The 57,671-nt window shown below is 46.1% G+C and carries 52 protein-coding genes, 1 tRNA gene and 2 pseudogenes (1 of these 55 running past the window's edge); 27 read left to right on the forward strand and 28 right to left on the reverse strand.

Annotation, left to right across the window (positions count from 1 at the left end; translation table 11 throughout):
* Positions 1 to 205, forward strand: a pseudogene (locus H6F66_RS27980) (ISAs1 family transposase); the annotation flags it as partial.
* Positions 206 to 224: 19 nt separating this feature from the next.
* Here the strand turns inward: H6F66_RS27980 and H6F66_RS06915 are convergent.
* The 4 genes and pseudogenes from H6F66_RS06915 to H6F66_RS06930 all read right to left on the reverse strand — a co-directional run.
* Positions 225 to 956, reverse strand: a pseudogene (locus tag H6F66_RS06915) (serine/threonine-protein kinase); the annotation flags it as partial.
* A gap of 178 nt (positions 957 to 1,134) precedes the next feature.
* Complete coding sequence (locus H6F66_RS06920) at positions 1,135 to 3,192, reverse strand: serine/threonine-protein kinase (protein ID WP_190419589.1); 2,058 nt, start codon at positions 3,190 to 3,192, stop codon at positions 1,135 to 1,137.
* Between the two features lie 375 nt (positions 3,193 to 3,567).
* Positions 3,568 to 3,996, reverse strand: a complete 429-nt coding sequence (locus H6F66_RS06925; RefSeq protein ID WP_190419591.1) for a phosphomannose isomerase type II C-terminal cupin domain — start codon at positions 3,994 to 3,996, stop codon at positions 3,568 to 3,570.
* A 221-nt stretch (positions 3,997 to 4,217) separates the two neighbouring features.
* Complete coding sequence (locus H6F66_RS06930; protein ID WP_190419593.1) at positions 4,218 to 6,275, reverse strand: phosphodiester glycosidase family protein; 2,058 nt, start codon at positions 6,273 to 6,275, stop codon at positions 4,218 to 4,220.
* A gap of 833 nt (positions 6,276 to 7,108) precedes the next feature.
* On the opposite strand from H6F66_RS06930, the gene H6F66_RS06935 reads away from it, so the two are divergent.
* A complete protein-coding gene (locus tag H6F66_RS06935) occupies positions 7,109 to 11,752 on the forward strand; it encodes a glutamate synthase-related protein (protein WP_190419701.1) in 4,644 nt (1,547 codons plus the stop codon).
* Between the two features lie 49 nt (positions 11,753 to 11,801).
* On the opposite strand, the gene H6F66_RS06940 is transcribed toward H6F66_RS06935, so the two are convergent.
* From H6F66_RS06940 to H6F66_RS06950, 3 genes are all read right to left on the reverse strand, one after another.
* The gene (locus tag H6F66_RS06940; protein ID WP_199295398.1) at positions 11,802 to 12,737 is read right to left on the reverse strand and encodes a polysaccharide deacetylase family protein; all 936 of its coding nucleotides are present in this window, start codon (positions 12,735 to 12,737) and stop codon (positions 11,802 to 11,804) included.
* 429 nt (positions 12,738 to 13,166) lie between these two features.
* Positions 13,167 to 14,762, reverse strand: coding sequence for a bifunctional pantoate--beta-alanine ligase/(d)CMP kinase (locus tag H6F66_RS06945; protein ID WP_190419596.1), 1,596 nt, complete (start codon positions 14,760 to 14,762; stop codon positions 13,167 to 13,169).
* Positions 14,763 to 14,879: 117 nt separating this feature from the next.
* Positions 14,880 to 16,037 (reverse strand): septal ring lytic transglycosylase RlpA family protein, encoded by a 1,158-nt coding sequence (locus tag H6F66_RS06950; protein ID WP_190419598.1) that lies wholly within the window; start codon positions 16,035 to 16,037, stop codon positions 14,880 to 14,882.
* A 500-nt stretch (positions 16,038 to 16,537) separates the two neighbouring features.
* On the opposite strand from H6F66_RS06950, the gene purM reads away from it, so the two are divergent.
* On the forward strand, positions 16,538 to 17,563 hold the full coding sequence (gene purM, locus H6F66_RS06955) for a phosphoribosylformylglycinamidine cyclo-ligase (protein WP_190419599.1): 1,026 nt from the start codon (positions 16,538 to 16,540) through the stop codon (positions 17,561 to 17,563).
* Between the two features lie 100 nt (positions 17,564 to 17,663).
* On the opposite strand, the gene H6F66_RS06960 is transcribed toward purM, so the two are convergent.
* A tRNA-Cys gene (locus tag H6F66_RS06960) sits at positions 17,664 to 17,734 on the reverse strand.
* A 362-nt stretch (positions 17,735 to 18,096) separates the two neighbouring features.
* On the opposite strand from H6F66_RS06960, the gene cpdA reads away from it, so the two are divergent.
* From cpdA to H6F66_RS06995, 7 genes are all read left to right on the forward strand, one after another.
* Positions 18,097 to 18,894: a 3',5'-cyclic-AMP phosphodiesterase gene (gene cpdA / locus H6F66_RS06965; RefSeq protein ID WP_190419600.1), complete on the forward strand. Its 798-nt coding sequence runs from the start codon at positions 18,097 to 18,099 to the stop codon at positions 18,892 to 18,894.
* 222 nt (positions 18,895 to 19,116) lie between these two features.
* Entirely contained in the window at positions 19,117 to 20,013 is an 897-nt protein-coding gene (locus tag H6F66_RS06970) for an ATP-binding protein (RefSeq protein ID WP_190419601.1), read from the forward strand.
* The gene (locus tag H6F66_RS06975; protein ID WP_190419602.1) at positions 20,006 to 20,230 is read left to right on the forward strand and encodes a hypothetical protein; all 225 of its coding nucleotides are present in this window, start codon (positions 20,006 to 20,008) and stop codon (positions 20,228 to 20,230) included. The genes H6F66_RS06970 and H6F66_RS06975 overlap by 8 nt, the downstream gene beginning before the upstream one ends.
* An 8-nt stretch (positions 20,231 to 20,238) precedes the next feature.
* Positions 20,239 to 20,445: a hypothetical protein gene (locus H6F66_RS06980; RefSeq protein WP_190419603.1), complete on the forward strand. Its 207-nt coding sequence runs from the start codon at positions 20,239 to 20,241 to the stop codon at positions 20,443 to 20,445.
* The gene (locus tag H6F66_RS06985; protein WP_190419605.1) at positions 20,445 to 20,810 is read left to right on the forward strand and encodes a hypothetical protein; all 366 of its coding nucleotides are present in this window, start codon (positions 20,445 to 20,447) and stop codon (positions 20,808 to 20,810) included. The genes H6F66_RS06980 and H6F66_RS06985 overlap by 1 nt, the downstream gene beginning before the upstream one ends.
* 28 nt (positions 20,811 to 20,838) lie before the next feature.
* Positions 20,839 to 20,982 carry a hypothetical protein gene (locus H6F66_RS06990; RefSeq protein WP_190419607.1) on the forward strand — a complete coding sequence of 48 codons (144 nt, stop codon included), beginning with the start codon at positions 20,839 to 20,841 and terminating at the stop codon, positions 20,980 to 20,982.
* On the forward strand, positions 20,975 to 21,490 hold the full coding sequence (locus H6F66_RS06995) for a dihydrofolate reductase family protein (protein WP_190419609.1): 516 nt from the start codon (positions 20,975 to 20,977) through the stop codon (positions 21,488 to 21,490). The genes H6F66_RS06990 and H6F66_RS06995 overlap by 8 nt, the downstream gene beginning before the upstream one ends.
* Before the next feature lie 131 nt (positions 21,491 to 21,621).
* Here H6F66_RS06995 and H6F66_RS07000 read toward each other — a convergent pair whose 3' ends face one another.
* Entirely contained in the window at positions 21,622 to 22,137 is a 516-nt protein-coding gene (locus H6F66_RS07000; protein ID WP_190419611.1) for a hypothetical protein, read from the reverse strand.
* A 283-nt stretch (positions 22,138 to 22,420) separates the two neighbouring features.
* Here H6F66_RS07000 and H6F66_RS07005 point away from each other — a divergent pair, with 283 nt between their 5' ends.
* Together H6F66_RS07005 and H6F66_RS07010 are read left to right on the forward strand one after the other, a co-directional pair.
* Positions 22,421 to 24,943: a PAS domain S-box protein gene (locus H6F66_RS07005; protein ID WP_190419613.1), complete on the forward strand. Its 2,523-nt coding sequence runs from the start codon at positions 22,421 to 22,423 to the stop codon at positions 24,941 to 24,943.
* A 469-nt stretch (positions 24,944 to 25,412) separates the two neighbouring features.
* Positions 25,413 to 27,599: a PAS domain-containing protein gene (locus H6F66_RS07010; RefSeq protein ID WP_190419615.1), complete on the forward strand. Its 2,187-nt coding sequence runs from the start codon at positions 25,413 to 25,415 to the stop codon at positions 27,597 to 27,599.
* 83 nt (positions 27,600 to 27,682) lie between these two features.
* On the opposite strand, the gene H6F66_RS07015 is transcribed toward H6F66_RS07010, so the two are convergent.
* The 3 genes from H6F66_RS07015 to H6F66_RS07025 all read right to left on the reverse strand — a co-directional run bounded on the left by H6F66_RS07015 (position 27,683) and on the right by H6F66_RS07025 (position 30,499).
* On the reverse strand, positions 27,683 to 28,336 hold the full coding sequence (locus H6F66_RS07015; protein WP_190419617.1) for a peptidoglycan-binding protein: 654 nt from the start codon (positions 28,334 to 28,336) through the stop codon (positions 27,683 to 27,685).
* Between the two features lie 694 nt (positions 28,337 to 29,030).
* A complete protein-coding gene (locus H6F66_RS07020; protein ID WP_190419619.1) occupies positions 29,031 to 29,708 on the reverse strand; it encodes a response regulator transcription factor in 678 nt (225 codons plus the stop codon).
* Between the two features lie 242 nt (positions 29,709 to 29,950).
* Entirely contained in the window at positions 29,951 to 30,499 is a 549-nt protein-coding gene (locus H6F66_RS07025) for a hypothetical protein (protein ID WP_199295396.1), read from the reverse strand.
* A 185-nt stretch (positions 30,500 to 30,684) separates the two neighbouring features.
* On the opposite strand from H6F66_RS07025, the gene H6F66_RS07030 reads away from it, so the two are divergent.
* The 4 genes from H6F66_RS07030 (at position 30,685) to H6F66_RS07045 (ending at position 33,684) form a co-directional block, all read left to right on the forward strand.
* Entirely contained in the window at positions 30,685 to 31,032 is a 348-nt protein-coding gene (locus H6F66_RS07030) for a hypothetical protein (protein ID WP_190419707.1), read from the forward strand.
* A gap of 95 nt (positions 31,033 to 31,127) precedes the next feature.
* The gene (locus H6F66_RS07035; RefSeq protein WP_190419621.1) at positions 31,128 to 32,639 is read left to right on the forward strand and encodes an AAA family ATPase; all 1,512 of its coding nucleotides are present in this window, start codon (positions 31,128 to 31,130) and stop codon (positions 32,637 to 32,639) included.
* 143 nt (positions 32,640 to 32,782) lie between these two features.
* A complete protein-coding gene (locus tag H6F66_RS07040) occupies positions 32,783 to 33,136 on the forward strand; it encodes a DUF1257 domain-containing protein (protein ID WP_190419624.1) in 354 nt (117 codons plus the stop codon).
* Positions 33,137 to 33,447: 311 nt separating this feature from the next.
* The gene (locus H6F66_RS07045; RefSeq protein WP_190419626.1) at positions 33,448 to 33,684 is read left to right on the forward strand and encodes an addiction module protein; all 237 of its coding nucleotides are present in this window, start codon (positions 33,448 to 33,450) and stop codon (positions 33,682 to 33,684) included.
* A gap of 255 nt (positions 33,685 to 33,939) precedes the next feature.
* Here H6F66_RS07045 and H6F66_RS07055 read toward each other — a convergent pair whose 3' ends face one another.
* Both H6F66_RS07055 and H6F66_RS07060 read right to left on the reverse strand, forming a co-directional pair.
* On the reverse strand, positions 33,940 to 34,113 hold the full coding sequence (locus H6F66_RS07055) for a hypothetical protein (protein ID WP_190419628.1): 174 nt from the start codon (positions 34,111 to 34,113) through the stop codon (positions 33,940 to 33,942).
* 149 nt (positions 34,114 to 34,262) lie between these two features.
* Positions 34,263 to 34,736 (reverse strand): hypothetical protein, encoded by a 474-nt coding sequence (locus H6F66_RS07060; protein ID WP_190419630.1) that lies wholly within the window; start codon positions 34,734 to 34,736, stop codon positions 34,263 to 34,265.
* 202 nt (positions 34,737 to 34,938) lie between these two features.
* On the opposite strand from H6F66_RS07060, the gene H6F66_RS07065 reads away from it, so the two are divergent.
* The 3 genes from H6F66_RS07065 (at position 34,939) to H6F66_RS07075 (ending at position 36,314) form a co-directional block, all read left to right on the forward strand.
* Positions 34,939 to 35,496, forward strand: a complete 558-nt coding sequence (locus tag H6F66_RS07065; protein ID WP_190419711.1) for a hypothetical protein — start codon at positions 34,939 to 34,941, stop codon at positions 35,494 to 35,496.
* A gap of 72 nt (positions 35,497 to 35,568) precedes the next feature.
* Positions 35,569 to 35,985 (forward strand): XisH family protein, encoded by a 417-nt coding sequence (locus tag H6F66_RS07070; RefSeq protein WP_190419632.1) that lies wholly within the window; start codon positions 35,569 to 35,571, stop codon positions 35,983 to 35,985.
* Positions 35,973 to 36,314 (forward strand): XisI protein, encoded by a 342-nt coding sequence (locus H6F66_RS07075; protein WP_190419634.1) that lies wholly within the window; start codon positions 35,973 to 35,975, stop codon positions 36,312 to 36,314. Before H6F66_RS07070 ends, H6F66_RS07075 begins: the two co-directional genes overlap by 13 nt.
* Before the next feature lie 247 nt (positions 36,315 to 36,561).
* On the opposite strand, the gene H6F66_RS28810 is transcribed toward H6F66_RS07075, so the two are convergent.
* From H6F66_RS28810 to H6F66_RS07100, 6 genes are all read right to left on the reverse strand, one after another.
* Positions 36,562 to 36,684: a hypothetical protein gene (locus H6F66_RS28810; RefSeq protein WP_277874024.1), complete on the reverse strand. Its 123-nt coding sequence runs from the start codon at positions 36,682 to 36,684 to the stop codon at positions 36,562 to 36,564.
* A gap of 219 nt (positions 36,685 to 36,903) precedes the next feature.
* Positions 36,904 to 37,962 carry a 3-deoxy-7-phosphoheptulonate synthase gene (aroF, locus tag H6F66_RS07080; RefSeq protein WP_190419636.1) on the reverse strand — a complete coding sequence of 353 codons (1,059 nt, stop codon included), beginning with the start codon at positions 37,960 to 37,962 and terminating at the stop codon, positions 36,904 to 36,906.
* A 231-nt stretch (positions 37,963 to 38,193) separates the two neighbouring features.
* On the reverse strand, positions 38,194 to 38,646 hold the full coding sequence (locus H6F66_RS07085; protein WP_190419638.1) for a PAM68 family protein: 453 nt from the start codon (positions 38,644 to 38,646) through the stop codon (positions 38,194 to 38,196).
* Between the two features lie 14 nt (positions 38,647 to 38,660).
* A complete protein-coding gene (gene rpsO / locus H6F66_RS07090; RefSeq protein WP_190419641.1) occupies positions 38,661 to 38,930 on the reverse strand; it encodes a 30S ribosomal protein S15 in 270 nt (89 codons plus the stop codon).
* Between the two features lie 54 nt (positions 38,931 to 38,984).
* On the reverse strand, positions 38,985 to 39,458 hold the full coding sequence (gene ruvX, locus H6F66_RS07095; RefSeq protein ID WP_190451563.1) for a Holliday junction resolvase RuvX: 474 nt from the start codon (positions 39,456 to 39,458) through the stop codon (positions 38,985 to 38,987).
* Positions 39,421 to 40,695 (reverse strand): GNAT family N-acetyltransferase, encoded by a 1,275-nt coding sequence (locus tag H6F66_RS07100; RefSeq protein WP_190419645.1) that lies wholly within the window; start codon positions 40,693 to 40,695, stop codon positions 39,421 to 39,423. Before H6F66_RS07100 ends, ruvX begins: the two co-directional genes overlap by 38 nt.
* A 330-nt stretch (positions 40,696 to 41,025) precedes the next feature.
* Here H6F66_RS07100 and cruF point away from each other — a divergent pair, with 330 nt between their 5' ends.
* Complete coding sequence (gene cruF / locus H6F66_RS07105; protein ID WP_190419648.1) at positions 41,026 to 41,946, forward strand: gamma-carotene 1'-hydroxylase CruF; 921 nt, start codon at positions 41,026 to 41,028, stop codon at positions 41,944 to 41,946.
* Positions 41,943 to 43,277 (forward strand): glycosyltransferase, encoded by a 1,335-nt coding sequence (locus H6F66_RS07110; RefSeq protein WP_190419650.1) that lies wholly within the window; start codon positions 41,943 to 41,945, stop codon positions 43,275 to 43,277. Before cruF ends, H6F66_RS07110 begins: the two co-directional genes overlap by 4 nt.
* A 32-nt stretch (positions 43,278 to 43,309) precedes the next feature.
* Here H6F66_RS07110 and rnhA read toward each other — a convergent pair whose 3' ends face one another.
* Both rnhA and H6F66_RS07120 read right to left on the reverse strand, forming a co-directional pair.
* Positions 43,310 to 44,200, reverse strand: coding sequence for a ribonuclease HI (gene rnhA / locus H6F66_RS07115; protein WP_190419652.1), 891 nt, complete (start codon positions 44,198 to 44,200; stop codon positions 43,310 to 43,312).
* A gap of 173 nt (positions 44,201 to 44,373) precedes the next feature.
* Entirely contained in the window at positions 44,374 to 45,801 is a 1,428-nt protein-coding gene (locus H6F66_RS07120; RefSeq protein ID WP_190419654.1) for a tetratricopeptide repeat protein, read from the reverse strand.
* Positions 45,802 to 46,035: 234 nt separating this feature from the next.
* Here H6F66_RS07120 and H6F66_RS07125 point away from each other — a divergent pair, with 234 nt between their 5' ends.
* The gene (locus tag H6F66_RS07125; RefSeq protein WP_190419657.1) at positions 46,036 to 48,042 is read left to right on the forward strand and encodes a DNA polymerase III subunit gamma/tau; all 2,007 of its coding nucleotides are present in this window, start codon (positions 46,036 to 46,038) and stop codon (positions 48,040 to 48,042) included.
* 148 nt (positions 48,043 to 48,190) lie between these two features.
* Here the strand turns inward: H6F66_RS07125 and H6F66_RS07130 are convergent, their stop codons facing one another.
* Both H6F66_RS07130 and H6F66_RS07135 read right to left on the reverse strand, forming a co-directional pair.
* Positions 48,191 to 49,627, reverse strand: coding sequence for a glycosyltransferase family 2 protein (locus H6F66_RS07130; protein WP_190419659.1), 1,437 nt, complete (start codon positions 49,625 to 49,627; stop codon positions 48,191 to 48,193).
* Positions 49,581 to 50,555: a radical SAM protein gene (locus tag H6F66_RS07135; protein ID WP_190419661.1), complete on the reverse strand. Its 975-nt coding sequence runs from the start codon at positions 50,553 to 50,555 to the stop codon at positions 49,581 to 49,583. The genes H6F66_RS07130 and H6F66_RS07135 overlap by 47 nt, the downstream gene beginning before the upstream one ends.
* 315 nt (positions 50,556 to 50,870) lie before the next feature.
* On the opposite strand from H6F66_RS07135, the gene ebsA reads away from it, so the two are divergent.
* From ebsA to rbsK, 3 genes are read left to right on the forward strand one after another with little or no spacing between them, the layout of a single operon-like run.
* Positions 50,871 to 51,245: a type IV pilus biogenesis protein EbsA gene (gene ebsA / locus H6F66_RS07140; RefSeq protein ID WP_190419663.1), complete on the forward strand. Its 375-nt coding sequence runs from the start codon at positions 50,871 to 50,873 to the stop codon at positions 51,243 to 51,245.
* A gap of 26 nt (positions 51,246 to 51,271) precedes the next feature.
* Positions 51,272 to 52,363, forward strand: coding sequence for a DRTGG domain-containing protein (locus tag H6F66_RS07145; protein WP_190419665.1), 1,092 nt, complete (start codon positions 51,272 to 51,274; stop codon positions 52,361 to 52,363).
* A 26-nt stretch (positions 52,364 to 52,389) separates the two neighbouring features.
* Complete coding sequence (rbsK, locus tag H6F66_RS07150; protein WP_242019288.1) at positions 52,390 to 53,379, forward strand: ribokinase; 990 nt, start codon at positions 52,390 to 52,392, stop codon at positions 53,377 to 53,379.
* Between the two features lie 212 nt (positions 53,380 to 53,591).
* On the opposite strand, the gene H6F66_RS07155 is transcribed toward rbsK, so the two are convergent.
* Both H6F66_RS07155 and H6F66_RS27985 read right to left on the reverse strand, forming a co-directional pair.
* Positions 53,592 to 54,023 carry a nucleoside deaminase gene (locus H6F66_RS07155; protein ID WP_190419667.1) on the reverse strand — a complete coding sequence of 144 codons (432 nt, stop codon included), beginning with the start codon at positions 54,021 to 54,023 and terminating at the stop codon, positions 53,592 to 53,594.
* A 108-nt stretch (positions 54,024 to 54,131) separates the two neighbouring features.
* Positions 54,132 to 54,290: a hypothetical protein gene (locus H6F66_RS27985; RefSeq protein WP_206755773.1), complete on the reverse strand. Its 159-nt coding sequence runs from the start codon at positions 54,288 to 54,290 to the stop codon at positions 54,132 to 54,134.
* Positions 54,291 to 54,367: 77 nt separating this feature from the next.
* Here H6F66_RS27985 and H6F66_RS07160 point away from each other — a divergent pair, with 77 nt between their 5' ends.
* Entirely contained in the window at positions 54,368 to 55,291 is a 924-nt protein-coding gene (locus H6F66_RS07160) for a nucleoside hydrolase (RefSeq protein WP_190419669.1), read from the forward strand.
* A 117-nt stretch (positions 55,292 to 55,408) separates the two neighbouring features.
* Here H6F66_RS07160 and H6F66_RS07165 read toward each other — a convergent pair whose 3' ends face one another.
* Entirely contained in the window at positions 55,409 to 55,753 is a 345-nt protein-coding gene (locus H6F66_RS07165) for a hypothetical protein (protein WP_190419671.1), read from the reverse strand.
* Between the two features lie 614 nt (positions 55,754 to 56,367).
* On the opposite strand from H6F66_RS07165, the gene H6F66_RS07170 reads away from it, so the two are divergent.
* Positions 56,368 to 57,444 carry a hypothetical protein gene (locus H6F66_RS07170; protein ID WP_190419673.1) on the forward strand — a complete coding sequence of 359 codons (1,077 nt, stop codon included), beginning with the start codon at positions 56,368 to 56,370 and terminating at the stop codon, positions 57,442 to 57,444.
* A 139-nt stretch (positions 57,445 to 57,583) separates the two neighbouring features.
* On the opposite strand, the gene H6F66_RS07175 is transcribed toward H6F66_RS07170, so the two are convergent.
* Positions 57,584 to 57,671, reverse strand: the end of a protein-coding gene (locus tag H6F66_RS07175; protein ID WP_199295393.1) for a hypothetical protein. It continues 416 nt past the right edge of the window; 88 of the gene's 504 nt are visible here — the last part of the coding sequence; the start codon falls outside the window, past its right edge; its stop codon occupies positions 57,584 to 57,586.

A 57,671-nucleotide genomic window follows, 5' to 3' on the forward strand; every position in this document is an offset into this window, starting at 1 on the left:
TATTCGTTCTTTCCACAGTCCTCAGAATTTTGCTCTTCTACGGCGCATTGCTCTCAATGCTCTTAACCGAGAACAGACTTACAAACGTAGTCTCAGGCAAAAGAGTAAACGAGACGCTATGGATGATGATTATATGATTCAAGTTCTCAGTTCTTGTTTTCTTGACCCTACCTTAGATTCTTCTGATTCCTTGTGTCAAGACTGATTAAGATGCTCTTACCCTGGGCGAACTGCTGGCTAACTTGCACTTTGTCGCGCCAAATAGTTTCACCCGTTGCAGGATCTTCTGGCAGTTGGGACGGTGCTATCCCTGTAAGCGCTTGAATTCCTAGCATCCCCACTGCATAAATATCGCTACAAAACCTCGGTTTACCGCCGAGTTGTTCGTTCGGCATATAACCAGGTGAACCAATAGAAACTGTTAAAGTTGTATTTCCGTCATTATTGCCTTCGTGAGTGCTAACTTGTTTGACTGCTCCAAAATCAATTAAGACTATCTTCCCATCTTGCTTGCGCCGAATTAAATTTGAAGGCTTGATATCCCGGTGAATGACATCTTGCTGATGGACAAATTCTAAAATTTTTAAAATTTCGCGGCATAAAGCAATAACTTGAGTTTCACTAAACTTTTTATCGCTTGGTAACTCTTGCTTGATTTCATGACCTTCGATGAAATCTTGGATTAGATAAAACTCTTTATCCTCTTCAAAATGCGCCAAAAGCCGGGGGATTTGGTCGTGGTTGCCCAGCTTGTAAAGAACTTGCGCTTCCCTATCAAATAATCGTCGCGCTACCTCTAAAGTGAATGAATCGGTAGCTTTGGGCTGGAGTTGCTTGACAACACAAAGCGGATTCCCTGGTAGTTGTTTATCTTCGGCAAGGTAAGTTTGTCCAAATCCGCCGCCTCCCAAGTGTTTCACAATTTGGTAGCGACCGCTGAGCGTTTTAAATAGCATGACAGTTTTTCAATTTTGAATATACTTGTCTGCTAGTTTAGCCTTGAAATTTATGAAATACAAAAAATCTGTGATCGCTCGGTGCTACTTAGTCAAAGATTGTAGGTTAGGTTGAGCGGCTAAACATTACCCGATGAATACTGACGCTTTAAAATACTTGCATTCAAAATCAGATAATTTAGGGCGATTGCCAAATCTTAATTGTTCCGTCCAGGCTACCACTGTAAATCGTCTGCCCATTGGGACTAATAGCAAGTGCAAAAATTGTCTTAGAATGCCCTTCAAGTGTGCGAATTAATTCCCCAGTCCGCACATTCCATAATTTAATAGTATTCTCATTACCGCCACTGCCACTAACAAGAATCCGACCATTCGGACTGATAGCAACAGCATAAACTCCCCCTGATAGAGAGCCATTTGGTAATCTAGACGCATGGGGGAAAGTATTTAGCAATTCGCCCGTTTCCAAATTCCAGAGTTTTGCTGTTCCGTCGGGACTGCTACTGGCAAGAATCTTACTATCCCGGCTAATGGCGATCGCACTTACTGCCTCGATATGCCCGCCAAAAGTGCGGCGCAGTTCACCCGTTACCAAATTCCAAACATTTATGTCATAAATATTACTACCGGACAGAGTTTGACCATCTGGGCTAATGGCGACATCACTAACCCCCTCCTCTAGCTGTGTTCCGATTAGGGTACGCACTAACTCACCTGTTTTCAGGTTCCACACTTTAATAGTCTTGTCCTTACTGCCACTGACGAGAGTTTGTCCATCTCGGCTGATGGCAACTGAATAAACATCTCCCGTATGTCCAGACAAGGTACGGAGTAGTTTACCCGTTTTCAGGTTCCACACTTTGATAGTTTGATCGGCACTACCACTGGCGAGAGTTTGTCCATCCGGGCTGATGGCAACAGAATAAACATACCCAGTATGCTCACTCAGGGTATAAATTATTTCTTTTGTACGGAGATTTCTAATTTTGATAGTTTGGTCAAGACTGCCACTCGCCAGAATTTTATCATCTGGACTGAGGGCGATAGAGGTAATGCCAGCAGCATGGCCAGGGAGGGTATTGACTAAGGCAACTTTTTGCGCTGTATCTTCTAAGCTATTGGGTTTTTGAAAAAAGTAAATTCCTACACTTAGAGCTAGAGCAGTAGCGAAACCCGCGCCAATTTTAATCAGCAGAGGTGCTTTATTTTGGAAAGTAGAAAAAACAGTTTCCGGCTTTCGTGGATATGTTGAGATTAGTGCTTTGGAACTTTGAAGCGTTTCAGTAGCGATCGCTGGTGGTTGCTCAGTAGGCAGCGTATCTTGAGAAGCAAAGGAAGTATACTGCTGTCTGGTTGGTGATGTTGGAAGCGTCCCAGTAGCGATCGCATCCGGGATGATGTGCCGTGTTGGTAGCTCGTTGAGCTGTTGGAGCGCCTCCAAAGCTTCTGTCGCCGTCTGGTAGCGTTGGCGAAAGTCATAACGCACCATTGTGTCTAAAATGTCTGCAACCTGCCGGCTGACTTGAGCCTTATCGCGCCATACAATCTCACAGGTTTGGGTATCTTCTGGCAGTTGTGACGGCTGTAAACCTGTGACAGCTTGGATACCCAGGATTCCCACAGCATAGATATCGCTACTAAATCGCGGTTTGCCGCCGAGTTGTTCGTTCGCCATGTAACCAGGCGAACCAATAGCAATTGTTAAAGTTGTTTCCCCCTCAGAGGCAAGCGCCTGAGTGCTAACTTGTTTGACAGCTCCAAAGTCAATCAAAACTATCTTGCCATCTTGCTTGCGCCTGATTAAATTGGACGGCTTGATATCTCTGTGGATGACATCCTGCTGATGGACAAACTCTAATATTTTTAGGATTTCGTGCAAAAGAGCAGCTACCTCCGTCTCAGGCAACTGCTTACCTATTGGTAATTCTTGCTTAACTTCATCCCCTTCGATGAATTCCTGAACTAGATAAAACTCTTGTTCTTCCTCAAAATGAGCCAAAAGTTGGGGAATCCGATCGTGTTTACCCAGTTTGTATAGAACTTGGGCTTCTCTATCAAATAATCGTCGTGCTACTTCTAAGGTTCCCGGATCGGTAGCCTTGGGCTTGAGTTGCTTGACAACACAAAGCGGATTTCCAGGTAGTTGCTTATCTTCGGCAAGGTAAGTCTGACCAAACCCTCCGCCTCCCAAGTGTTTCACAATTTGGTAGCGACCACTGAGCGTTTTTCCCAGCATGAAGTTGATGCGGTGTTCTGGCAGTTCTTCTAGGGTAGTCCTTCAGGCGCTTAATCGGCTTGTCAGCCTTAAAGGTTTTAAAGCCTAATTTTTGCTCTTGCTAGAAAAATCTGTACCCAGATAGCATAACCTGCTCGATACACCCCTTTTCCCCTGATAGCTATTTTCGTCAGCTAAAACGGGTTGAGGTCACTGAATTTAGTTGGCACCTGTTGAGGGAGGAAACCTTAGAAGCGATTCCTCACAATCAACGACCATAATCAAAGATTATGGTCGTTGAGGATGCCAATTGCCGAATTAAGACAATGCGAGTATTAAAACAAACACCCAAACTAGGCAATCGGGTCAACTATTTGCCCAGTTAAATTCGCCAGTCTACTTTGTGGACGGCTGAGTGCGGGCGTAGTCATCTTGAAAACGAACAATGTCATCTTCTCCCAAATATTCTCCATTCTGAACCTCAATTAACACCAAGTTAATCACACCCGGATTTTCTAGACGATGAGTGTGACATTGGGGAACGTAGGTAGATTGATTACTGCCCAGAATCAGTTCGTTATCGCCACAAGTAACCTTAGCTGTGCCTGAAACGACGATCCAGTGTTCGCTGCGGTGGTAGTGCATTTGCAGGCTAAGCCGATGACCGGGCTTGACTTCAATTCGCTTGATTTTATAGCCCCGTCCTTCTTCCAGAATAGTGAAGGAACCCCAAGGCCGCAATTCAGTTGCAGCAACTCCATTGATAGTCATGGAGTTGGGAAGAGGTAAAGTAGTAATTTGAGAAACTTCTTGCGCTTTAGCCATTGTTTTTTCTCCTTAGAACCGCTGTAGGTTTAGCAGGGCTCATATAAATATGCAGAGGTAATCCTCTTAAAAATTGTAGAACTAACACATTTAGGCAACCCTAGCTAAACATAACAACGATCTTTAAAGCCTGTCACCAGTAAATTTGCCGATTAAGCGAATCTACATCAACTCTTTATATAAGCTCTGCTAAATAATTTATTTAGCAAAGTTTTAAAAATTTAATTGCTAGGCGATCGCAAACCCGGTTGAAGGAAAAGCCCCAGACCGTTGTGAACGCGGGCGGCGGTGGTGGGAGGCCGATTAATAAGTTGTCCCCCTAGATAGAGGCTGGTAGAGCTGCCACCATCTAGATTAAGAGCCTCAACAGCTCCCATTTGTTGCATTATCTGAGCAGTTTCTGCTAATGTCGGGCCTTTTCCACCTGTGCGGTTGTGGATGGCAACCATCATCAGTTGTCCAGATGCGGTGGTAGCGATCGCACTTCTAACAGCTGCTTCTTTGATAAAGGCATCGCTAAATTGCTCAGCTTTAGCATCTAGCACAATTTGACGATTTTGCACCAGAAGTGGCCCAGCGCCGACAATTTGCGGATAGCGCACAAAGTCCGGTTGTGAAAAAAGCTCATTGATACGCACCCTGGTGCCGACACTCAAGATCCCGACTGGAGATGTTTCTTTACCTCGGATTGTCAGCAAATAACCGTTTTCCGGCGGAATGGGAAATGATATTTTCCCAGCCATGCCTCCAGGTAACTGATTTATAACCTGGTTATTCTGGACAACGACGATGGTTTCATTATCAGTCAGGGGAGTGTAAGCCCCTCCCCATTCAGAGGAGTAAAGGGCGATTCCCCCTTGGACATAAGCACTGTTGAAGAAAAGGACTGGCAAGCTTGAGGAATTTTCGATATCCAAGACTCCCTGGTAGCTCAGACGACCCATTTTAACTTCACCAGCATCATTCCAAGCGATCGCGCCTCGATTCAGAATCGGCCCAGATAACCACCGACCATCTCGTTTAATTGCCCCTAAAGGCAGTTGGTTGTTGCGGTTAAAAAATCCGGCGTTGATAGCTGCTGAAGCCTGCCACAACTGGGCTGTCCTCAGCAGAGGAGCGATTCCTGCAACACTATTAGGGTTACTCCAGATTGGTTTGAGGGTTAGCCCTCTTTGACGAAGATTGATAGTCAGCGATGCGACTGGGAAGCGGTCAATCGACTTGGGATTTGGGATTTGGGATTTGGGATTAACACTACCTCCATCCAACAGCGGGGAGTCGTTAGCTGATGACTGGTGAGTAATGGCTACATACTGCTGCTTCCAACGGATTCCTTCTGCCCAGAGAATATCTCGTTCTACCATAGCTTCTGGTTGAAAATCAATCAGCAGGCGATTCGGGGAGGGCAAACTGAAAACGCGAGGATACAGCCCTGCTGGGATTTGTACTCGAATCGTGGTTTGATTCTGAGTGCTTTCGACGACAGGGATTGGGGGCTGGGGATTGGGGGCTGGGGATTGGGGGCTGGGGATTGGCGATTGGGGATTGGCGATTGGGGGCTGGGGATTTCTTATTCCCTCTACCTCTGTCTCTGGCTTAGGTTCTGGAGGAGGGGGAGGGAAGCGCTGCAAGATGGCGGGAGGGGCTGCTGCGTTGATTGTGACAACTAAATTCTGACCTTGTTGAGTGACTTGCCAAGGGGCCGGGCGGTCTAGATCGACAACAAGGCGCGAACCCCACGGTTGAAGACTTTGTTGAACGTCCCCCAGTCGCGCTGGTTTTGTGGTAATTAAAAGCGTGTTGCCCTTTATTTGCGTCTTCCAACCGTTTTTGAGCGCGAAATCAGTAATATCTAGATAGCGGTACGGTGTTACTGGAAAGGTAGCCAAAATTAGCCGGTTGGCACCAGAAAACCACTGTATCGGCTGTTTGGTTAAATCCCCGGTGTTTAAAAGCTCTACTCCTAGTGTTTGAGCCACTCCAGCATCGCTTATTCCCGTGCGTACAGATGTCCCCCGCTGCCACTGGCTCCAAGCTGCGGGTAAGGTTCGACCATTTATAGATACTTGACTACCCTGCCGATTTATTTGAGGCGATGCCTTTGGTGCTGATACCACAAGGCGTGATGGGGGTAAATTCGGAACTGCTCCTATAGGAACATTTGTCGCGTAAAGCGATGCTGCGATCGCTGACGGGAGCGAGAAGGCTATCAGGCGGCTGGGGGCAAATAGCCCCAGACCACCAACCGTTTTAGTTTCTGGTGTTGTTCTCCCGATCATCCGGCAAAGTCACTCTTTGAGGTAGGGTTCAAAAATTTGTACAGGAGTATTGCCATACACCCGGATCGGGCGATGGCGCGCCTCTACAACATCAAGATTTCTAAAATAACCCAGATGTGGACGCAAGTATCAAAAAACAATGACTTTATCTTCCAAAGAAAGCTTTTTTAGCCGCATAATAGGAGGCAAGACCACAGGGGTCGGCAAGACGCTTTGTTCAACAACCCATTAGGGGCGAAGCACAGACGCGACATCTCGCGTCTCTATATTTGACTCTAAAATTGGGTGGCTATAGCCAAGTCTAGACTTCGCGTTTATCTCGCCCCTACAATTTGTTTGTCCCGGATCGAAGTCTTAGCGTTGAAATTTGTGTTGAACTTTGCTTTTAAATGATAGAATATCTAATCCGTAAGTTTGGTAGATGGCTGGCATCTGAATCGGGTTAGAACAAGGTTCATTTTTCAGCACCAGTAGCCATTTCAGGCAAACCCTCCGCCAGCAGAGCGTCTTACGTGCAGACGCTTGTATATTATTGCGATCGCAAGAGCAAAAAGTTTTGCGACCCCTGGGTCTGGGGCAGAAAAGCCGAAACATAAAAGTTTCATCAGTTACAGCTTTCATGGTCAAATGGCATCTAAGTTTAGATAAATAAGGCTATGGAAGCAAAAGAATAGTCAAGGGCAAAAGAAGACTGAGGGATGTTTAAATACATTGGCGAAGTCTTGGCAAAAGTTTTTCAAATTTTAATTCTGCGATCAGCACAGTCGTGCCACAGGATTAACAACCTTCAATCAGTAAACCTGTATCAGTAAGTAAAGAACGTGGATTATCTCATGGAGCATCGCGTGAATGACAATCAACAACAGACAACAGCAGTAAATGCGACAGATACCTATCCCGGTCAAAGGTGGTTGGTGGAAGAGCGGGATGCCTGCGGTGTCGGCTTCATTGCCAACCAAAAGGGAACCCCGACACATGAATTGGTAGCAAAGGCTTTATCCGCTCTGACTTGTCTAGAACATCGGGGTGGTTGCAGCGCCGACGGGGATTCTGGGGATGGAGCAGGTTTGATGACTGCTATTCCCTGGAAGCTGTTGGGTGAGTGGTTGGCTACCCAAGGCATAGAAATGCCGCCGACTGAAAAGACAGGGGTGGCAATGGTGTTTTTACCCAAAGATGCCGAAACCAGAGCCACTGCTAAGGAAATTGTCAACAAAACCTTGGAAGAAGAAGGATTAACTGTACTGGGGTGGCGAGAGGTTCCAGTGCAGCCTCAAGTGCTGGGGGTGCAGTCTAGAGAAAACCAGCCCCACATTGAGCAGCTGGTATGTACTTCCAAAAATGGTTCTGGGGATGAGTTGGAACGCGCCCTGTTTTTGGCTCGTCGCCGCATAGGTAAAAATCTGGAGGCTAACAGTACCCTTAAATGGTCAGACGAGTTTTACATTTGTTCGTTCTCTAATCGCACCATTATTTATAAGGGGATGGTGCGGTCGGCGGTGTTGGGCGACTTTTATACAGATTTAACTAATCCCAATTATGAAAGTGTTTTTGCTGTCTATCACCGACGCTTTAGCACCAACACGCTGCCTAAGTGGCCTCTAGCTCAGCCGATGCGTCTTTTGGGACACAACGGCGAAATTAACACGCTGTTGGGGAATATAAACTCGATAATGGCGCGAGAGGCAAATCTGACGCATCCAATTTGGGGCGATCGCATTCAGGAACTCAAGCCTTTAACCGATCTAGATAATAGTGACTCGGCAAACCTAGATAGCGTGCTAGAGTTGCTGGTTCGTACTGGTCGCAGCCCTCTGGAAGCTTTAATGATTATGGTGCCAGAAGCGTACCAGAATCAGCCGGAATTGGCGAATCATCCGGAAATTGTGGACTTTTACGAATTCTACAACGGACTTCAAGAGCCTTGGGACGGCCCAGCGCTACTGGTATTCAGTGATGGCAAGAAAGTAGGTGCGACTCTCGACCGCAACGGGTTAAGGCCAGCGCGATATTGCACCACGCGCGATGGATTAGTTGTGGTAGCTTCGGAAGCTGGTGTGATCGATTTGCCAGAAGCAGAGATTCTGGAAAAAGGGCGGCTGGGGCCGGGGCAAATGATTGCCGTTGACCTGGAAACTCAAGAAGTTCAGAAAAACTGGGAAATTAAGGGGCGCATCGCTGCTGTTCATCCTTATGGTGAGTGGCTGGCATCTTATCGGCAAAATCTCCCCGACGTACCTTTTACCGAAGAGAAAAATCTCGACTCTCAAAGCTTGCTGAGAGAACAAATTGCCTTTGGCTACACCACAGAAGATGTGGAAATGGTGATTGAGGAAATGGCATCTTCTGGGAAAGAACCTACCTTTTGTATGGGAGATGACATTCCTTTGGCGGTGCTGTCCTCCAAGCCGCACTTACTGTATGACTATTTCAAGCAGCGCTTCGCTCAGGTGACGAATCCGCCAATTGATCCGTTGCGAGAAGGGATGGTGATGTCCCTGTCGGTTTCTTTAGGGAAGCGGGGAAACCTGTTGAAGGTAGAACCAGAGTATGCGCGGTTACTGAAGTTAGAGTCTCCGGTTCTAAATGAAGCAGCGCTAGAGCAGATCAGCACTTCCTCTTTTGCAACAGAGAAGTTCTCGACGCTGTTTGAAATCGAAAAGGGGCCAGAAGGTTTAGAGGCGGCGGTTCGCAATTTGTGCCAGCAAGCGGCGGCGGCGGTGCGTGCGGGCAAAGAAATTCTGATTTTGAGCGATCGCGCCGGAAACTCTTTGAGCGCCGAACACAGCTACATTCCACCTCTGTTAGCTGTGGGAGCAGTACACCACCACCTGATCCAAGAAGGTCTGCGAGCCTTTGCATCTTTAATTGTCGATACCGCTCAATGCTGGAGTACGCACCACTTTGGCTGTCTAATTGGCTACGGGGCTTCCGCGGTATGTCCGTATTTGGCTCTAGAAACCGTGCGTCATTGGTGGAGCGATACCAAGACGCAAAATATGATGCAGCGGGGCAAACTCAAGAACATTACTCTTGAGCAGGCGCAAAAAAATTACTCCAAAGCCGTAGAAGCTGGATTGTTGAAAATTCTCTCAAAAATGGGGATTTCTCTGCTGTCTAGCTATCGCGGAGCGCAAATTTTTGAGGCGATTGGTATTGGCGGCGATCTCTTAGCTCTTGGCTTTAAGGGTACCGCATCGCGACTAGGCGGCCTTTCCGTGCAGGAACTGGCGCAGGAAGTGATGTCATTCCACTCGGCGGCTTTCCCAGAGGTACCACGCAAGAAGCTAGAAAACTATGGCTTTGTGCAGTACCGTCCGGGTGGCGAGTACCACATGAATAGTCCGGAAGTTGCCAAGTCGCTGCATCAAGCGGTGAAAAACCCGCAACATGACCACTACGAAGTTTATCAGAAGCATTTGGCAGGACGACCTGTAACAGCGCTGCGAGATTTGCTGGACTTGGAGAGCGATCGCGCCTCTATTCCTCTGGAAGAAGTAGAGCCTGTGGAGTCAATTGTCAAGCGATTTGCTACAGGTGGGATGAGCTTGGGAGCATTGTCGCGGGAAGCACACGAGACGCTGGCGATCGCTATGAACCGCATCGGCGGCAAATCTAACTCCGGTGAAGGCGGCGAAGATCCAGTTCGTTACAAAGTTCTAGATGATGTGGATGAAATGGGCCATTCCCAAGTTCTGCCACACCTCAATGGGCTGCGGAATGGAGATACAGCTTCTTCTTCCATCAAGCAGGTAGCAAGCGGTCGCTTTGGCGTGACCCCAGAGTACCTGATGAGTGCCAAACAAATTGAAATCAAAATCGCCCAAGGTGCAAAGCCTGGGGAAGGTGGACAGCTACCAGGAACAAAGGTAAGCCCCTACATCGCGATGCTGCGCCGCTCTAAGCCAGGAGTGACGCTGATTTCACCACCGCCGCATCATGATATTTACTCGATTGAAGATTTGGCGCAGTTGATTTTTGATATGCACCAAATTAACCCGAAGGCAGGGGTATCGGTGAAGCTGGTGGCAGAAGTGGGTATTGGCACCATTGCCGCCGGTGTGGCAAAGGCAAATGCCGATGTTATCCAGATTTCGGGCCACGATGGCGGGACAGGCGCATCTCCCTTAAGTTCAATTAAACACGCGGGTTCCCCGTGGGAACTGGGATTAACCGAAGTGCATCGCGTCCTAATGGAGAATGAACTGCGATCGCGCGTAATTCTCCGAGTAGATGGCGGCTTCAAGAGCGGCTGGGACGTAATCATAGCAGCTTTGATGGGTGGAGAAGAGTACGGTTTCGGCTCCATCGCCATGATTGCCGAAGGTTGCATCATGGCGCGGATCTGCCACACCAATAACTGTCCCGTTGGTGTGGCTTCTCAGCAAGAAAACTTGCGGAAGCGCTTCCCAGGAATGCCAGAACACGTCGTTAACTTCTTCTACTTTGTAGCCCAAGAAGTGCGGAGTCTCTTGGCGCGGTTGGGATATCGTTCTCTAAACGAGGTGATTGGTCGCGCCGACTTGCTGAAAGTGCGCCCTACCGGATTAACTAAGACGACAAGCTTGAATCTGGATTGCCTTACCAATCTGCCAGATACGCGCACAAATCGCGATTGGCTGATTCATGAACCAGTACACAGCAACGGGCCAGTTTTAGATGACGAACTGCTGAGCGATTCGGAAATTAAAGATGCGATCGCTAACCAATCTAACGTCACCAAAGAAGTGCCTGTGGTGAACACAGACCGGACAATTGGGGCGCGAATTGCCGGCGCGATCGCCTCTGAATATGGCAACACAGGTTGGAGCGGTCAAATTACCCTCAACTTCTCCGGCAGTGTGGGTCAGAGTTTCGGTGCCTTTAACCTCCCCGGCATGACTCTCAACCTGGAAGGCGAGGCGAACGATTACGTAGGCAAGGGAATGCACGGTGGCGAAATTGTCATCAAGCCGCCTCAGGAGGCTACCTACGATCCAGCTCAGAACGTGATTGTCGGCAACACTTGTCTTTACGGTGCCACGGGCGGCATTATGTTAGCTAACGGTCAAGCCGGGGAGCGGTTTGCTGTCCGTAATTCTAAGGGAATGGCGGTGATTGAAGGCGCAGGCGACCACTGCTGCGAATACATGACAGGCGGCGTAATTGTCGTTCTGGGTAGAGTAGGGCGCAACGTGGGAGCCGGGATGACAGGCGGTTTAGCTTACTTCCTCGATCAGGATGGCAGCTTTACACCAAAAGTTAACCTGGAGATTGTCAAAATCCAACGGGTGAAAACGCCAGCTGGAGAACAGCAGCTCAAAGAGCTGATTGAACTTCACGCTGAAAGAACAGGTAGCCAGAAGGCAAAAGATATTCTTGCCAATTGGTCAGAATACTTGCCTCAGTTCTGGCAGGTTGTGCCTCCTAGTGAAGCAGATTCTCCAGAAGCTAATCCGGAAGCAGCAACCCAAAAGGTTCTCAGTTCGGTGCAGTAATAAAATGTAAAAGGCAAAAGAAACAGAAAGATTCCTTTTGCCTTTTACCTTATTTTTTACCAGCTGCCAATTTAACTTCTTTGTCTTGCATTTCCATCAGTTCTGGCACAGTCACAAACTTGTAGCCGCGCTTTTGGTATTCGGTAATTAGTTGCGGTAAAGCTTGCACCGTACGCGTCCGATTGCCGCCTCCATCGTGCATTAGTACCATACCGCCTGATGTGGCTCCTTTTAGCGCGGACTTGATGAATACTGGCACCGAGGGACGGCGATAGTCCATAGAGTCAGATGACCACATCGCCACGGCGTAATTTTTTTTACGGGCGTAAGCGACCAAGCCATTGTTTAGATAGCCACCGGGTGGACGAAACAGAGCCGTCTTCACACCTGTGGCTTCATAAATAATTGCCGCTGTGCGGTCAATTTCACGGGCCGCCCCAGTTTCGTTTACATGATGGTAAGAGTGGCTCCAGGTATGATTAGCAACGGCGTGTCCCTCAGCAACTACGGCTTTCGCCAGATGGGGAAAATTTTTCACGTTCCGCCCGATCATGAAGAATGTTGCTTTAATGTTGTTTTTCTTCAGGATCTCCAGCACCTGCAACGTCCCTTGAGGCGAAGGCCCGTCATCAAAAGTCAGGGCAATGACTTTCTGGTTAGTGTTTAGTTTTACTTCTTGAAATACTTTCCCTTGAAACGCTTTGGGGACTGAAAAAGTCAAATTTCTGTCTTTTTCTTCCTGCTGCAATTGAGCGAATACTTTGTTAAACGCCTCATCTCGCTGCGCCATCAAAGCGTTTATATCAGTGCCACTTTTGTCTTTATTCCGATTCCCCAACTCTTCGGTTGCAGATAAAAGAATAGACGGATGATTCTCATGGCGATTAATCGGCAACATGAGACCAGCCAAAAAACTACTAGCGGCAGCAACAACAGCAATCAATGTTGTTTTTTCCCGCCAAGAAAATCGATCATACTTTGCCACGTCAGCTCTCCTTCACTCCTCCATTCATCAAGGCGGAGTTTTGTCAAGTTCTCCGCCTCTTCCAGCACACCAGGTTTCTCAAACAATTTTTTTACAGCTACGTACTTGGTGTAAGCATTGCCCTAGCTTTGTCGGCAATGCTTACGTGTATCTCGGTAATCTATGGTTGCCTTCCTCCCTTAGCTCTGTTGGATATGTGACGCGAATCCTCTGCCTATAGTTCGTTTTTACAGGTATAAGCGATCGCTAAAAGCTAAAAGCTATTTTGTTGCATCGCAAATTGCTTCCCTATTTAATAAGGAAGCTTTCTTTGTCTTTTTGTACCCTATTGCAAAATACTACCCAACAGTCGGGCGCTCCGGGTAAGAAAGTTAATTGCTAAGGGAGTTGACTTTTACTGAAAAATATGGTTTTTGGGAGGAACATCAGTTATCTAGACACAGACAGCTTTTGATGATATAAACTGACAATTCGAGCAGTGACTTCGGCAATGCCCAGACCGTCAGTTTCGATCAAAATAGCGTCTGCTGCCTTTTGCAAGGGTGCCACGACGCGGGTGCTGTCGCGGGTGTCGCGTTCTTGAATGTCCTGCTCCAGCTGCACTAAACTTACGTTTGGCTGCTGTTGATTTTTCAGGTCTTGCTGACGGCGTTGCGCCCGTTCATGAACGGATGCGGTTAAGAAGATTTTAAGTTCGGCATCCGGGAAAACGTGGGTGCCAATGTCGCGACCTTCAGCAACGATGCTTCCCTTTAAACCCCAGCGCTGCTGTTGTTTAACCAGTTCTTGACGGACGTATGGTTGGGCAGCGATCGCACTCACCATCGCTGTCACCTCCAAAGAGCGAATTGCAAAGGTGACATCGTGATCGTTAATCCAGACACGAGTGGTAATCTGGGGATCATCACCCGTGCTTAACTGAATCTGAGAACGGCTGGCTAACTCGGCTATGCTTGGTTCATCATCTACCCTGATTCCCGATTCCAAAACCAGCCACGTCAGAGCGCGATACATCGCCCCGGTATCTAAATACAACAATCCTAAAGACTTAGCAACCTGACGGGCTACAGTCGATTTTCCCGCCCCGGCTGGGCCATCAATCGCCACAATCGGCTGGCGATCGCGTAATACTACATTATCAATTAAACGGGTCGATCCCAGTCGGGCGGCGATCGCTAGTAGTCCCGCTTCTTCAACTTTTTCCAAACGCATGAGAGTAGTGGGGTGAACCAGTTCAATATACTCGATTTGTACCTCTGGTACGATAGCAATTTCCTGTTGAACTGTGTCTATGAGAATAGCGCGATCGCGATCGCCTGATTGAAATGCTTTCTTGGCTTGTTGTAAAGAGCGATACAACACCGATGCTTGCTCTTTCTGCTCTAAAGTCAAATACTGATTCCGGGAAGAGAGAGCCAATCCCGATGCTTCCCGTACTATTGGACAACCCACAATCTTGATGCTCCAATTTAGATCCGCCACCAATCGCCGAATAATCGCCAATTGCTGGGCATCTTTTTCTCCAAAATAAGCGTTATTTGGTTGTACCAGGTTCAGCAACTTTGTCACCACAGTTGCGACTCCCTGAAAGTGTCCGGGACGAAAGCGACCGCACAAAACTGATGTCATATTCTCTGGTGGAAGCACCGTTGTGCTGATGGGAGATTGGGAATCGGGAATTGGGAGGCGCGCTACCCCAATCTCCAATCCCCAGTCCCCAGTCCCCGATCCATACAATTCTTCAGCAGAAGGGGCAAAAATCGCATCTACCCTAGCCTGTTGGCACAATTGCCGATCCTGCTCCAAAGAACGAGGATATTGCTGAAAATCCTCACTAGGGCCAAATTGTAGTGGATTGACGAAGATGCTGACTATGACGATATCGTTGTGCGATCGCGCACCTTCGATTAAGCTAATATGCCCTGCGTGCAAGGCTCCCATTGTCGGCACAAAGCCGACGTTTTTGCCCTGCCGATGCAAACCCAAGTAGCAGCGCAATCCCGCAATTGTCGTAAACAGGCGCACCAAAACCCCCTTCAATAATTTTGAGTTTTGAGTTGTAGCGGCAGTTCCTTCTGCCTGGAGTGCTGAATTAAAAATATCAACTCAACACTCATAACTCAAAACTCTGAAGGTGGAAACCTAGTTTTCGTCAACGGCTACTGTCTGCGGACGACCTAGAATTTCTAGCTGCACTGGCGCTACCCCACTGCTCGTCATTCCCAAAATTTTAGCAGCACCCGCGGACACATCAATTATCCGACCTCGGATAAAAGGCCCGCGATCGTTAATTCGCACGATTACAGAACGCCCGTTGTTCCTGTTGGTCACGCGCACTTGCGTCCCAAAAGGCAAGGTACGGTGGGCAGCCGTCATCGCATTCTGATTGAATCTTTCACCACTGGCGCTCCGCAAGCCGTGGAATCCATAACCATACCAGGATGCCATACCGCTACTCTGGCCCATGACTGGTCTGGTGGTGAGCCGTCTGTTTGTTGGTGCGGCGGCTCTATTAGCTCTAGGGTTGTAAGCAACCCTCTGGGGTTGTTTGGATAATCCGGCGATTTCCCTCAGTGGCGGTGCATTACCCATCAGGCGGCGGAGTCGATTGGTTGCTTGTAGGGCATCTACAGCAGGGTTGCGAGTTGTGTCTGGCAATATTGTTTTTCTGTTAACTTCGACCAGTTTCTCGCCGTTTACTTTAATGACATAGCTGCCCTTGTCGCCATTCCAACTGACAGCGATCGCACTGGCATCTACGTTTTCTAAACTCAACTGATTCAGCTTAGCAGCAACGGTTGTGGCACGGGCTACCGGATCGTTTTGATTACTGGCATCCGATGACATCTGCTTTGGAAAACCGCTCGCACTGCTTAAAATTTCTCCCATCTTGGTGTCTTGTGTGGGAGTCACGCGGGAACCCAGAAAGGTCAGGATTGGGATACTACGGACGTAAAGCGTCGCGGCTTTATACCCTCGTACTTCATGGGGAAGAATTTTAGCTACGACTACTCGATCCAACAGGGTCGCCACACCTACAGAATTATTGCAAGGGCGTGTTGCAAGGCAAGCCATTCTGACTTGGGATTGATATTCTCCCACCTTGACAACTTCTGGCGGCTGTACCCGATTGGAAGTTGCAGGTTGCCGAGAGGCGTTTTTACTTGTCTGCTGCGTCTGAGGAACATTGGACTCGGAAACTTGGTCAAACCTTTTAGCTGACTGGGCATAACTGGATGTAGTCATCCCAATCGTCGTTAACAGGGCTGCAAATATTCCGCTAAAAAATCTTTGATTCATACCAACGGTTGTGAAACGTACTTGGAAGTCGAAGTGTGAGCTAGTTGGTGGTTGTATTGCCAGACAGCTCCCATTCGGTCATCAATAACTCGTACTCATTCTGTATTCACCCTGGTGCAAGGAACTGAAACAGAGTATCACGAAGTTTTTGGATTGGGGATCAGGGATTTCCTCTAGGTTTTGACAAATTCATCAAAAATTTAATTTTGAATCTCCGCATTTATGCGGTGATGAGTTCCATTTCATTAGGGTTTTGGACAATTTCAGGTTTCTAGAACTTCATCAAAACTTCATAAAAGATTTAGGCAGTTTATGAATAAGTAAACCAAAAGTCAAAAATCCCAAGTTACCCATTGGGAAAAACACTGCTAGTAAGACTTTTGGGGCTTAACTTGCCAATAAATTAAATGTGGAACAGCTTATAATTCGTCAGGAGAACCCATAGCCGAGTAAAATACGTCTGCGATCTGCGATCGCTAAACGAGGCGGGGCGTGAACTCATGGATTATCGAGAAGCAGGTGTAGATGTTGAGGCGGGGCGGAGTTTTGTAGAAAAAATCCGCCAAAGCGTACAAAGCACCCACCGTTCTGAGGTTTTAGGTGGATTCGGCGGCTTTAGCGGTTGGTTTCAGCTGCCTAGTGGCTACCAGGAGCCAGTTTTGGTTTCTGGGACAGATGGGGTAGGGACAAAGCTAAAGCTCGCTTTTCAGCTCAACACTCACCACACAGTAGGTATTGATTTGGTGGCGATGTGTGTCAACGATGTGTTGACGTGCGGCGCAGAACCGCTATTCTTCTTGGATTATTTAGCTACAGGTAAACTAAATCCAGAGCAGCTGACTCAGGTAGTTGCGGGCATAGCTCAAGGGTGTCGCGAGTCGGGATGCGCCTTACTGGGAGGGGAAACCGCAGAAATGCCGGGTTTTTATCAGAAAGGCGAGTATGACTTGGCGGGTTTTTGCGTCGGAATTGTGGACAAAAGCCAGATACTGGATGGTTCCCAGGTGCAGGTGGGAGATGTAGCGATCGCGCTTGCTAGTCAGGGTATCCACAGCAACGGGTTTAGTTTGGTGCGGAAAATTGTCGAGCGAAGCGGCGTTGACTTGCACTCCCCCCTAGATGGTCACGATAAGAGCCTAGGGGAAATTTTGTTAACTCCCACGCGGATTTACGTTAAACCTGTTCTAGCGGCACGCAAAGCCAAATTAGAAATTCATGGCATGGCTCATATTACTGGTGGTGGTTTGCCAGAAAACCTGCCTCGCTGTCTCGCTGCTAATCAATCCATCCAGATTGATCCTAAATCTTGGCTAATTCCACCTATTTTCCAGTGGCTATCTGACACAGGGGAAGTCAGCCCGATGGATATGTTTAACACATTCAATATGGGTGTTGGCTTCGTGCTACTCGTACCCCCAAACCACGCCGACCAAACCACCAACTTCTTTGAATCCCAAGGAATTGCCGCTTATGCCATCGGTAAGGTAATTCCCGGTGACGGTCGTCTCGTCGGTATCCCCGAATAAGAACCTTCCCTGTATGCCGCGCCCGGATTTATTTTAGGCAGGGCATTCTGCCCGCCTTAGGCTCCGATCGGAGCCTAAGGCGGGCAGTTGTATTTTATAAAGGCGGCACCCAGATTTGAACTGGGGGTGGAGGTTTTGCAGACCTCTGCCTTACCACTTGGCTATGCCGCCATAAATTCAGATTACTACTATACCAAATTTTGACGATTACTTACCTACAGAAAAATTCTTAGTAGATGATCGCTGTATTTACAGGCAGATGTCCATTTCCGGCGCTATATGTGATGACGATCACATATGGGGGGTTCCTAGATCGCAGGTATTTGACGATCTCTAACGGTAATGTATTACCCATCTAAAGCCGTAAGTGTTTACACGGAGTATTTAATATTCATCTATCTTTAGACTTATTTTATTAACTTGTTCCGTAGGAAAGCTATAAATCGATGTTTACCTATTAGAGCAGAGCCATTGGGGTTTAGTGTCCTAACTATTTTTCTTTGAGCCGCTACTAGATTCCATTACAAAACTTTATGATTCCAGCCAAGCCGCTTGCGATCGCTCAAATCACAGATATTCACCTGTTTGCCGATACCAAAAAAGAATTATTAGGTCTTCCTACGGAAAAGTCATTTCATGCAGTTCTAGGGCAATTGCAAAAACTATTGCCTCAGCTAGATATGCTACTGCTGACTGGGGATTTGTCCCAAGATGGCAAGGCGGAATCATATCAACGGTTGGCAGAATTGCTGAGTCCCTTATCCATCCCTACCTACTGGGCACCAGGGAACCACGATCAGCCTTTTGTGATGCAGCAGGTGTTAAAAGAGGCTCCCATTTCTCCAGAAAAGTCTTTTGCAGCCGGAGGCTGGCAGTTTTTGCTACTTGATTCTCATGTTTCTGGTTGCGTGCATGGCAAACTATCATCAGAAAGCCTAGTTTGGCTGGACACGCAGCTAAAGCTAGCAAGCGACAGACCTACCCTGATCGGTTTTCACCATCCACCTTTTCTCGTGGATTCAGATTGGCTAGATGGCAGTACACTACAGAATCCAGAGGAACTTTTTGCTGTTATAGATCGCCATCCTCAAGTAAAGTTGGTGATTTTTGGTCACATTCACCAAGAATTTTATCAGCGGCGTGGTGGTGTTCACTATTTGGGTAGTCCTTCTACTTCGATTCAATTTGAGCCTCACAGCCACAATTTTTCCTTGGATGAAGTAGAGCCAGGATTTCGTTTATTAAACTTATATCCTGATGGCTCTTTTGAAACTAGAGTGCAGCGGGTTACTTACGTGCATGAACTGGATTTGGCAGCAACTGGTTATTAGAAAAGCTGGGGAATAATTAATAATATCCCAATTAGCTCTAGGGTAAGCAAATGCTCACCCTACAAACTTTGATGCGATCGCCTGAAACTTTGGTGAAAACACCTCTGTGTGCGATCGCACACAGAGGGCTATGTTAAAATAGCGAGCGTCAGCAGGACTGAGCAGCTAGTATCAATGTAGAGTAGCAGAAAAGTTTAAAAATTTTGAGAGAACGTCGTCAATATGAAAAGTATTGTTCATGGTGCTAGTGGATTGTTGCAGTTAACCCATGCTGAAATCAAGCGTAAAATATCTAACCAGAAATTATTCGGGTTAGATGAATTAGAGAAATATCTCTTTCGTTTCTGTAAAACTATGCTGACCGCTGACGATTCTCTTATCAGCCAGTTTAGCATCTATAACCTTACACCATCTGTTCTGCTTTACGGTCCACCAAATACCGGTAAAACTACTTTATGCTACTTGCTTTTTGAGCAGCTCAAACAAGAAGTAACTAATGAAATAAATTTCTATACGGTTGATGTTGGTAGAATGCTCGATCCAGCTTTGGGCCAATCTTCACGGAATCTTGAGCAGATATTTCAAGATTTACAGAAAACTTGTTCAGATGGTTCATCAGTGTTTCTCCTTTTAGATGAACTAGATGCCTTTTGTATGAGTCGTAGTCGCGCTCAAGAGCATGATGCTGTTCGTCGAGCTATGACAACATTAATGCTAGAACTTGACAAGCTTCAGCCATCCACAAGCAGGCATTTTTTTGTTTTCGGCATCACTAACGTACCTAACCTGGTAGATACAGCGGTAGTGCGGAGATTTTCTTTGAAACATTTTGTCGATTCCAGTTTGTCGTGGGATGACTTCAAAGCGTATCTTAGTTATTTAAATAAGCCAATAAAATACAATCCTCAGGAAGAAGATTTGCACAAGCTATACAATATCTATAAGCACCGTGCATACACAGGGGGTGATATAAAGGCTTTGTATAAAGTTTTACTGATAGATATAGTATGTGCCGATAGGGATATTTCCATAACTGACAGGCTTTTTGACCTTTTTGAGAATGGATTTTCAAGTCGCGAACACTTAGCGCAAAAATTTAAGGAGTTATGCAATGGCTAATAAAGAATGGGAAACTGATGAAGACCGAATGATATACCAGCTACAGGTACATAAAAAATTTATTAGCTGGGTTATTGAAAAATTGAATGCGGAAGGGATTTCATGTAGAAGAACAACTGGAAACGATCCCAAAGGTGATATTTTGGTTATTGAGAAAAAAGACGTTCCACGAGTAAAGCAGATCGTCCGAGAGATACAAAATCGATATAATGGTTAAGTAGTAAAATGTCACATATTGAAATTAAAACTCGCAAAACCATTGATTCAACGTTGGCGCAAAAAATTATTGACAAAGGAAGTGTATCTGCTGTTCTGACCACAGGGAAAATTACTAAACCAGCTAAAGAGCGATTTAAAAGTGCAGATATAGCTTGGGCTGAGAATATTCCTGAAAGCGAGTTTATGCAGTCTGAGGCTCAGGAGGAAGGATAATGTTAGACATCAGCTTCTATCCTACAAATGGAGAGCCAGCATATAGTGTGGAAGTAGCAGAAAACTTTTACGGCTGGCTGGCGAAATCAGATTTTTCTAAAATAGGTAAATCTGTACCAAGAAAAATTAAAATAGAGGGTGAAGAGGAAAAGCTACCTTTAGTGCAGTTAGGTAAAGATAATCGCAGAAAACTAAGGACTTTCTTAGGTGAGGAGATTATCCGTGAAAGTGATGCTATACTCACTCAGCTTGGAGATTCTCCTTCTAAAAAAGAGTATCAGGATGCAACTTACCGTCTTAGGAAGCTGCAAGAGTTACGCAAGTGTGTGGAAAACGAAAATTATCAGTATCTTCAGCGAGTGTAGTGCAGTAATTAAGGCTAGGTAGAAGGTAGTGATCGCTCACCCTCCCAAGTTTGCGGAAAAGCGATCGCCCTGTAGCCTGAGTTGTGATCGCGTCTCTACCTTCAACGACGAGCGCGATCGCTCTAAACGTAAACTATCTGTAGTGCATTTGTTTAGGTGGTGTTATGCGTAAAGTCATATTATTTATTGCATCTAGTTTAGACAGCTATATTGCACGCCCTTCTGGTAATGTTGACTGGCTGTTTACAGACCAAGATTACGGTTACTCGGAGTTCGACGCTGGCGTTGACACCGTTGTTATGGGCAGAAAAACCTATGAACAAGTTCTTACTTTTGGAGAATATCCGTACAAAGGGAAAAAGAGTTATGTTTTCACAAGGCATCCTTCCTGCCAATCGGACAACAACGCTGAATTTATCGCAACAGATGTGAAGAACTTTGTAGATGATTTACGTCAGGTTGATGGAAAGAATATCTGGTTAGTGGGAGGCTCTCTATTAATTCACGATTTCATCAGCAAAAATCTTGTGGATGAGCTGATTCTTTCGATACACCCAATCGTCTTAGGCGAAGGAATCCCACTATTTTCTAATCAATTAACCACTACATTTTTGAAGCTGACTGGATGTCAGACATACAGTTCGGGATTGGTTCAGCTATCTTACAATTTTATGGGTTGAACGCGATCGCTACTGAGGTGTTATACAAATTCATGTTTTTCCCGCTACACTGATCGCTTTTCTTAGCCCGTTTTAAAACGACTGGGAAAATCAGATGTGTAGCTTCACTTTCCCAGTTATTCACCCCGCAGTTATTCGGTGGCTATCCAACGCACGTAGGGAAGCCCTGCTGACAAACTTCTAGATGTGATTTGAGTAGTTCCATCAGCCCAACCAACATCTACGCGGAAATAAACTTTGCCATTGCCTAAGCGGAAGCGGTACGCCCGCAGTTCTGGGGAAGTTGCTTGACCGACACAGGAGGCGTAGGCTTTTTGTAATGGGGCTTCGTATTCTACGAACTTCTTACCCGAACTCGAAACTCTGGCAGATCCTGCGATCGCGCGAGTGTTTGCTACAACCGTATGCTCCGCGCCGCCTTCAAATGGAATTAATAATGTCGTCAACCCGACTTTTTGAGGACAGGTTCCATATTGGCGTTTTACAGTCAAGTTGGTGCTGCTTCGCGCTGGCGAACTAGCGGGCTGGGAAGGCTGGGCTAGAGTCGAAGTAGATGTACTCAACACTAGCACCGATAACAGTCCTAAAGTGCTGGCGAATTTCACCGGGTGAGAAAATTTACTTTTGGTCAAATTTAGAAGTTTCATCTTAGACGTAGGGAAGCGTACCAAGACTTAGTGAATAGTCTTTATATAGAATGACTTTATCCAGAGGCAATCGGACTCACACAAATGGATCATCCAATCGGGTGAAAAATAAAGTTTTTTCAGAAATATGAAGTTTCAATGATGAAGCATTGAAGAGGAATTTGTTCCCAGGTTCATCAATTTTAACTTTTGCCTTCTCGACTCCTAGTGAGTCTGGCGGCAATAAACTATTGTTGGCATAAATTATACCGGATTACCAGCAATATAGAAAGAGGCTTAAAGCATGAAAGAAACTATCGGTAACATTCAAAAACACTGCTTTAATTTGCAGGCTGGGGGTTCAGTAAACACTTCAACCAATCTAGTTAAGGCGGAAAGATTGCCTAATACTCAAACCAGACTAGAAGTTTTTTATAATGCAACATTTGAAGCCGTTTTGATTCATGAACAAGGGAAGATTTTAGATGTTAATCCTGCCGCAGAAACATTATTTGGCTATTCAACAGATGAATTGATTGGTAGGGCGCTTTTGGATGTCGCAGCCGTTCCTTCTCACGAAACGATTAGACAAAGATTGCGCTCACCTTCAGATCAACCTTTTGAAGCGATCGCGTTGAGAAAAGATGAAACAACTTTTATCGCAGAGGTTTCTGCTAAAAGTATTCTGTATCAAGGTAGATTGGTTCGAGCGGCTAGTGTTAGGGATATTACAGAACGCAAGGAAGCGGAAGAAAGGGTTAAAAAAAGTGAAGAGAAAAATCGCGCCCTTTTAAATGCGATTCCAGATTTGATGTTTATCTTCAGCAAAGACGGAAAATATCTGGATTTTAAAGCAGAAAAAGCCAGCGATTTGATAGTTCCGCCTGATGAAATCGTTGGAAAATTTTTGTGCGAGTTAATGCCAACAGATGTAGCTCAATTATTCATGCACCACATTGAGCAAGCAATCTCGACAAGACAAACCCAAAACCTAGAGTACCATCTGCATCTGAACGGAACCAAGCGCTATTGGGAAGCGCGGTTGGTGTCTCTTGGGGAAGAGGAAATTGTGGCAATTGTGCGCGAAATCACTCAGCGCAAGCAGGTAGAAGAAGCGCTACGGGTTTCAGAAGAGAAATTTAAGAAAGCTTTTAGTTCTAGTCCTGAATCGATTACGATTTCTACAGTTAAAGATGGGCGATATATTGACGTTAACGAAACTTTCTTAGATATTTCCGGCTACACACGCGAGCAGGTGATTGATCATAATTTAACTGAATTGCAAATCTGGGTTAATCCAGAAGAACGCCTACAAGTAATTAAGTTATTGCAGGAACATGGGGCGGTTCGTAACCAGGAATACGAGTTTCGCAAGCAGTCAGGCGAAGTGGTAATAGGACTTTTTTCTGCGGAAATTATTAACTTGGGCGGCGAAGAATGTTTGCTTACTGTAGGGAACGACATTACTGAACGCAAGCAGGCGGAAATCCAGCAACGCATGACGCAAAAACGCGATCGCTTATTAGCAGAAACTCTAGGGCGCATCCGTTCATCGCTGAACCTGGAGCAAATTCTCAACACCACAGTTGAGGAAGTTCGTTCGTTTCTGCAAGCTGACCGCGTTTTCATCGGTCATGCAGATGGTAACGGTAAAGGAAAGGTGATTGTAGAATCGGTAGACTCAAATTATCCGTCAATTTTGGGTTGGGTACTTGATGATGAAAGTTCTCTCGCCGACTTGAGAACGATGTTTGAGGAAAATTGCGTCCGAATGGTTGAGGACACAAGTAAGGTACAAGTACCAGAAGCGATCGCATCTTACCACAACGATTATCAAGTTAAGTCAGTCTTGGCTGTACCAATTAGCGTACACGGTCAAGGTCTGTTAGGGGCGTTGATTGTCAATCAATGCAGCAGTTCGAGACGCTGGGAACCAATGGAAATCGACTTACTCGAACAGTTGGGAACCCAAGTAGCGATCGCAATCCAACAAGCCTCTCTATTTAACCAGGTACAAGCACTCAATGCCAACCTGGAATGCCAAGTGCAAGAACGCACCGCCCAACTAGAGCAAAAAATAGAGGAAGTTCAAGAACTCTATCAGCTTAAAGATATTTTCCTACACGCAGTTTCCCACGATCTGCGAACGCCGATCGTTGGCGGGTTACTCGTGTTGCAGAATTTGTTGATGGCTAATCGCAATGAACAATTAGCCATTAGCCATCCACAAAAGACAATTCCCGTTCCCCGCTCAATTTTAGAGCGAATGATTCAAAGTAGCGATCGCCAACTCGGTCTGATAAACTCCCTGCTAGAAGTTCATACCAGCGACGTGCGAGGCGTTCTCCTCCACCGGGAACCAACCCAAATTGGCTCTCTAGTACAAGCCATTGTCGAAGACTTCGAGCTGTTGTGCGCTAAAAACCATGCTATCCTGACAAATCAAGTTGAGGGCAAATTGCCCAGCGTCAATGCAGATCCGCTTCAGATGCGGCGCGTGTTTGAAAATCTCCTCACCAACGCCTTGAACCACAATCCACCCGGACTCAAAATGACCATCAAGGCCACAGTTGAGAATCAGATGATGCGCTGCACTATTGAAGATGACGGCGTGGGGATGACCCAAGAAATGTGCGATCGCGCCTTTGAACTTTATGCTCGTGGTTCCCAAGCTAGACGCTCAACTGGTATCGGTTTAGGATTATATCTTTGTCAGCAAATCATCATTGCTCACGGCGGCGAAATTGGTGTTATTAGTTCACCTGGAGACGGTGCAACTTTCTGGTTTACTTTACCTTTGAATGAGTCTTTTGATTGTGGATATTAAATGAGCTTTTTCCACAATCACCCAATCGGGTGAATCGCCGGAAGGATGTGAACAAGCGATCGCCTACTGTAAATTAAAAAGATGAGATTTAAGAATCACTACTGCATTTCTCCACGGTTTTAGGGAACACTAAAAGAAGGATGAAGTGTGAAGGAGGGACTGGGGATTGGGGACTCTTGACTGGGGACTCTTAAGACCTCACGAATAAATTTTTAGTTCCCAAGCTCAGCTTGGGAAGGTATATTTGTGAGGCAGAGCCTTACATTACCTTTGTAATTTATGTCTTCCAAAAGAGGTAGAACCTCAAGAATCGTATTCCCATGCCAGCCTGGAAACAAAGGCTGAAATTACCATTTTTATTCCCACCAAAAGCTAAAATTTTACCCTTAATAATTCATACTTTCTAGCCTGCTAACGTGGTGCAACTCTTTAAAAATCATTGAGTTAAAACAAAGAGACGTGATTCCTAATGGCTGAATATCTACAAGCAATAAGAGAATGTTGTCGGGATGAAGCAGCCTTTGAAAAGCTCCAACAAATCTTGGCTGACACTGGCGTTCCAAGTCTTGAGAAAACTAAAGACGAGCTACGACATAGCGAGTTCAAATTCCCAAGAATGGCTGACAACTTACCAGGTATGATTTACCAATACCTGCGAACTCACGATGGTCGCGAGTCGTTAGTATGTGCTACTTCTGGCTATCGAGAATTGTTCGAGTTAGAACCAGAAAACATGGAGGCTAATTTTCAACTGCTCAAAGGGTTAATTCATCCGGATGATTTAAAAACTTATGAAGAATCTGGAGATATTTCTGCCGCCACTTTGCAACCTTGGGCTTGGGAAGGTCGCATTATTACGCCTACTGGAAAAATAAAGTGGATACAATGCGCTTCTCGTCCAGAAAAGCAGCCTAATGGTGATATTATCTGGGATGGCTTGATGATGGAAGTCACGCAAAGCAAAGCTGCCCAAGAAGCGCTGGAGAGAGAACGGCGACTTTTCATCGGTGGTCCAGTCACAGTTTTCCGCTGGCTTGCACAAGAAAATTGGCCTGTAGAATACGTCTCGCCTAATGTGGCTCAGTTCGGCTATCAACCAGAAGATTTTTTAACTGGTAAAGTGCCTTATGGCAGCATTGTTCATCCCGATGATTTGGCTAGAGTTGATGCTGAGATCCAAGCTTATAGCGCTGAGAAAAGTGTTAGTTCTTACGAACAAGATTATCGCCTGATTCGCTCAGATGGCTCTGTGCGTTGGGTCTATGACTTTACCACTATCGTCCGCAATGAAAGGGGGGAAATTATACACTATGACGGATATATTTTAGATGTCACTGAACGCAAAGCTGCGGAAGCGCAACTAGGAGTTGCTGCTGAACGCGATCGCTTACTAGGAGAAATTTCCCTAAGAATTAGGCGCTCGCTCGATCTCGATCAAATTCTCAACACCACAGTTGAGGAAGTCCGGCAATTTCTGCAAACAGACCGAGTTTTTATTGGACATCTTAATGACAATTGTCAAGGCAAAGTTTTAGCAGAATCTGTTGACCCAAATTGGCGCTCAATTCGTGGATGGGTCACGAATGACCGCCATTTAAAAGAAATTAAATCACTTTTTAAACAAGGTCACGTTAGAGCAATTGATGATACTCAACAGGTAGCTAAATCTCGATTTCATGCTGCATACTACACCAAATATCAAATCAGAGCCAGTTTGTGCGTCCCTATTATGGTTGGCGACCAGTTTTTTGGGATGCTAATCGCCAATCAATGCAGCGCACCGCGTCACTGGCAGCAATTTGAAATTGACTTGCTTTCTTCACTGGCGACGCAAGTAGCGATCGCTATCCAGCAAGCACAACTTTATGAGCAATTATCAGAGCTTAATGACAGTTTGGAAACTCAAGTCTTGGAACGTACAGCCGAATTACAGCAGGCTATTACAAAATCTCAAGAGTTGAACCGCCTTAAAGACGTAGTTTTAAATACTGTTTACCACGAACTACGCACGCCCGTTTTGGGTAACTTACTGTTGCTCAATAATTTTCTTAAAAGTCCGCAAGATACGATACCAATCTCTCGCCATGTTTTAGAGCGGATGATTCAGGGTAGCGATCGCCAACTGGGGATGATTAATTTATTACTAGAAATTTCCCAAGAGCCAGGAATTGTCTTACATCCTGAGCCGCTACTATTAAATACAATTTTAACACCAATGCTCAAAGATTTGCAGCCAATAATCAAAGCAAATCAAGCGAATATAACGAATCTGGTTTCAGAAGATTTACCATTGGTAATGGTCGATGCGGCTAAGTTGCAGCGAGCGTTGCAAGATTTATTTACTCATATTTTAAAACATAATCCCCCTGGAATAAGTTTAACTTTGAGCGCCACGATTCAGGCAGGGATGCTACGCTGTACCATTCAGGATAACGGCGCAGGGATGAGCCAATCAGAATGCGATCGCTTATTCGATCTCCACGTCCGCGATGCCAGAGATAGCTGCACCACAGGCATTGGGCTAAAATTGTATCTCTGTCGGCAAGCGATCGCAGCCCACGGCGGCGAAATTGGCGTGATTAGCCACCCCAATCGCGGCTCAACTTTTTGGTTCACATTACCAATTAAAAATAAAAAAGGCAAAATTCAAAATTAAATAAAATTTCTTTAAGTAATTAAAAATATTACTTTATTTTTAATTACTTAAGGTGAGATCGCAATGTTGAAAAATAAAAATATTTATAACTTCAACTTCGAGTTGCCCAACCGAGTATTCTCACGCACCAACAGCGAATTAGCACTAACGCTAACACAAGAGACTTTGGCAATACTGGAATTAGGCTCATAACTCATCGCTTTTTTGAGTGAGGAGTGTTGACTTAATAAGTTATAACTCAACACTCCTAAATGTTTGTAGTGAGGAACTTTGCTCAAAGCGTGCCAAGTGCGATCGCCCACAATTCCATCCACAACCAAATTAAACCGCTTCTGGAAGGATCTCACCGCTGCATCTGTGCGCGGGCCAAAATTCGGGCTAGTCTCAGTATTAAAATCGCCAGTTGTCTGTAAAAGACGCTGAAGCATTACCACTATTTCACCTGTGCTACCTTTTTTCAGCACAGGCATATTAACTGGCGCACCAGAATAAAGAGCTTGCCATGTCACGTTTCCGACAATGCCATCCTCTTTCAAAAAGACCCGATGCTGGTAGGCTTTTACGCCATTTTCTACCACTATATCAAAGATACCGTCAATATCCCCAAAGTAAGTTTCCCAGCGATTTAACAGTCTTTGCAGTTCCTGAACCGCTGCTCCTGTGGAACCGCGTTTGAGTACAGGTTTGTTAATTTGGGCATTAGCTTGAGCGTTGAAAGTATTAGTTGGAGCTGTCATGGTTTTGGTTCCTTTAATTTGTGTTTTTTGAATTAGTGAACTTGTGTACCTTACACTTTCTAAGGTACTTGTTATTTCCCAGCTCCCACTTCACCCAACTATCTCATACAAAAGGATGATATTGATTAAGTTTGTATTCTTAAATATTATTTCAATTCATACCTATACTCTCCCCATTTTTCCCACCTCATCTAATCAGGTGAATCAATAGAATGAAGTAATTTCGCCTGAAGTTTAACTCTCAGGCGTATAACTAAAGCCGGTTTTAACCGACTAACAATAACGAAGTTCAGTTTTTTTAATCCACATTAGCTATAAGCCAGAGACTTAAGTCTCTGGCGGACTAAAGCGATGACGAAGAAATAGCTTGTTTTCACCCAGCCAGGTGAGACAACGGCATGAAGTGCGATCGCTCTTACCCGTCGTACTTTAAATCTGACGCTGAATTCAATGGTGCCTAGTTATGGGGTTATTCTACTTTTACGCACAACGCCTTGGTATTGTTTTAATTCAGCCAAAGGCGATTACAAAATATCCTCTCAGCAGCAGAAAATTTTCCAACCGACCAGAAGCGGAAGTTTCTAATCACCGACATGGGGCAAAATCGACACAGGATATTGATCGAATCACCTAAATCTATTACTTGGATCGCCGGACTTTTTTGTAGAAAGGCTTTCCTAAAAGCGTCTTTAGGCTACACCAGCCCCGAACGAAGGGCAACAACAGCTGCCTGTACCCGGTCATCAACAGACAATTTATTCATAATCCCTCGGACGTGAGTTTTCACAGTGTTGGGACTTAGGTAGAGGGCAGCAGCAATCTCCGGATTACTTTTGCCCTCTACCATCAGTTTCAATACTTCTAATTCCCGTTGGGATAAATTTGAGACGGTGTTGCTCGTCGAAGGCGGTTTAAGATGGTCAATTACTCGACGCGCAATTTGCGGATCGAGGTAGGTGGCACCTTCTTGGGCCGCAGTGATTGCTGCTAATAATCGCTCTACACTAGCACCCTTGATGCAGTAGGCATCGGCACCGCTAGAGAGGGCAGCAATGATTTCTGTTTCTGTGGTGTGGGATGTCAGTACAACCACCCGGACATCAGGAAGCGCTGCCTTAATTTGCTGGGTGGCAGCAATTCCATCCAGTCGCGGCAGACCAATATCCATCACAATGAGATCCGGTTTCAGTTTCAGAGCAGCTTCTACGCCTAAGTATCCATCTTCAGCTTGTCCAACGATGGTGAACTGGGGGTGAGCGGCTAATGACTGCTCCAAACCCAGCTGCATCATCGGGTCGTCTTCCACAATCAAAACCCGCAATGGGTGAGATTCAGTGGGTGTATTCAATGGTGATTCTGTTTCCGGAGGCATGGAATTAAAGGATTGTTTTATTGGTTTTATCTACGACAAAATTACACGGTTTGGGCAGTTTGATGAAATAAAGCCTCATCCCTGAGACTGATTTTAAGCGCTAGGGGAGTTAAAAAAGCAAAATTAAAAATTAAAAATTGCCGAATCTCGATTTTAAATTTTTAACTTCTCATGCTCAGTCAGATCCTGGGAACGAAGGCTAGGAGGCTCAGGCTCTATTAAAACTTGCGTAATTCCCATTTTTAATTTTTTATTTCAGGAATGCGGTATTGACCAGCAACGTAATAGAAGAAGCGATAATAATCGTCAAATTGTCCAGAGGGCGATCGCCCTTGCCAGTAGTAGCGTATCCTTCCCTGAATTAAGGTCAGTCTCATCAAACTAATATCAGAACGCAGTTCCACTTGCAGCTTCCCGCTTATCCCCTGTTGGGTAGTAAAATTCTGCTGCATGGATGTATGAGGGTGTTTTTGTCCCGGTGGTGCCAGTTCAATTTCTGGCAAACTAGCACCCGCTACTCCCAGTATTTCTACCTCTGGGTTCTGCGGATCTCTAAACGCCCGCCCATCTCTATTGTCTGGCATCGGGGCGGCAATCCAGTTACTAGGATAAGGAAACTCGAAGTCATAGCGCGGGTTGTTATATATTTTCCAGGTTGCTGACTGGTTATTGGTGGCGCGACAACCCCACAGCATCATCATGAGGGCGATCGCAGTATATGCGATCGCCCTCATGATGCCACAATTGGCTTGCCAACTCTGACTTCCGACTCGGCTGGAATATTTGTACACCTACGCCAATATCTCCGTTCTGGCTGCTTTTATTCATTCGCCAGTCCCCCATCCTCTGCCGGACAATCGGGTGAAATATTAAGCAATGTAACAATATTGCCGTCATGCTGGCTTAACGTCTTGACAGCCCGGAATAAGACAGATAACCTGTGAAATATACCCGGGTAGGACGACTGAAAAGTTATATGCAAGATAAGCAAAAGGTTACGTTATATCTTCCTCCAGGTCTTCATCGTCAGCTCAAAATTCGATCTGCTGTTGACTCGGAACCGATGTCATCAATGGTCGAAAGAGCGATTGTTTTCTACCTGACAAACCCGGAAGTGGTGGATGAGGTAGAGGCAAATCATGGAGGGACGCATCGGGTATATTCTTGTCCGGAGTGTTCTAGTTCCGTGGTAGTGCGAGATGGAGAAATGGTTGCCCTTGGTAATCAGCCTGGTGTAATGGCTGAGGAGCTAACCACCCTTGAAGGTACCAGAAGTGAAGTTGGTACCGATTCTCAAGGAGAACAAGAGTTGGTTCCCTGTTAAGGTTCCTCCTCTATGAGCGGGTGCCTTGCTCGAATCAAGGCAAGCAGTGCGAATGTTGGCTAATGGTTGTGCCGTCTCTAATGGGTCGATAGATTATGAAAGAAGAGCTAGATATTCTGGTTCAAGCTCAATATCCCCTAATCTACCTGGTGACATCCGAGGAAGAAAGGGCTGAGAGAACAATTGCCACAATTGCTCAAACAAGATCCCAGCAGCGGCGTGTGTTCATATGGACAGTCACCCACGGCATAGTCGAGTACGGCCAACCTCGCAATATTACCCAACATAATACTGTTTCTCCAGAGGCAGCGATTGAATGGGTAGTACGCCAAAGAGAACCAGGTATCTTTATATTCAAAGATTTACACCCGTTTATCGAATCACCAGCAACAACTCGATGGTTGAGGGATGCGATCGCCAGCTTCAAAGGCACGCAAAAAACCATTATCCTCATGTCACCGTTCCAACAGATACCGATCGAGCTGGAAAAAGAAGTAGTAGTTTTAGACTACCCCCTGCCAGACCTGGCAGAACTCAACCAAGTATTGACCAGTCAGCTAGAGCAAACTCGCAACCGTCGTACAACGACAGAAGCACGGGAAAAAATGTTAAAAGCCGCCTTGGGTTTGACCCGGGACGAAGCTGAAAAAGTTTATCGTAAGGCATACGTTAAAACAGGTCGCCTAACTGAATCAGAAGTAGATATTATTCTTTCTGAAAAAAAGCAATTAATCCGTCGCAACGGCATATTAGAATTCATTGAAGAAGACGAAACTATTGATGCAGTTGGCGGTTTAGAAGAGTTGAAGCGCTGGCTGAGACAGCGATCCAACGCCTTTACGGAAAAGGCAAGAGAGTATGGTTTGCCTCAACCCAAGGGTATGTTAATTCTAGGCGTTCCTGGCTGCGGTAAATCATTAATTGCCAAAACAACTTCCCGCCTCTGGAGTTTGCCACTTCTGCGCCTGGATATGGGCCGAGTGTATGACGGCTCAATGGTAGGTCGGTCAGAAGCTAACTTGCGGAACGCCCTGAAAACAGCAGAGTCGATTTCTCCGACTATTCTCTTCATCGACGAACTAGACAAAGCCTTTGCTGGTACTTCGGGATCTGCGGACTCAGATGGCGGTACATCCAGCCGGATTTTTGGTTCCTTCCTCACCTGGATGCAAGAAAAGACTTCTCCGGTGTTCGTGATGGCAACTGCCAACCGGGTTGAACGTTTACCAGGGGAGTTTCTCCGCAAAGGACGTTTTGACGAGCTTTTCTTCGTCGATCTTCCTAACGCGGAAGAACGTAAGGACATTTTCCAGATTCACCTTGCCAAGCGGAAGCGCGACCTTTCTCGCTTTGACCTAGACCAGCTGGCTAAGGTTTCTGATGGATTTTCCGGGGCAGAAATCGAGCAGGGATTGATTGCGGCAATGTACGAAGCATTTGCCCAAGAGCGCGAGTTTACCCAGCTTGATATCATTGCGGCAATTAAAGCCACGCTGCCGCTTTCCCGAACCATGAACGAGCAGGTTACGGCCCTGAGGGACTGGGCAAGACAGCGAGCGCGACCTGCTGCGTCCTCCGTTGCTGAATATCAGCGAATGGAGTTCTAAAAGCTTTCTCCTGCTCCCAACAGGAGGAAAGACTAGCAAATTGCTAGTAGTTTGATAAAAAGCCGCCAAGTAATTTCCTAAGGCGGCAGTCTCGAAACAAAAAAGTTGTCGTTTCTCTTAACTCTCTACTGGAGGAAATCCCAATGTCTCACTTTAGCACCCTGCGTACCAAAATCACCGATGCCGAAATCCTGAAGGCTTCTCTCCGCGACCTGGGTATCAGCGTTAAGTCCGAAGCTGATGTTCGTGGTTACAACGGTCAGCGCGTTCGTTCCGACATCGTTGCAGTTTTGGAAGGCGAATATGACCTGGGTTGGTCTCGCAATAGCGATGGTTCTTTCGACCTGATCGCTGACCTGTGGGGCGTTGCCAAGAAGCACAACCAAACCGAACTGATTAACTCGATTAATCAGAAGTATGCCGTTAACAAGACCTTGGCAGAAGTCAAGCAACGCGGTCTTGCCAACGCCAACGTCAAGCTGGTTGTGCAAAAGTAATTATTGTGCGCGTTCCCAAGATATCGGGTTAATCAACTATAGATTAGCCCGTTTTTCTTACCCCAGCTATAACTAGCTGGGTAATTTTTTGGGGATATAAGCAGAAAGGGGCGATCGCTAACTTAAAAATATAGCGATCATCTTTTTGGTAGGGTCAGGAAAAGTGCGATCACCTCCCTTGAGTTGGTAAAGTAAGTGGGAGAGCAATCGCCTGTTGGGGAGTAGGGGGCGAGCGCTCTTTAAACCTCTGCTGATTGCAAGTCTCCAATAAGTTACTTACAATTTAGATAAAGCCTTCACAAGAGTAAAAAATGTCCTCTGTACCACCAATCCCCATTCCCCCAGGTTTTGATCAACTTAGTAAAGAAGAACAGATCCTTTACGTTCAGCAACTATGGGATATGATTGCTGCTGTCCCGGAAGAAGTCCCTACTCCTCAATGGCATCTTGATTTAGTACGAGATCGCCTTAACTCCTACAATCCTGAACAAGTGGTTTCTTGGAATGAAGTAAAGCAGCAATTATTGAGTAAGTATCGTGACTGCTAATAGAGCTGGTTGTATTCGATCGTAGAGCAATAGAAGATGTTGAGGCAGCAAGCGCGTGGTATAGCGAACAGCAACAATCGCTAGTTATAGAGTTTTTAGATTCACTAAACGATACCCTAGAACGGGTTGCACAGTATCCAGAAGCTTATGTAGAAGTTGATTCTGCAATTCGTAGAGCATTTTTGAAGAAGTTTCCCTACAGTATTTATTACACAATTGAAGGCAATCGCATTACTGTTTTAGCTGTTCTGCATACTAGAAGCGCACCGGAAACGTGGAGACAAAGACTTGAGGAATAGGAAAAGCGATCGCCTCTAAGTTGACTGATAAAATAAAAGTGATCGCCATTTTGGTAGAGTGAGGAAAAGAGCGATCGCCTCTAAGTTGACTGATAAAATAAAAGCGATCACCTCTAGGTTGACTAATCAAATAAAAGCGATCGCCATTTTGGTAGAGTAAGTGAAGTGCGATTGCATTTGTAAGCTCAAGAATCGTTGTCTTGCCATAATATTCTTGAACTTCTAGCAGTGGTAATCTTACAAAGAAAATATGCAGCCTCTACTCTACTACGGCTCCATCTAATTAATGGGAGAACCGTTCGTTATAGTATCTAAGACAGGGCAGTCAACATTGCTAATTCCGTTCCAGTTAAAGTTATTCTTCTTCATAGCAGTAGGAGAAGTAATATGTCTTTTAGTCCCTTGATCTAAGAGGTAGACGCGACCAGATAAACGATTCCCTTGCTCTCCACAACGTACAAGTCTATTATTTCCATTTATAGATGCCCCTAGTTGAATAGCCTCTGTATCCAAGTAATCTCGATGGTTGCTGACAAATAATCTTTGATACACACTTGGATTAAGAATATGGCGACGCTGACCTCTGTCAACCCAGAAAATCATCCCATTCACGGGGTTTCTGACTAAAAAACCGTTTAAATCAGGGCGAGGACGTGCAAATGGCTGAGCATTCGCACTATCAGGAACATTGCTGTGACTTGTAGTAACGGCAAGAAAAGATGCCAGAAGAGTAGTTGAAATTAGTTTATTCATAATGTAGTCTCTCAAAGTAGAACAGCTAATCAGCACGTAGGGTCAAGTAATCCTTATCTACCGTATTCCTTGAATATCAGAGATGTCAGTATTTCTGGGGGACGGATAAGGACGGATAAAGACGGGAGTTTTGTTAAGCTGATTTACAGAGGGCGGATGGTAGCGGATAATGGCGGACAAAGTAGGATTTTTGCGGCAAAATATGGATGTACCAGAGGTGTTGAAGTATTTGGATGAACTGGTATTCGCTCAAACGGGTAAACATCTTGATAGTCTGCAAAGAGCAATTATCAAAGGCGTTCTCAACGGTCGGAAATACGCCGATATTGCCAAAGAATATAACTGTACGCGAGGTCACGCTAAAGATGAAGCTTACGCACTTTGGCAGATTCTTTCTGAAACATTAGGAGAAAACCTGAATAAGTCAAATTTTCGGGCTGCTGTTGAAAGATTAGGAATTGATAACTCTAAATATAAAACTCAAATTTTTGGTCATTATGTTATTGGTAGCAATATTAATTCCTGTCCTAATCCTTCACAAACTAACGAAAAATTAGAATTGGAAAATTTTGAATTTATCATTAAAGAAAACCCCACACCTGTTAACGGCAAGTCTAACAATATTGAAACTACACGAAGACTAGCTAAATTAGATTCGATACCGCGATTGGTAAAAATTGGTTTAACGGCAGAACAAATTGCCCAAGTTCTCGATTTGCCTCTGGATGAAGTAGAACAAAAAATGCGATCGTCAAACTAAATATAAGCTAAAATGAAATATAATTTGTAGTTCATATTGATTATACATTTACTCCTTTTATAGCTTCTCTTAATGCCTGCTAAAGATATTTACCACGATACTGTTAAAATAGCGCTAATTAAAGATGGCTGGACAATTATAGCCGATCCGTACACAATCAAATATAAAGAGGCTGAATTGTTTCCCGATTTGGCTGCTGAAAAGCTAATTGCTGCTGAACAAAATAAACGGAAAATTGTTGTTGAAGTTAAAAGTTTTTTAAGTCCTTCACTGATCAGAGATTTTGAAACTGCTCTAGGTCAATATATTTTGTATAAAAATTTTCTTACTTTAACTCAACAAGAGTATCAGCTTTATCTGGCAGTTTCAGAACGAGCTTATGAGAATTTATTTAAAAGAGATTCTATCCAAGAAGTTGTAAAACTGAATCAAATCCTGTTAATTATTTTTGATATAGACAAGGAGGAAATTTTACAATGGCTCAATTAGAACAGTATAGAGATTTAATTAAAAAGATATTAATTGATTACCATGATTGGGTGTCAGGTTCGTCAAACCTCACTGATGAAAGTTGTTTGATATTAGACGAAAAGAATGACCATTATATTTGGTTGTTTTTAGGTTGGCAAGACAAAAAACGGATTAGCCATATTCAGGTTCATATTCGCATTAAGACTCAGAAAATCTGGATCGAAGAAGATTGGACGGAAGAAGGAATTGCCACTGAGTTATTAAGATTGGGAGTTCCTGCTTGCGATATAGTTTTGGGGTTTCATCCCCCGGAAGCCCGGAAATATACTGAGTTTGCGATCGCTTAACTTCAAAGATTGCAAAAATGTTAAGTAGGTGGGATTAATTATTTGTAGGATGGGTTAGCAATAGCGTAACCCATGCAGATATTGGGTTTCCTACGTCAACCCAACCTACTAGCGCGTCAGGGCTAAAATGCTGGGTGTCTAAAACTCGCCAAATCAAGATTTACCAAGATTATAGGCATTGCTTTACCCAACAAATTAGGGTAGACGCGCTACTACGAACATCTTCAATTTAATCGCATCCACCTACTTAATGAAGATGCGATTGTCTCCTATGTGGGTAAGGCAAGTGAGGAAGTACAACAAAGGCTGCGATCGCCAAATAAAAGAGACATTGCACCAAGATGACATCATTTTTAAAGTAGTTAGGCATAGATATCATCCTTGATGCACCAAGATGACATCATTTTTAAAGTAGTTAGGCATAGATATCATCCTTGATGTTCTCCTAAACAGAGGCAAGCAATCGCATTCCATAACTTATCAAAGGTAGCGATCGCCTAAAATAAGTGCTGGGTTGAGGAACGAAACCCAGCCTACAAATCTCTTTTCCCCCCTTCCCTCATAGGGAAGGGGGTTAAGGGGTTAGGTTCTAAGCCAAAACAACAGCAGGTTCAGGCCAGCGACCTACGGCTTTGCCAATGACAGACATCTCTTGCATTAAGCGGTCGAAACGCTCTGGTGTCAGAGATTGAGGGCCGTCAGAAAGGGCTTTCTTCGGGTTGGGGTGGACTTCAATCATTAACGAGTCAGCACCAGCAGCGATAGATGCCATCGCCATCGCAGGCACATATTCAGACTTACCAGTACCGTGGCTGGGGTCAATCATAATCGGTAGGTGAGTCAAAGTTCTCAGCACCGGAATTGCCGACAAATCCAGAGTATTCCTCGCATATTGACGGTCAAAGGTGCGGATACCGCGTTCGCACAAAATCACATTTGGGTTTCCAGCAGCTAAAATGTATTCCGCCGCCATCAACCAATCTTCAATCGTCGCCGCCATTCCCCGCTTCAGCAGCACAGGCTTTTCCTGCGCTCCTACTTTCTTCAACAGAGAGAAATTTTGCATATTTCTGGCACCGATTTGGATCACGTCGGCAAATTCTGCCACCACATCCAATTCAGGGCTATCCATCAATTCTGTAATAATACCTAAGCCTGTCGCTTCCCGTGCCGCCGCCAGCAAATTCAAGGCACTCTCACCGTGTCCTTGGAAAGCATAGGGCGAAGTCCGAGGCTTATAGGCACCGCCGCGCAGAAAGTGCGCTCCCGCCGCCTTGACTCGACGTGCGGTTTCAATAATCATTTCTTCATTCTCAACCGAACAAGGCCCAGCCACCACTACTAAAGGATGGTTTTCGCCAAAGGTGATAGCGCCGTTAGGAGTTGATACTACAACATCGCTGGCTTCACCGTGACGATAATCGCGACTTGCTCGTTTGAAAGGCTGCTCAACTCGCAGAACCTGTTCAACCCAAGGGCTAATTTCTTGCATCTGGAGAGGGTCGAGGTCAGCCGTTTCGCCAACAAGACCCAATACTACTTTGTGCTTCCCAACAATTTTTTCTGGTGTCAGTCCCCAAGTGCCGAGTTCAGAGCTAACGCGCTCAATCTCGACCTCTGGAGTACCAACTTTCATGACTACAATCATTTTTTCAACTCCATGATTCGGTTACTTGTGTGCTGATCTCGCTCCTCAAAATTTACCAGCGATCGCAATAGCAGCCTTACCTACATAGATTGCCATTTAAGCGATCGCCTGTAACAAACAAAAATAGCCTGGGATTTTAACCCCAGGGGAAGAGTGAAACCGATGTTAGTGTTTTCTAACAACTTAAACTAAAACTCACCTTCAAACTGTTAGCGTTGCAGCTGGATGTAATTAATCTTTTTGCCCAGCCGACCGCCATGCCGATGTCAGTCGCCCCCAGTTCGTGGTGAACTCTTTCCAGCCTAGTTTACTCCCAGGTATCTCTTCATCCCAAGAGGCGGAAATCACCCCGTAACTTAATCCCAGGACACCCAGACCAAAAAAGCCCATACTCACAAGTACAACTGCAACGTTAGGCAACTTTAACCATTGTTGGCTAACTACTACATAGCTAACGATAAAAGTCAAGATGCCTAAGGCAGTAGGAATCCCGCAAAAAAGAGCTATCCGGCTCACCATGCGCTTGCTCACCACTTCTGGCACTGCCGTTGACTCAGGCTTTTGGTTCGGCTGCTGAGGATTCTCTTTAGCCGTGCTAGAGGGGTTCGCTGGGGTTTTCGCCGCCTTTTTGCGATTCTTCTTGGGTTCAAAAGGTAAGCGATCGCGTTGGGATTCTTCAGACATAGGTAAAAAGTTCTTTAACCGCGAATACCGAGACGGCCAATTAAGGCTTGATAGCGTGGTCTGTCTTCCTTTTGCAGATAGGACAAGAGACGCTTTCTGGTACCAATCATCTTTAACAGACCTCGCCTTGAAGCATGATCTTTCTTGTTGGCTCTCAGGTGAGTGCTAAGACGATTGATGCGTTCCGTCAGCATGGCAATCTGGAGATCGGTCGATCCGGTATCAGTTTCGTGAACCTGGTACTCGGTCATAATTTCGTGTTTACGCTGTTGCGGCAGAGTCATGGGGAAAGTAATTTAATAGAATGCAGCAATCTCTCATATTACCACTTAATTTGCTTAGTCATCAGTCATTAGTGATTGGCTAGGCGATAAGGATAACTTCCTAAGTTTTGTGCGACGCTCATCTAACCACCGTTGCAAGATCAAAGCTGCTGCCTTACGGTCAATCAGAGCTTTGTTGTGAGCAGGCGATCGCTTCTCTTCTCTGATCAGTTCCTCTGCCTCATAGGATGTCAGCCGCTCATCCACATACTCTAGAGGTAACTGGAGAGCTTCAGCCATGCGTTCAGCAAATTTCTGCACCTGCTTCGCTTGGAAACCCAGCGTCCCATCCATCGAATAAGGTAAGCCCACAACAAGAACTTGCGCTTGTCGCTCCTCAACCAGCTGTTGCAGTTGCTCTACATCTCGCTCAAATGAAATGCGCTCAATTGTGGCAATCCCAGTGGCAATCAAACCAGTCCCATCACAACCTGCCACCCCAACGCGCTTTTTACCGACATCCAACCCCAGGGCCGAGATTCTCTCCATTATCTTTTCCCCGGTCATTCGGGTTGGTTTTTGTTGCCTCCAGATTCTGTGAGTTTAGCACTGTTGAAGCGTTTAACTGCAATGGTGAATCCTTCGGAGCCTCCGCTGGTATCTGCTTCTTCTGCTTGGACTTGAGCCAAGACATCCGCCCCGGTATTGGTTTATGTGCCGGCTGAAGACCTTGGAGCATTTCAGCTAATTGTAGCCCTTCTAAAGAGAGCGGTTTTGCCTCACGCAGCTTGTGCCAGACGGAACGAGACATCAGTAGGGAATGGGAAATCCGCTCAGCTCCCAACTGTTCCAAATATTCTTCGCGTTCTGGCTGATAGTCAGCAGAAGCCAGTTGCAGGGATTGTGCGGGGTAATCCTTAACAATTTGAGCCATTTGTGAGAGCAATTCTGGGTACAGCCAGGTGTAGGCTGGATGTACGGTCAACTCGGCGACATGGGGTTGAGAGCCATCGCGCGAGAGAAAAATCTGAAAATAGCCAATTGCCGCCTTCCGTTGCGGTTCAAACACATAGCCACTAACGCTGTGTGTTTTGCCCAACCAGTGCTTCAGATTAGTGAGGAAACTGTTAACAACGTTGGTTTTGAAATCATGGATGTTGCGGTCAAACACCTGACGCAACAAAGGCGGCATAGAAACTGTATCCAACTGGCATAGCAGTTGGGCATCAGCGTTACTTACGGGAAGGAGATTGGGTAAATCGGGTTCCCGATCTTGTAATGACGAGAGTAATTCTGGCGCGATCGCCCAGTAAGTTAGCTGCGCCAGAGGCTGAAAACCGTTCTGTCGGTAAAGAGCCAGCCCTGCTTTATTCTGGATATTCACTTCCAGCAACCAGGTACGAGCTTCGACGATCGCCTCAAAGCAATGACGCAACAGCCCGGAACCTATTTCCGTCGGGCTTCCTGTCTCCACCAACACCCGTTCAACCCGCCAAGTGCTGCCTGTGCGGTTAAAAGGTGACACCTGAATCGTGCCACGAATCTGGTTATCCTGCTCCGCGACATAAACATTAAAGGTATGCTGACAAGGGTTGGGAAACCAACTCAAAAACTTCAGCGGACCAAACCAGGGTCTAACACGATGTACCTGCGTAGCAAGAGCCGTTGAGGAGGCTGGGTTCCCTCCCTCAAGTTCTTCGGCGGCAAGCTTTGCGATGGCATCCAGATCGCGGTATTGAACTGGGCGGATCGCTGTTTTGGTTTCTTTAGGCAGAAATGAAGTCATGTTGGAAGAACCATGAAGCAGATGGTGTAGGCTAAGCTGCACGGTAGAGCCAGCCTAGAACAGAGACGACCAACAGTTTTTTTTGTGAAAAAGCCGCTGGCTCTTACTGGGTGTTTCTGCCAATATCTTAACTGCTTTCCCCTCCTGTCCGCCGAAGATGACGAACTGATTGCAACTGTTATGGGTTGTCGCTAGAGGTTGAAAGGTTGGAAGGTTGGAACTTTCCAACTGTTCCCTGAGTATTGGCAAAAGCGGCAGGGGCTTTGGGTGGGTTTAGTTGACAAACATTTGTAAACTACTATTAAGAAAATATCAACTTAGAATTTTGCAATGAAGCAACTTGTCACTGTCGAGCGTTTCTGCCTGATTGGTCATATTGTAACGATGGTTTTTGGACTGGCGGGACTGGTGCTGGTCGTACCCCATCCTGAACTAATTATGAATTTAGGGGAAACGGGGCAGACTGTGTTCCAGTGGAGTATGGCTGGTGGTGGCGTGGTTAATATCGTCTTGGGAACCATCGCCGTTGCCATTTATGCGTACAGAAAGCTGGGGCTATGGCACTGGCTTACTTTCATGTTGCCAGCGGTGTGTCTGTCTTTGGGGAGCGAACTGCTGGGAACAAGTACAGGCTTTCCCTTTGGGGACTACAGCTACCTGAATGGCTTGGGGTATAAGATTGGTGGACTGGTGCCTTTCACTATTCCCTTGTCCTGGTTTTATATGGGATTAGTTTCCTATTTAATTGCTTGTGCGGGTCTAAAAACTCGGCAAAATCCAACTTTGGTTCGCTATGTGGGCGCGATCGCTCTTGCTGCTATGCTGTTCACTTCTTGGGATTTTGCCCTAGAGCCAGCTATGAGCCAGACAATGGTGCCTTTTTGGTATTGGGAACACCCTGGAGCCTTCTTTGGCACACCCTATGGAAATTATGCTGGTTGGTTTGGCACTAGCTCGCTGTTTATTGGTGTGGCAGCATTGTTGTGGAGAAAGACACCGATTCTATTGGAGCGCAGTCAGCTGGGTTTCCCACTAACTGTTTATCTAAGTAACTTTGGTTATGCAGCTGGATTGAGCTTGGCAGCTGGGTATTGGATACCAGTCTCCTTGGGCGTTATTGTCGGTGTCATTCCGGCTTTGACACTATGGCAGATGGCAAAACCAGCAGATGTAAAAGAATCCACAACTGAAACTCCTGCCAGTATGAAGCCAGAAATTCCAGTTACTCAAGTCAAAGTGGCGGTGAAGTGAGCGTCGATTGGTTAATACTACAGAGCGCAATATCGCTCTTGCTGCTGTTGATTCAAGCACCAGCAGCATTTATTCTGCTTTCGCGGCTGTTGAAAGGGCCTTCTAGGCGATCGCCTGTTGAACCCCACACTGCCACGCCGGAACTTTTCGGTGCAGTCAGTGTGGTGGTTCCTACTTTAAACGAGGCAGAGCGAATTAGCCCTTGTTTAGCAGGGTTAACGCGCCAAAGCTACGAAGTTCGAGAGATTATCGTCGTTGATAGTCGTTCCCAAGATGGAACGCCAGATTTAGTAAAAGCAGCACAGCAGAAAGACCCCCGATTTCGACTAATTAATGATGACCCTCTCCCTTCTGGCTGGGTGGGTCGTCCTTGGGCTTTGCATAATGGCTTTTTGCATATGGCAGGGTTGGGGGCTGGGGACAAGGGACTGGGGACAAGGGACAATTCCCAATCCCCAATCCCCAATCCCCAATTCCCAATTCCCAATTCCCAATTCCCAGAATGGTTTTTGGGTATTGATGCCGATACTCAACCTAGTCCGGGCTTAGTTGCTGGTTTGGTAAAGGCAGCAGAGGCGGAAGGTTACGATTTGGTTTCTCTGTCGCCGCAGTTTATCCTCAAATATCCTGGGGAGTGGTGGCTGCAACCAGCGCTGTTAATGACTCTACTCTACCGGTTCGATCCGGCGGGGACAAATACTCAAGATCCGTCGCGAGTGATGGCGAATGGTCAGTGTTTCCTGTGTCGTCGCTCGGTTTTAGAGGCTGTGGGGGGGTATACCAGTGCTAGAAGTTCTTTTTGTGACGATGTGACTCTTGCTCGTAACATCGCTTCCGGTGGCTTTAAGGTGGGCTTTCTCGATGGGGCTAAGGTCTTGAAGGTGCGGATGTATGAGGGAGCAGCTGAAACCTGGAATGAGTGGGGGCGATCGCTTGATCTCAAAGATGCGTCATCAAGTGGTCAGATATGGGGCGATTTGTGGTTGCTTACTTGCACTCAAGGTCTACCCCTATTAGCATCCTTTATTCTACTAAGTTGGCTGGTAATGGGGAATTCTTCAATACCTGTCCTAGCGGCAGCCGGGCTGAACTTATTTCTGCTTTTGATTAGGTTTGCCTTGCTGTTAGCGATCGCGCCCTCATATGAAAGCTTCATGCGATCGCCCCATGTCGCCCCTTTAAACGATCGTGTAGAGACGCGAAATTTTCCGTTTCTGCATTTACCTGTTTACTTTTATCTTTCTCCTCTGGCAGATCCCTTGGCAGTATTGCGAATTTTCTTGTCTGCCTTCCGCACTCCAAAGCAGTGGCGGGGGCGGAATTATGGATAAACTAATAGCTAATGGCTGTTGACAATTAGCCATTAGCTATTAGCACTTGCTTCAAAATTACTGTTTACCTCATCCACTCGTTCCAGCTGCCAGAGAATTTGATTTCCCTCGCGGCGCACCCGTGATACCACCCAATTGCGCCAACCCCAGTTGTCGCCGCGACTGGTGACAGCACTGGCATTGACATCCATTAGATCGGCTAATTCAGAGCTAGTAATCAGATAGCCTTTAGCAGCTATTTCGTCAGCTACATGGAGAGTTTCTATCAAGTTGCGAAGTTGGGCGACTCTCACTTCACGGGGCAGATTGTCCAGAGAATCAAGAGACGGAGGAGTAGTAGAGTCTACCATGACAAGGCCGAGGTTAGGAGGGTCAGAAGATACGTCACTCGATTGTATCGTTTCTCGATCGATGGAATCGGTAGCCTGTGAACCAATTAAGGCATCTGGTTGTGTTTGTTGCAGGTCGGGGGGGCGACCAAGGGCAAAAGCGCGGGCGATCTCATCGCAGCGCTCATTTCCTTCATTTCCTGCGTGACCCCGCACATACCGCCACTCGATATGCTGGGAATTGAGTTCATCGAGAATTTCCCAGAGGTCCTTGTTGAGAACGGGTTTACCTTCCGAGGTTTTCCAACCCTTCTTTTTCCAGCCTTTAACCCATTTGGTAATACCATTTCTCAGGTATTCGCTATCAGTGTAGAGTGTGACTGGTTCTTGTTGTCCGGTGGCAGTAACAAGTTTTAAGGCACCAATCGCTGCTTGCATTTCCATACGGTTATTTGTGGTTGCAGGATCTGCGTCGCCCATTTCATAGACCGATCCATCATTAAAATAAACCACAACGCCCCAGCCGCCAGGGCCAGGGTTGCCACGGCAAGCTCCATCGGTGTAAAGAGTTTTGATTTTACGTGAGAAGGGCATCAAGGTAGTTGTTAGTTGTTGATTGTTAACAAAAAGTTAGATGCTGCCAATGATGGGAAAATCTGCCCAGTCCTTGGAGTGAGTGTTGGACTTTTGGGTTGGCTCTATTTTACTGACGTCAGCCAATTCTATTAAAAAAATTGAACTATGGGCGATCGCAGTCGCATTTCAATTTAACCGGGTGAGGAAATATCGTCATTTGTTTCCCCTAAAGCCAGCTGAACTTGCTGGATGTCTTGCAAAATCGCCTGGTACGCATCTGGAAAATTTTCTTCTGTAAGGGTTTTTAGCGCCTCTTGGTATTCGGCTAAGGCTTGGTGAAAATAGGGATCGATCATAAAATCTCGCTGCCCTTTCTGATGGTGAGCATTGCCGATAGCTTGATGTAATATGCCCCAGCCGACCGGCTCGCTGTCTTGGGTGACATATTTTAACCCTTCCTGATAGCAAGCTATTTGCCCTTCAAAGCCGCGCTGGTTCAAATTTGGATTGTTTTGAGCTAATTGACTTAAGGAAGCCAACAGAGGGTCATAACTAACTGAATTGGCGGCACAATTGCCGCGACCTATCCAAGATTGCCAGTCGTCAAGCTTGAATTGCAGCGCTTGGTCTAAAGAAGCGATGGCTTCTTCATATCGGTTTAAGTTTTGTAGGGCAAATCCCCGCAGGTTCCAGGCTTCGGGATAGTTGTGTTTGAGTTGCAGAGCTTTGTCTAAAGAAGCGATCGCTTCTTCAAACTGTCCTAAGTGCGATAGCGCTATACCCTTGCTGTACCAGGCTTCCTCGTTGTCGGGTTTAAGTTGGGTGGCTCTCTCAAAACTGGCGATCGCTTCTGGAAAATTTTCTGCCAGAACTTGCTGAACACCTTGGTTTAACCAAGCTTCTGCTTCGTCTGATGCTTGCTGGGATACTTCCTCTGCTGGTTGGTCTGCATTCTCTTGATCGGCAGCATTGAATTGATTAACCAATGCTTGAATAATCACTTGTGGATCGGTTGTGTCAATTTGCAGTTGCTCGGCGACTTGCTGGCGTAACCCCGCATCCTGCTCTAACATTACAAACAACTCATCCAACGTGACTGTCTTGAGTTCTGGGTTTTCCTCTTGCTGGTTATTTTCTGGCGGAGCTTCTTCAGTGCGCTCGTACTCCTCGTACTCGAATATCTCAGAGACCGGCTCAGAGACCGGCTCTCTTTGACCCGTTCGTGTCGGAGAACGTGTCAATAGCTGCATCCCAATCTCATAGGAAACATCGCTAATTTCACCGCACCCCATCTGACCCAACTGCACCATCCGCGCTGCTAACTCATTATTTGGTACAGGTGAAGCCAATAATCTATCGCCAAAGCGGCGCAACCATCCTACCCATTGGGCTTGGCTGCCGCGATCGCCCAAACTTTCAAAAAAACGCAAAACTCGTGGCTGCTGCCAACCATGCGTCACACCTTCGAGTAGTTGGGTATACAAAAATTCATAATCTGTATCGGACAGGGGTTTAGGGGTTTCCGGTTGAAACGAAGACGGTGTAGGCTTCCGCCTGTTGTCGGAACCAAATAAACGCTGAAACCACCTTACAAGCGATCGCCATATTTGCTTTAACATTTGCCCCATTCCCGTCACACTTCCTCAGATTCTACCCAACTGGCTTGAACTGATGATAGTGCCGCATATACTTGCCCATCATACCTTTTGTCCAGTTAACTCGAATAAAAGTTTTAAGAAAACCGAACCAAATAAAATAAAGCAACAGTAGATTAACACAGCAGGGTTTGACCAGACCAACACGCTAGACTTTTATGGGCAACTGTTGCTCTAGTCCTTGTCTTTCTGCATGCCGTGACCTACGAACCCCTGCATCATAAGTATCGCCCTCAGACGTTCGCGGATTTGGTGGGACAAGAAGCGATCGCCCAGACCCTCACCAACGCCATCCGCAGCGAACGCATTGCCCCTGCCTATTTATTCACTGGTTCCAGAGGGACGGGCAAAACTTCCAGCGCCCGAATTCTGGCAAAGTCGCTCAACTGTCTTTCTAGCAATATTCCTACGGATCAGCCTTGTGGAGTTTGCGATGTTTGCTTTGGAATTACTAAAGGTTCCGCGCTGGACGTGATTGAAATCGACGCCGCCAGCAACACAGGCGTAGACAACATTCGGGAAATCATCGAACGCGCCCAATATTCCCCAGTCCAGTGTCGCTACAAGGTTTATGTAATCGATGAGGTTCATAGCCTCAGCACGGCGGCGTTCAATGCCTTGCTGAAGACGCTGGAGGAGCCACCTAAGCACGTAGTCTTTGTCCTGGCGACAACAGACCCCCAGCGGGTGTTACCGACGATTATCTCTCGGTGTCAGCGGTTTGATTTTCGTCGCATTCCCCTAGAGGCGATGGTCGGTCATCTCTTAAAGATTGCCCAGCTGGAAAATATTAATATCACCGTGGAGGCGATGACTCTGGTGGCGCAAGTAGCGCAGGGAGGCTTGAGAGATGCGGAAAGTCTCCTCGACCAACTAAGTTTATTATCCGGTCAGGTGACGGTAGAAGCCGTTTGGGACTTAGTAGGGGCGGTGCCAGAAAGAGATTTAATGGATTTGTTGCAGGCGATCACATCTAACAATCCAGAAGCTGTTCTTGACAAGACACGCAAACTCATGGACAGGGGCAGAGAGCCTTTGATTGTCCTTCAGAATTTTGCTGGTTTCTACCGCGATTTGTTAATAGCTAAAAAAGCTCCCAACCGCCCTGACTTAGTTGCTTTGACTGCCCCAACTTGGAAAGCGTTGTGTGAGTTTGAAGGTTTAGATATTTCGACAATTTTGCTGGGGCAAAAGCACCTTAAAGATAGCGAAGTCCAGATTAAAAATACTACTCAGCCGCGTCTGTGGCTAGAAGTGACGCTGTTGGGATTATTGCCAGATTCTCTTCAAAGTCAAAAATCAGTCGCCCAAATTCCGGAGTTTAGAGTCAACAATCAGCCGGCGAAACCGGAAAGCCCGAAATCGACTGGGTTAGCGACACCACCCCAACCCAGCCCGTCTGCCAATTTATCCCAGAAAGAGCAGACACCGCCCTCACCGCGTGAAAATCCACAACCCGCTTCCCCTGTTTCTGCGCCTGCTGTTAGCGCACAAGCCGAAAGTGTTACACCAACGACGCAAAGTACGGTTGTTGGTCAACAATCTGAACTTGAGCAAGTTTGGCAACAGGTGCTGGATCGTCTCCCACTCCCAGGTAAAGCGCTTTTCAGCCAACACGGATATTTATTAGATATCAAAGGTCAAATAGCCTGTGTCGGTATCAGTTCGCCGCAATTGCTCAACAACTATGCCAAACCAAAATTAGCTAGTCTCGAAGCTGCTTTTCAAGAGGTTCTTCAGCATAAGGTAAAGGTTAACTTTCAAGTTGGGACTGCGACTGATTCGCAATCAACCGCCCAGTCCCAAACTTCCAGTCAGGGGACAACACCGCCTTCTTTGGAGGTGAAGGAGGATAGTGCTGCTAACTATCAAGCAAAGCCTTCACAAAACCAGATGCCCTCACAGGTTCCACCCCAGGAGAGGATAGAGGCTAACAAAAAAGATTCAACAGCTGAACGTACTCCACCCTCAGTGCAGGCACCTTCTAGCTGGCAGGAGGATGAACTGGCGGTGCGTTCTGACACTCAAGCTGTAGCGATCGCTGCCAAACGGCTTGCCGACTATTTTCATGGTGATATTGTTAATGAAAATGGCGATTTAGAGTTAATCGAACCTGAAATTCCGCAGCCGCCAGCCCAAGATATTATTTCTCCTGCCCCTGAGCCTGAGCAAGAGTGGGAAGATGATGACTATGTAGATTTTTAACGAGAGCAAGTCATCTATAGCAGCCCTAAATGATTCGTTAAGGCGAGATACCCGGCTTCTCTAAGAAGTCGGGTATCTGAAGGGGTGCCTCACAACTCAAATAGGATTGCTATAGCTAATTTTTGCCATTAGACACTAGGTAAAGAGATTAAAACTCCAAACTTTCGTCACCAGTGCCATGATGCACAGTTTTGACCCATTTCAAGCGCTTTGGTCGCACGGACATCCGGGCGGTGGTACTAGCCATTATCAGTATCCAGTGGAACAGATAAAAAACGCCGCGCAGGGTAGCAACTAGGGTATCGAAAAAGTTGGATGCCCTGAATTTCTCCTGTTTACTAATCCGGCGCAGTCCGATAAAAATCCCTAGTAGGGGAAGAGTGACGGCGAAACTGCTGATGGGAGCGAGGACGGGGGGACGATTCCGGACAAGAGCCATTAAGCAGTCTGGGACGGCTGCGGCGGGGAGGATGTACTGAATGATTGTAAATGAGAATAAATCCAGGGTTTTTAGAGTTCCCATACGGTTTGATACCAAAAGCCGCCAATAGTCTAGATAGCGTTGGTATCCGCCTTCTGCCCAACGGTTGCGCTGATGCCAAAGAGCGATCGCATTTGTAACCCCTTCCTCCTGTACCGCTGGAAAGATGACAAAATCAATATCCCACTGGTCAAGGTGTAAGCGGAAGGTTAAATCCAAGTCGTCGGTGATAGTTTCCTCATTCCACCCGCCGCAGCTTTCCAGGGCAGTTCTGCGGACAAACTGACCGTTACCGCGCAATTCTCCAATACCACCAATGGCGATTCGCTGCTGCTGGAGATAGGTGTCGAATGCCATTTCTGCCTTCTGGCCCCTCGTCCAGAAATTGAGAGAGGCGTTTGCGATCGCTTTTCGCATCTGCACTGCTCCCACAGCTTCCCGCTGGAAACTGGGACACACTCGCCGCAGCATATCGGTTGGCACTTGAGCATCAGCATCAAACACCCCGACAATTTGTCCCCGCGTCAAAGGTAACACCTGATTAAGCGCCCCTGACTTGCCGCCACTCGCATTAGCAGGTCGCTGCAGCACTTTCATCTGACGATATTCTTTAGCCAGTTGCTCTAACAATAGCGGCGTTCGGTCAGTGCTGTGATCGTCAATCACCCACACTTCATACCTATCTACGGGGTAATCTTGATTACACAGTGTCCTCACCAATCTGCCAATAACGGCTTCTTCATTTTTGGCCGCCACTAACAAGGATACATAAGGCCATTGGTCTTTTGTTTCTTCAGATAAAGGCTCCGGGAGCTTTAAGGGGCGAGCAAACACGACGCGCAACGCCTGAATAAACAGCAACGCTGTCAGTCCCACAACTAACCATGAACCCCAAACAATAAAATGTAGAGCAACAGTACTGCCCCAAATTACCGTTAAGGCAAACGCCGCTTTGCGGCGGCGTCCTGCTAGTCCCTGAAAAAACTCGCTCTCAAATTCTTCTGTAGAGACGCCCTGAATTGCGTCTCTACATTCAGACAAGAGAGAATCGAGCGGTTCAAGCTCGTTGTAAGAATCGTTTTCGGGCCAGGAATTCTCCGGCATATGTTACTTGATTTAACCACCAATACTTGTCTACACCCATAAAGAAGCTGGGTATTAGGTAACACCAGACAGTGCAGCCTTCACACACCGACAGCTTGCCCTGAGATTTGCGGTATTGTTCCACTTCCTCCGACTGGCGATAGAGGTCGTAAAGTTTACCGTCAATAGGAACGCCTGTTTGGGCAAAGTGATAGCAAGGCAGGAGTAGCTTGTCGTCAGGAGAAATAGCAATTACAGCATCCACCGCTTTACAACGGGGATTTTTGGTATCATTCCCCCCAGCTTCAATAAAAGCCAGTGCTGCCTTATTGTACCCAACATTCTTGTATTTCTTAGCACTTGCTTGAATTGCGGCTACTATCTCAGGGGTGGGATTCTTTTTGGAATTGTAGTTGTCGTGAGCGGTGAAGGCTGGATTGAGCCATACCCTGGCACCCAGACGTTGACCCAGTTCTCCTACTTGATCGATGTGGGGGTAGTTCTGGGCAGTTACGGTGTGATTTAGAACGGGTTGTTCGCCCAAGGCATGGGCGATTTCCACCGACTCCACCAAAGTGTCAAAAATCTTCACCCCCCGCGAGGAGTCATGAGTTTCGGCATCGGCACCATCCAGGGAGAAATTCAAAAAGTCAACTAACCCCTTAATTTCATGAGCTTTTTTGGGGTAAAGAATTGTGTTTGTCGTCATGCTGGTCCAGAATCCCTGCCGCTTAGCCTCAGAATAAATCTGTCCTACATCGGCACGCAGCAGCGGTTCTCCACCAGTAAAATCTACATACTTGACACCCAAGCGCCGCAAGTCCTGTAAATTGTGTTGAATCGTGTTGAAGTCAGCTTCTAGGGGTGGTTCTAACGCCCAGATGTTACAAAAATGGCAGCGAGCGTTGCAGCGATAGGTCAAGTAGTAATTAGCAACCAGAGGAGTCATAGATTTCGCCCATGAGGTATTCCATAGCATTCTTCAGCCAGAGTAAACCAATCGGCAGCAGATGGGAAGTTTTATTTAGGGGACTGGAGAATTAGGAATTGAGAATGGGAAATTGAGGAATTGCTTGTGTTTTCTTTTTTCGCGAATTTATCTGTGGACAGAAGGCCGGAGCGGTATATTAAGGTAAAATCTCCCTTAACCCCACTTTCCAACGCAAAAACTCTAAGCTAATCTGTTCTCAATCGGATGCTGGCTTGGCAGACAATTAAGGAAGACCCGACTGCCAAATAGACGGAAATTGAGGAAAGTTTCAGTATGTCAATCGACCAACTTCAGCCTGCACCCCAAGGGGATGTCAGTGTTTATATGCCCTACTACCAGGGTACCAAGCGTAATATGTTACCCTTGGCAATTAGCTTGTATCAAAAAGGATCTTTAGAAGGTAATCGCAAAATAGAAGGCGGCGAAAGCATTCCTTTTGTTGCCACCTGGTATGTCTCTAAAATGCCCATAGAGCTTACCCGTTGCAGATTGCAGTTTGATGGGAATGCGGAGCTGAGTTACGAAGTGATGATGGCAAATTCGGAGTTGGTCGATTTTTTAATCGACGTAATTATGAATTACAAGCGCACTCGCTCAATCGACTTTTCTCAGGCGTTCTATCGCAAGCTGCTACGTGCAGACAGTTGAACACCGTAAAAATTAGGAGTGAGGGTGTGCCAAAATCAGCTAAATATTTGCTAATTGGGTCAACAGAAGCTTACAGTGGCAAGTCAGCGGCAATCTTAGGGATTGCCCACCAGCTCAAAGAAAGAGGACTGGATATCGCCTACGGTAAACCACTAGGTACTTGTTTAAGCGAGTCGCAAACGGATGCGATGGAGGAGGATGTCCGGTTACTGGCAACTGTGTTGAAATTACCAGATAACCGGGTTTGCCCAACTCTGCTGTCTCTAGATGAGGAGACAATTCAAAGACGCTTATCGGGAGTTGACCAGAGGGATTATCGCGAGTCTCTTGAGCAGTATCGCATGGTGCCTGGGGCAAAGTTGGTGTTGTTGGAAGGGCCTGGTAATTTGGAGGAGGGGAGCTTGTTCGACTTGTCTTTGGGACAGGTCGCTGCTGCTGTTGACGCGGCGGTTTTACTGGTGGCGCGTTTTCACTCGGTGTTGTTGGTGGATGCTTTGTTATCAGCTAAAGAGAGACTGGGCGATCGCTTGCTGGGTGTTTTGATTAACGATATTCCCTCTAAGAATCTGGAAGATGCCCAGAAGTTTGTGCGTCCTTTTCTGGAACGGCAGGGAATTCCGGTGCTGGCAATGTTGCCACGCAGTGAATTACTGCGGAGTGTCAGCGTTCGGGAACTGGTACACCAGCTGAAGGCAGAAGTGCTTTGCCGTCCGGATCGGTTAGATTTGATGGTGCAAAGCTTGACAATTGGCGCAATGAATGTTAATTCAGCGCTGAAGTATTTCCGGAAGGGAATGAATATGGCGGTGGTAACTGGAGGCGATCGCACAGACATCCAACTAGCCGCCCTGGAAACTTCTACCCAGTGTCTGATTTTGACTGGTCAACTGCCGCCGCAACACTTTATCCTCAGCCGCGCTGAAGATTTAGAGATCCCGATTCTCTCGGTTGACCTGGATACGCTAACAACTGTAGGAATTATCGATCGTGCCTTTGGTCAGGTACGGCTACACGAACCGATCAAAATAGAGTGTATCCGCCAGATGATGGCGGAACACTTCGACATTGACCGCCTTATGGGGACTTTGGGTTTGGAAGCAGCAGTGACGGTGCAATAAACAAAGTTGCTAATGGTTAATAGCTAATGGCTAATTGTCAGAAGCAACTATTAGCAATTAGCAATACTTCCATCATGAGCAAAGTAATTGTCTTCGGCAGCATTAATATGGATTTGGTAGCGCGATCGCATCGGTTGCCAGTCGCCGGGGAAACGCTGCGGGGACATGACTTTTTTACCGCCGCTGGTGGCAAAGGGGCGAATCAAGCGGTAGCAGCAGCCCGACTGGGGGTTCCAACCCAGATGGTGGGGCGTTTGGGCGGCGACAGTTTTGGGCGCGAACTCCTGGCAGGTCTTCAAGCTTCTAGCGTTGATACCGGGGCGGTGTTGGTGGATGAGGCAGCTGCTTCTGGTGTCGCTATTATTACTGTGGATGACGCTGGAGAAAATAACATTATCATCGTTGCTGGGGCTAATGGGCGCGTGAACGAGAACGATGTTGAACGCCTGAAAAATTGGTTACCTGAAGCCGCCGCCTTACTCTTACAGTTAGAGATACCGATGAGTGCTGTTTTAGCAGCAGCCGAGGCAGGGCGACAGGCTGGTGTCCGAGTGATTCTCGACCCCGCACCAGCATCATTGGATATCCCACAGCAGCTTTATCCGTTGGTTGACATCATCACCCCTAACGAAGTGGAAGCGGGGCAGTTGGTGGGTTTTCCCGTAGATGGGCAAGAATCTGCTGATAAAGCTGCCACAATTTTACTTGGTTGGGGTGTGGGAAACGCAATTGTAAAGTTGGGCGATCGCGGTGTCTTTTGTGCAACCTCTCAAGAGAAGTTCTTCGTTCCAGCTTTTAGAGTCCAAGCGGTTGACACAACTGCTGCCGGAGATGCCTTTAATGGTGCTTTGGCTACGGCTTTGGCTGAGGGGCGTTCTCTACGGGAGGCAGTGGTGTGGGGTGCGGCTGCTGGTGCTATTTCTGCAACTACTGCTGGCGCACAGCCTTCTCTGCCTGATCGGGAGATGTTTAATAGGTTTCTGGGCGAGAGAGGTATTTTTCAAACGCCAAGGTAGGCAAAGAAACAGAGGAATTTCTCTTGTTTAATTGGAGAGTTGGAGGGAGATTTTATTAATAAACATTGCTTTTTTCTGGTAGTATAAAATCTGGATTAAATAAATACTTAGAGATAGTTCTTCCTTATCAAAATTATAATATCATAAAAAGTCAACGGCTTCAAGCGGTTGAGAATAAAAAATTTTTCTTTTGATTAAGAGCAACCTAACGATTACTTTCCAATATCCTCATTCCACAACTGCGGATTTTTCTGGATAAAATCGCTCATTAACTGCTTACATTCATCCAAGTTTAAATCTATCACCTCAACGCCATGAGATTCCATAAATTCTTTGGCACCGGAGAAGGTTGCAGACTCACCAACAATAACTTTTTTAATCCCAAATTGGACGACGGCACCAGCACAGAGATAACAAGGCATTAACGTAGAATAAAGTGTTGTATCCTTGTAATTGCCGATTCTGCCAGCGTTGCGTAAGCAATCAATTTCGGCGTGGGTAACGGGGTCGCTATCTTGGACGCGCTTGTTGTGTCCTCTACCGACAATTTTCCCGTCTTTTACCAGAACTGAACCGATGGGAATTCCTCCCTCACCGAGTCCTTGTTTTGCTTGTGCGATCGCATCTGTCATAAACTCATCCATAAGGCTTCACTTCTCACACTTAGGTTTTTTTAAGGATACTGCTTGGGAACGCGATCGCTCAAGTTTTTGATATCTCCCTCCTCCAGTTTTAAACATCTGGAGGAGTGGCTAATAGTGTAGACGAGGCTGCAACTGGAGAGAAGTTCCCATTGCAGCCTCTAAACGACAGATTGCCAATCTATCAAAAATTTTACCCCAATGCGCTTCCTCTTTCACGAAGGGAAGACTTAAACTTCTCTGATAGGTATCCGGGGCTACTTTACCCATATAGAGTGGAAGGTGAATATTTTCGGGAAACGCTTCACCAAGATAGATGATTCTCGGCTTAATTCAAGCAAATGTCTATGTTAAAACAACTCGTATTAATGGATCATGATGGCGGCGTTGATGATTATCTCGCCACGATGCTGCTGATGACGATGGAGAATGTGCAACCACTCGGTATTATCGTTACGCCAGCTGATTGCTATGTTGAACCTGCTGTGAGTGCAACACGCAAAATTCTAGATTTAATGAAATGTTCTGATGTACCAGTGGCAGAAAGTACGGTGCGAGGAATTAATCCGTTTCCGCGACTTTTTCGCCGCGATTCTTTGGTTGTGGATCATTTCCCAATTCTCAATGAACGAGAAACAATTGAGACATCTTTGGTGAAAGAATCTGGTCAGGAATTTATGGTACGGATGTTAAAAGAAGCATCAGAACCAGTGACGTTAATGGTAACAGGGCCATTGACGACAGTAGCAGCTGCACTAGATTTAGATAGGGAAATTGAAGGGAAAATTAAAGAGATTGTCTGGATGGGGGGTGCGCTGAATGTTCCTGGTAACGTTAGCAAAGATATTGAGGCGGGACAGGATGGTTCGGCTGAGTGGAATGCTTATTGGGACCCTATTGGTGTGAATCGAGTTTGGCAGACTTCAATCCCGATTATCTTGTGTCCTTTAGACCTAACTAATAATGTGCCAGTGACATCAGAAGTGGTGCGCCAAATGGGTCGTCAGCGTCAATATCCTGTTTCTGATTTGGCGGGACAATGTTATGCACTGGTTATCCCCCAAGATTATTATTTTTGGGATGTTTTGGCTACAGCATATCTCGCGCATCCGGAGTTTTATGAAGTAGGGGAAGAGGAGACAATTATTGTCACAAGTGGCAAGAGTCAAGGACGAACAAAGGTGGAAACTGGAGGCAGAAAAATTCGCGTTATGGAGAAGGTGGATAAGCAGCGATTTTACGATTATATTTTGCAGCAATGGGCGCGTTAATGTATCTATGCAGGATAGACAATGCCCGCTCTACAAAATATAGTAATTCTAATTTTGTATTACAGGCAGGAGAGCCTGTCTACAAACGAAGAAATTCACACCTCGTTTAGGATTGAATTAAAACCTAACTCTGCCCTCGTTTAACAATTTGTAGCCACCAGCTAAAGCCACAAAACCTATGAAGAAATTCCAGAGGCTAGTTGGTCTTAAGATAACGCCACCGCTCAAGAAAACTAGCACTATACCTATTCCCAACAAAATCGCTCCAAAGTTTCCAGTTTCTCTTCTAAAAAATATCAAACAAATTGCACCGCTCATGATGGCTAGAACGGAACCCATAGCAGATAAGTTGCGCCAATAGTAAGGGTAGATATGAGTTGCAAAGATAATATTTTTACCTAAAAAGTATACGCCGATAAGAAGCACGATGAAGCCAATCAGTTTGATCAAGAGTCTGGTCATTATTTTGGCTGCTCTCTTAGTTGTCTGACTCCAGCAATTGTACTGAACCAACTCAGAGGGGAAATCCTTAATTTTGCCTAAGTTTCAATTACCGTTGTATTTCAGCTACGGGATATTACGCACGAGGGATGACTAAGCAGAGGTAGAAGAAGCGATCGCTTGGCTCTAATCTAAGGTGAAGGTATGATTTTTTTGGTTCCCCGGCTCAGCCTCCTAAGGAGGATAAAAGCATGACGCGATCGCATTCTTGACCCATAATGGGTAATTACAAATTTTTGTCAAGGTACAAAGTGTATAAACTTATTTATGAGAAACATTACATTAAGTCAACATTTATATACATAATGATTTATTTTTTGCAAAAACCAGGGAAAATACTGATAAATTAATTTTGTGAAGAGTTTGTAGAAATTCTGCAAAGAATTTGTAAAGTCTGTAGCAAATTACATATTTTTTGTTCCGTGTAACGGCAACCGTCTTCCCTGTTATATCTCGGCTTGATTTTTATAACTAAAGGCTATGGGCGAAGTCCATAAGCCAATAGCGAGGGGAATCCCAGACATAAAAGCTGGGATTGGTAGATTTGAATACCTTTTGATAATTTTGGATGTTTTATGACCCCCTTATCTGCATCGGCTAAAGTTCAGTCTCTTCCTGTTTCTACTTCCAAGCCTCAACTTGTTGAAAGTTTTGCACCCGCCTCTACCCGCAAATCAACAAAATCAAACGTGCATTCTCTAGCAGCCCTGTGGGCGCGAAAGTATTATGTTGCTGTTACTGCGGACTATGATGCTCAGGAGCTAAGAAAAAACCAAAGTTTAAAAGAAATTACATCTGCTGAAGGTCGAGCTGAAACGGCTAAAAAGCTCCTAGATAACTTGAGTTTAGCCAGTGCAAGAGCTTGGTCTAAGACGGAAACGCTCTTATCACAAGAGATTCGCCGCCACGGTATTAACCCAGACTTAATCAATCCGTTGGAAATTGCCGCAGATACTCGCGAGTTATTTCAAAAAGTGCTGGATGGCTATGCTGAGAGAGTAACGGCGCATCGTGTGTCAGTGTCTGCGGGGTCAGACTTTGGCCGGGTGCGACAGAAATATACTAAGGTTGATCCTCGCGCCATTGGCTTCGTGAGTATGCAGTTTCATTACACGGGTCAAATGTTACTTGAGTGGCTTGCACCGCCAGAGCAGGCGCTGTGGATGCCGTACTTAAAAATGATGGATGACCATATGTATATGCCGCTACGAGCTGCCTACGAAGCTGCGGCTAACCATAACATGGATTCTCCAGCACTCAAAGCAGTTCAGAATCTTCTACCTGTCAGCACCAAGATTGCCCACGCAGTTTGTAACCAAGTTTGCCGTCAACACCCCAACTATCGCACCTACAGCGGTAACTTGAGTGAAGATATTGTCAAAACCGCCAGTATCCGGGATGCTGAGATGTTTCAGGTTTATCTATGTCTGTGCATTTTGCAAGACAATATGCAGGCGGTGCAGCAAGAACTCTTTCCTTTGTGCGTGATGTTATACCCTCGCTTGAATGTGAGCTGGAGGCTGGTGCAACAAATGCTACAAACTATGGGTTGGCAAATGCACAATCTCCTAAATCCTGAGGATATGGCAACTTTGTTACCTTATCTACGCACGATGACAGATATGTTTTCTGATGAGGTGTTTAGTCATTAGTTCTTAGTTATTAGTCAAGGGTGCATCCAATGAGAGCAGCCTACACTCTAAAGGGTGTGGCTATACAAACAATGTCTGCCAACACAAAGGTGTTGTTTGTTTGCCCTTGACTTTAGTCTTCAGGCGTTTTTACTTGGTATTAATTACCGCAGCTTTGACCCTGACAATCAACTCTAACGGCGCGAATTATGCCGTCGTCTTTATATTGCTTGGTTTGGTTAAACTCA

Origin of the sequence: Trichocoleus sp. FACHB-6 (genome assembly GCF_014695815.1) — a bacterium.
Classification (GTDB): domain Bacteria; phylum Cyanobacteriota; class Cyanobacteriia; order Cyanobacteriales; family FACHB-T130; genus Funiculus; species Funiculus sociatus.

Bases quoted from the DNA above. Each gene is read 5' to 3' on its own strand.
- H6F66_RS06920 (WP_190419589.1), bottom strand. From the start codon at position 3,192: ATGCTGGGAAAAACGCTCAGTGGTCGCTACCAAATTGTGAAACACTTG.
- H6F66_RS06925 (WP_190419591.1), bottom strand. From the start codon at position 3,996: ATGGCTAAAGCGCAAGAAGTTTCTCAAATTACTACTTTACCTCTTCCC.
- H6F66_RS06930 (WP_190419593.1), bottom strand. From the start codon at position 6,275: ATGATCGGGAGAACAACACCAGAAACTAAAACGGTTGGTGGTCTGGGG.
- H6F66_RS06935 (WP_190419701.1), top strand. From the start codon at position 7,109: ATGGAGCATCGCGTGAATGACAATCAACAACAGACAACAGCAGTAAAT.
- H6F66_RS06950 (WP_190419598.1), bottom strand. From the start codon at position 16,037: ATGAATCAAAGATTTTTTAGCGGAATATTTGCAGCCCTGTTAACGACG.
- purM (WP_190419599.1), top strand. From the start codon at position 16,538: ATGGATTATCGAGAAGCAGGTGTAGATGTTGAGGCGGGGCGGAGTTTT.
- cpdA (WP_190419600.1), top strand. From the start codon at position 18,097: ATGATTCCAGCCAAGCCGCTTGCGATCGCTCAAATCACAGATATTCAC.
- H6F66_RS06970 (WP_190419601.1), top strand. From the start codon at position 19,117: ATGAAAAGTATTGTTCATGGTGCTAGTGGATTGTTGCAGTTAACCCAT.
- H6F66_RS06975 (WP_190419602.1), top strand. From the start codon at position 20,006: ATGGCTAATAAAGAATGGGAAACTGATGAAGACCGAATGATATACCAG.
- H6F66_RS06980 (WP_190419603.1), top strand. From the start codon at position 20,239: ATGTCACATATTGAAATTAAAACTCGCAAAACCATTGATTCAACGTTG.
- H6F66_RS06985 (WP_190419605.1), top strand. From the start codon at position 20,445: ATGTTAGACATCAGCTTCTATCCTACAAATGGAGAGCCAGCATATAGT.
- H6F66_RS06995 (WP_190419609.1), top strand. From the start codon at position 20,975: ATGCGTAAAGTCATATTATTTATTGCATCTAGTTTAGACAGCTATATT.
- H6F66_RS07000 (WP_190419611.1), bottom strand. From the start codon at position 22,137: ATGAAACTTCTAAATTTGACCAAAAGTAAATTTTCTCACCCGGTGAAA.
- H6F66_RS07005 (WP_190419613.1), top strand. From the start codon at position 22,421: ATGAAAGAAACTATCGGTAACATTCAAAAACACTGCTTTAATTTGCAG.
- H6F66_RS07010 (WP_190419615.1), top strand. From the start codon at position 25,413: ATGGCTGAATATCTACAAGCAATAAGAGAATGTTGTCGGGATGAAGCA.
- H6F66_RS07015 (WP_190419617.1), bottom strand. From the start codon at position 28,336: ATGACAGCTCCAACTAATACTTTCAACGCTCAAGCTAATGCCCAAATT.
- H6F66_RS07020 (WP_190419619.1), bottom strand. From the start codon at position 29,708: ATGCCTCCGGAAACAGAATCACCATTGAATACACCCACTGAATCTCAC.
- H6F66_RS07030 (WP_190419707.1), top strand. From the start codon at position 30,685: ATGCAAGATAAGCAAAAGGTTACGTTATATCTTCCTCCAGGTCTTCAT.
- H6F66_RS07035 (WP_190419621.1), top strand. From the start codon at position 31,128: ATGAAAGAAGAGCTAGATATTCTGGTTCAAGCTCAATATCCCCTAATC.
- H6F66_RS07040 (WP_190419624.1), top strand. From the start codon at position 32,783: ATGTCTCACTTTAGCACCCTGCGTACCAAAATCACCGATGCCGAAATC.
- H6F66_RS07045 (WP_190419626.1), top strand. From the start codon at position 33,448: ATGTCCTCTGTACCACCAATCCCCATTCCCCCAGGTTTTGATCAACTT.
- H6F66_RS07060 (WP_190419630.1), bottom strand. From the start codon at position 34,736: ATGAATAAACTAATTTCAACTACTCTTCTGGCATCTTTTCTTGCCGTT.
- H6F66_RS07065 (WP_190419711.1), top strand. From the start codon at position 34,939: ATGGATGTACCAGAGGTGTTGAAGTATTTGGATGAACTGGTATTCGCT.
- H6F66_RS07070 (WP_190419632.1), top strand. From the start codon at position 35,569: ATGCCTGCTAAAGATATTTACCACGATACTGTTAAAATAGCGCTAATT.
- H6F66_RS07075 (WP_190419634.1), top strand. From the start codon at position 35,973: ATGGCTCAATTAGAACAGTATAGAGATTTAATTAAAAAGATATTAATT.
- H6F66_RS28810 (WP_277874024.1), bottom strand. From the start codon at position 36,684: ATGCCTAACTACTTTAAAAATGATGTCATCTTGGTGCAATGTCTCTTT.
- aroF (WP_190419636.1), bottom strand. From the start codon at position 37,962: ATGATTGTAGTCATGAAAGTTGGTACTCCAGAGGTCGAGATTGAGCGC.
- H6F66_RS07085 (WP_190419638.1), bottom strand. From the start codon at position 38,646: ATGTCTGAAGAATCCCAACGCGATCGCTTACCTTTTGAACCCAAGAAG.
- rpsO (WP_190419641.1), bottom strand. From the start codon at position 38,930: ATGACTCTGCCGCAACAGCGTAAACACGAAATTATGACCGAGTACCAG.
- ruvX (WP_190451563.1), bottom strand. From the start codon at position 39,458: ATGGAGAGAATCTCGGCCCTGGGGTTGGATGTCGGTAAAAAGCGCGTT.
- H6F66_RS07100 (WP_190419645.1), bottom strand. From the start codon at position 40,695: ATGACTTCATTTCTGCCTAAAGAAACCAAAACAGCGATCCGCCCAGTT.
- cruF (WP_190419648.1), top strand. From the start codon at position 41,026: ATGAAGCAACTTGTCACTGTCGAGCGTTTCTGCCTGATTGGTCATATT.
- rnhA (WP_190419652.1), bottom strand. From the start codon at position 44,200: ATGCCCTTCTCACGTAAAATCAAAACTCTTTACACCGATGGAGCTTGC.
- H6F66_RS07120 (WP_190419654.1), bottom strand. From the start codon at position 45,801: ATGTTAAAGCAAATATGGCGATCGCTTGTAAGGTGGTTTCAGCGTTTA.
- H6F66_RS07130 (WP_190419659.1), bottom strand. From the start codon at position 49,627: ATGCCGGAGAATTCCTGGCCCGAAAACGATTCTTACAACGAGCTTGAA.
- H6F66_RS07135 (WP_190419661.1), bottom strand. From the start codon at position 50,555: ATGACTCCTCTGGTTGCTAATTACTACTTGACCTATCGCTGCAACGCT.
- ebsA (WP_190419663.1), top strand. From the start codon at position 50,871: ATGTCAATCGACCAACTTCAGCCTGCACCCCAAGGGGATGTCAGTGTT.
- rbsK (WP_242019288.1), top strand. From the start codon at position 52,390: ATGGCTAATTGTCAGAAGCAACTATTAGCAATTAGCAATACTTCCATC.
- H6F66_RS07155 (WP_190419667.1), bottom strand. From the start codon at position 54,023: ATGGATGAGTTTATGACAGATGCGATCGCACAAGCAAAACAAGGACTC.
- H6F66_RS27985 (WP_206755773.1), bottom strand. From the start codon at position 54,290: ATGGGTAAAGTAGCCCCGGATACCTATCAGAGAAGTTTAAGTCTTCCC.
- H6F66_RS07160 (WP_190419669.1), top strand. From the start codon at position 54,368: ATGTTAAAACAACTCGTATTAATGGATCATGATGGCGGCGTTGATGAT.
- H6F66_RS07165 (WP_190419671.1), bottom strand. From the start codon at position 55,753: ATGACCAGACTCTTGATCAAACTGATTGGCTTCATCGTGCTTCTTATC.
- H6F66_RS07170 (WP_190419673.1), top strand. From the start codon at position 56,368: ATGACCCCCTTATCTGCATCGGCTAAAGTTCAGTCTCTTCCTGTTTCT.